Raw genomic sequence first — 55,860 nt, forward strand, 5'->3', positions numbered from 1 at the left:
CCCGGCGGTCAGGGCGAGCACACCGCATGCCTGGGCCGTGGGCGCGACCAGCACCGTGGGCCAGCCGGCCAGGGCGATGCCGGTGCCGTTGTGCGAGGCCAACTGCGGGGCGGAGGTACGCGCCGGGGTGGCCGCCAGGCGGAAGTGCGCGAGGGCGGCGTCCGGTTCCCCGGCGGTCAGGGCGAGCACACCGCATGCCTGGGCCGTGGGCGCGACCAGCACCGTGGGCCAGCCGGCCAGGGCGATGCCGGTGCCGTTGTGCGGGGCCAGCCGTTCGCGCAGCCGGGCACCAGGGGCGGCAGCTCTGCCTGGTCGCCGATCGCGGCGCAGGCCTCGGCGAGCAGGGCGAGCGTGGGCACCGCCCAGCCGTGCGGCGGCAGGGCGCGGAAGCCGTCGGTGTCGTCGGCGAAGGCCTGCAGCAGGTCGGCGGCCTGGTCCCGGGCGCCGGTCTCGCACAGGGCGAGGACGAGCCCCGCCCGCCAGACCGGGAAGTAGCCGTGCTCCTGCACGTCGTCGGCGAGGCCGCCCGCGACAGTTCCTGCATCCGGCCCTGCTCCCCGCATGGGCGACGCCCCGTTCGGCACCCGCGCCGTCGCGGACGGGGCCGTCTCCGAGTCCCTGCTGCAGAGGTTCGGCAACCTCGCGCCCCGGGTCGTCCGCCTCCTCGGCGCGCACGGCGACCTGGAGCGGCTCGCCGACCGCGCCATCGACGCGGCCGCGCTGCGGCGCCCCGCGGCCGTCACCATGCGGGTCGCGGCGTACCCCGTCCTGGCCCCGCACCCGCTGCCGCACCTGCGGGCCGGCCAGATGGCGGCCCAATGGCTGGCCGGACTCCTCGGCAGCCGCTCGCGGATCCTCCACCTCAACGGCCTGGAGCACGCGGAGATCAAGGAGGCCGTGCTGGGCAGCGCCGCGCTGCCGTTCCTGTTCGCGCCGCGCCAGGTCGCGGGCGAGTACTACCGCGACGGCATGCTCGGCCGGGACAACACGCCCATCCGCGCGCTGGCCGACCTCGACCACTGCGACGTCGTCATCGTCGTCCAGCTCGCCCCGGGCGAGACCGTGCGGCAGATCGAGCACCCCGGGCTGACCCTGCTGCGCGTCCGCCCGTCCCGCCCGCTCACCCCCGAGGGCACCCTGGGCACCCCCAGCGGACTGCTGGACTTCTCGCCCGCCGCCTTCGAGCGGCTGCGGTCCCGCGGCTACGAGGACACCGAGCGCCTGCTCGCCAGGACCGCCGGCCTGCTCGGCGCGGCCCACGAGGTCCGCGCGGCCGAGGAGTTCATGGCCGACGCGGTCCAGCGCGTCATCGACAAGGGCCGCCGGCTCCGTGGCGGTCCGTGAGGCGGCCGGTATCGGCGGGGCGTCGTCGCCGGGCCGCGGTGACTCAGCGGGCCCCGGCGGCGCGGCCGCGGGCCCGCCGGCCGCGCTTGCGCCCGCCCGTCGGCCACAGGCGCGGCCGGCGCCGTGAGGCGACGTCCTCGGTCCAGCCGACCAGCAGGACGGCGGCGCCGATGAGCGGCCAGACGACGAGGAACTGGAACCAGGTCGCGTCGAGCGGGAGATGGTCCTCGAAGAAGGGCACGTCCCACATCAGGTCGATCAGCGGGACGCTGGCGAAGAGCGCGACCTCGTGCCACAGGTAGACGGTGACGGCGCGGGCGTTGAGCAGTCCGACGGCGCCGTCGGCGACGGGCAGGCGGCCCATCCGGCGCGGGCGGAAGCGCAGCAGCAGGAGGACGAAACCGGCCGACCACAATGCCTGGGCCAGTGGGATCTCACCGAGGTCGATGCCCTCGTCGGTGGGGTGGGTGTACGCGAACCAGCCGCCCGCGGCGAGGCAGAGCGCGGCCGAGGCGACCACGGTACGGGCCCGCAGGGCGTCCAGCAGGCCGTCGCGGTGCGCGAATCCGAGCAGCCAGCAGGCGGCGAAGGTGACGAGGTCGACCACCGGCGTGAGGGCCGGCTCGGCGAGCGGCAGCCGGTCGTACTGGGCGAGGACGACCAGTGCGCCGCAGGCGGCCAGGCACGAGCGCGGCGCGGCCCGGAAGGCCTTGAGCAGCCACGGGGAGAGCAGGACGAGCCACAGGTAGGTGCGGATGTACCAGAGCGGGGCGACGATCTGCTCGGCCCAGGCGGTGCCGGGCGGGTCCGCCAGCGGCAGGATCCACAGCAGCATCCGGTGCCAGGAGTGCGGCCGCCAGCCGTGGAGCAGCATCAGGACGGTCACGGCGGCGGCGAACAGCCAGAAGGGCACCAGCAGCCGCCGCAGCCGGCCGCGCACCACGGACAGCGCGGGCCGCTGCAGCGAGTGCGCGGCCAGCGACCCGGCCAGGGCGAACATGATGCCGATGGACGGGAGGAGCAGGGTCAGCCAGGCCCAGCCGAAGGTGTGGTAGACGACCACCCGTACCAGGGCGAGGGCGCGCAGCAGGTCGAGGTAGCGGTCCCGGCCACCGCCCCCGCCGCCGCCCCCGCCCCCGGTGGACGGGGTGGGGGCGGCGGGGGTGGTGCTGCGCGGCCCCGGTACGCGCGTCCCTGCGTCGTCCGCGGGCCGGGGCGGGGCCGCCGGGGCTCCCGCCTCACGTGCTTCGGACATCGGCAACTCCTCGGGAGGGTACGGGTGTTCAGACGCGGCCGGCGGTGCCGCTGCCGACGGTCGGTGCACCGACCTCGCCGGTGCGCCGCAGTTTGTGCCAGCCCAGCCGGCCGCCGTTGACGGCCGTCACGCAGGACTGCAGCAGCACCAGGTACATCAACTGCCGGTACAGCACCTGCTGGAGGGGCAGCGGCCACAGGTCCCGCAGCGGTTCTCCGTCCAGCCGGAAGGCGTACGCCGCGCACGCGGCCTGCACTGCGAGCACGCCCGCCCACGCGAGCGCGGTGCGAAACGGGTCCATGAAGACCAGCCCGTAGATCGCGAACACGTCGATGAGCGGGGCCAGCAGCGGCGCGAGCACCTGGAAGAGGACGACGAGCGGCAGCCCGACCCGGCCGAAGCGGCCGGAGTGCCCGCGGTCCAGCACGGCGCCGCGGTGCTTCCACATCGCCTGCATGGTGCCGTAGCTCCAGCGGTAGCGCTGCTTCCACAACTGCCGGACCGAGGACGGCGCCTCGGTCCAGGCGCGGGCGCGCTCGGCGTACACCACGTGCCAGCCTGCCCGGTGCAGCGCCATCGTGACGTCCGTGTCCTCGGCGAGGGTCTCGTCGCTCATGCCGCCGACGTCGCGCAGCGCGTCCCGCCGGAAGGCGCCGCACGCGCCCGGGATGGTGGGCATGCAGCGCAGCAGGTCGTACATGCGCCGGTCGAGGTTGAAGCCCATCACGTACTCGATGTGCTGCCAGCGCCCGATCATCCGGGTGCGGTTGCCGACCTTGGCGTTGCCCGCGACCGCGCCGACCCGCGGGTCGCCGAAGGGCTGCACCAGTTCGCGGACGGTGGCCGGCTCGAAGACCGTGTCGCCGTCCATCATCACGATCAGGTCGTGCCGGGCGTGCGACACACCGTTGTTGAGCGCCGCGGGCTTGCCGCTGTTGGGCTGCCGTACGAGGGTGACGCCGGGCAGGTCCAGGGCCTCGACGATGTCGGCGGTGCCGTCGGTCGAGCCGTCGTCCACGACCACGATCTCCACGGGATGGTCGCTCGTGGCGAGGGAGTTCACCGTGTGGGTGATGCACTCCTTCTCGTTGTACGCGGGGACGATGACGCTCACCGGTTCGGTGACCGCCGGTCCCCAGCCGAAGCCGGGCGCCCGGCGCTGCCGCGCGTGCCGGCGCGCCAGCACCAGCATCGCGGCGAACCGGGCCAGCACCAGCAGGCCCACCCCGGCGAGGAGGACGGCGAGCGCCGGGACCGCGGCCTCGGAGACCTCCACCGCGGCGACGAAGACCCGTCCCTTCCACAACTCCGAGCCGGTGACCTTGTCGTTGGTGGACGTGGCGCCGACCGCCTCGCCCACCGTGGCGAAGCGGTAGCCGCGCTCCTTGAGCAGCGGGATCAGCCGGTCCAGCGCCGCCACGGTCTGCGAGCGGTCGCCGCCGGCGTCGTGCATGAGCACGATCGCGCCCTCGCCCGGCTCCGCCGGCACGGAGGCGTCGACGATCGCCTGCACGCCGGGCCGTCGCCAGTCCTCGGCGTCGCGGTCGATGAAGGCGGCCACGTAGCCCTGCTTGCCGACCCGCTGGACGACCGGCCAGGACAGGTCGTCCAGCGCATCGGCGGTCGAGGAGTACGGCGGGCGGAAGAGGGAGGCGTGGATGCCGGCGGCCCCCGCGAGCGCCAGCTGGGTCTGGGACAGCTCCCGGTCGATCCGCCCCGGCGACTGGTACACCAGGTCGGGGTGGGAGAAGGTGTGCACGCCGATCTCGTGGCCCTCGGCGACCATCCGCCGGATCAGCGCGGAGTGCCGGGCGGCCATGCCGCCGGTCACGAAGAAGGTGGCGCGCACGTGTTGCCGCTCGAGCACGTCCAGCACCTCCGGCGTCCAGACCGGATCGGGTCCGTCGTCGAAGGTGAGGGCGATGGTGCGGTCCGGGGTGCGGTACGAGCGGGGCCTGTCACCGGTGGTGTCGACGACCGGGCCGCCCTCCAGCACCGCCTCCGGCACCTTGTCCGCCGAGACCGGCGGGTGGACCCGGTGGTCGGCCTCGAAGTCGCCGCGTACGTAGCCGCCGAGCAGCAGGACGCACACGAGCACCACGAGGGCGAGCAGGGGTATGACGAGGCGGGGGCGCAGGGCGGTCACTGGCCGCCCTGCGGCTGCTGGTCGACGGAGCCGTCGGAGGCGCCCGGGGCGGGGGAGGCGGAACCGCTGGGCTGCCCCGACGGGGAGCCGGACGGCGCCGGTTCGGTCGCCGTCGCTCCGGTGGTCGGGGTCGCTCCGGCGGTCGGGCTGCCCGCGGTCGCCCGCGGGGTGGCGGGGGCGCCGCCGCCCTTGGCCGGGCGCTTGGTCGGGGAGGCGCTGGGGCTGGGGGAGGACGGGGAGCCGGCCGTCCCGGGCGGGGACGGCGCGGCCGCCGCCCCCGCTCGGAGGAAGCCCGCCGTCACCGGGGGTGCTGCGGCCTGGTCGGCCGGTACGTCGAGTTCTCCCGTCCCCGAGGAGCCCGCGTCGTCCGGCGCTGTGCTCGGCACCCCCGGCAGCGGCAGCAGCGTCTTCGGCGCGATCGGCGTCGCGCCGGAGAGGCTGAGTGCCAGTGCCGCCGTGTAGACGGAGCATGCCGCGCCGACCAGCCAGCCGGCCCTGCGTACTGCGCGGGCCCGTCTCCCGCTGGAATCGACGAACACGGGGCCGGGCAGCGCTATCAGCTCGGTCTCCGGCTCGGGGGCCCCGGCCTCGGACCCGACATCGTCTGCGGGTGTTTCTGACCATACGTCGCGGTGGTGCTTGGAGAGCATGCCGCAACGTAACGCGACGCAAGCAGTCCTATGGGACGTATTTCGGACTTGACGATTTCCGTGGGTGAAGTGGTCGAATTCGGCCGCGGGTGGCTGTGGCCCCCGCTGTGGCCCCCGCTGCGGCGTCAGCCGCGGCCGATGTACGGCATCGTCGTCGCCATCACCGTCGCGAACTGCACGTTCGACTCCAGCGGCAGCGCGGCCATGTGCGCGACGGTGCGGGCCACGTCGGCGACGTCCATCCGGGGCTCGGTCATCAACCGCCCGTCCGCCTGAAGGGTCCCGGCCGCCATCCGCTCCGTCATCTCCGTGGCCGCGTTGCCGATGTCGATCTGGCCGCAGGCGACCCGGTACGGACGGCCGTCCAGCGACAGGGACTTCGTCAGCCCGGTGACGGCGTGCTTGGTCGCCGTGTACGCCACGCTCAGCGGCCGCGGCGCGTGCGCGGAGATCGACCCGTTGTTGATGATCCGGCCGCCCTGCGGCCGCTGCGCGCGCATCGTCCGGAAGGCGGCCTGCGCGCACAGGAACGCGCCGGTGAGGTTGACGTCGACGACGGCACGCCACTGCTCGTACGTCAGCTCGTCCACCGGCACGGCGGGCGCCCCCATGCCCGCGTTGTTGAACAGCAGGTCGACGCGGCCGAAGCGGGCTCCCACGGCGGCGAACAGCGCGTCCACCGCCTCCGGGCGGGTGACGTCCGTCGGGATGACCGCCACCGCCGCGTCCGGCAGCCCGTCGGCGGTCCCGCGCAGCGCCTCCTCGCGCCGGCCGGCCAGGGCCACGGCCCAGCCCGAGGCCGCCAGTTCGCGCGCCACAGCCCGCCCGATGCCCGACCCGGCCCCGGTGACCACCGCGACCCGGTGCGCGGCGCCCGTTCCATTTCCCGCGATCTCAGTCATGGCTCCGCAGGGTATGCGGTGCCACGATGAAACCATGTCACCCTACGCCGAGCCCCTGTCGCACAAGGAGATCGAGGACCGCCTCGCCGAGCTGCCCGGCTGGTCCCTCTCCGAGGACGGCGCGAGCCTGCTGCGCACGTACCGGCTGCCGCACATCCCGGCGGCGGTCTTCGTGATGCACATCGCGCAGATCCAGGACGAGCTGAACCACCACAGTGACCTGACGCTGGGTTACCAGTCGGTCGCCGTCTCCATCACCACGCACGCGGCGGGCGGCCGGCTCACGGAACGGGACTTCGGTCTGGCACAACGCGTCGAGGCCATCGCCCCGGCCCACGGGGCCGCGTAGCGGCGGGTTCGTGTGGGGGTGCGTGCCGGTGGGTGGTGTCTCCCCGCCCGCCCGCCCCCCTTCCCGGCGCGAGCCGGAACGGTCGCGGTGCGCGGGCTCGGGTCCGGGTGAGGCCGGGAGGACGTGTCCTCCTGGCGCGCGTGCCCTACCCGCGGTGACTCTCGGTGTGACGGGCCGTCACGCCGACGGCGCGGGGGTGGGGGTGCGGGCGCCTCGCGGGGTGCGTGCCGGTGGGTGGTGTCTCCCCGCCCGCCCGCCCCTTCCTGGTACGAGCTGGGGCGGTCGCGGTGTGCGGGCTCGGGTCCGGGTGAGGCCGGGAGGACGTGTCCTCCCGGCGCGCGTGCCCTACCCGCGGTGACCCACGGCGTGACGGGCCGTCACGCCGACGGCGGTGGTGGGTGACCTGTGACGCCCTGTGTCCCCGGCCGGGGTGATCTTGCGGTGCCGCCGGGGCAGGGGCCGCCCCGGCTTGCGTGGTGCGCGAGGGTTCACGGACGGAGGGCTTCGCGTCGCGGGGGCGGGATGTCCCGGTTAGGGTGGCCGTTCCGGGTCGCGAAGCTGACGCGGCGTCAACAGCGAGACAGGGGCACCGTGGGCCGAACGGGGGTTCCGGTAGCCCGTGTGCGCGACCGGGGCCACGCAACCCACCTCCAGGGAGGGACACGTGACGCACCCGCAGGCCCGCAGCCGCCATGACCGCACGCTGCGCGCCGCGGCGGCGCTGCTCGACCGCCGCCGCTTCCTGACCGTCACGGGGGCCGCAGCGGCCCTCGCGTTCAGCACGAACCTGCCCGTCGCCGGTGCCGCCCAGGCGGCCGAGGCGCCGCCCGGGGCGCTGGCCGAGGATCCGTTCACGCTGGGTGTCGCGTCGGGCGACCCCACGCCCTGGGGTGTGGTGCTGTGGACCCGGCTCGCGCCGCGCCCCTACGAGCCGGCGCCGGGGGACGGACTGCCCGAGGCCCGCGTGCCCGTCCGGTGGGAGATCGCGCGGGACGACCGGTTCGTGCGGGTCGTCCGCCGCGGTACCGCGCTGGCGCACCCGGAGTTCGGGCACACCGTGCACGTCGACGTCCAGGGCCTCCAGCCGGACCGGGTGTACTACTACCGCTTCCGCGCGGGCCCCTGGATCAGCCCCCCGGGCCGTACCCGCACCGCCCCCGCGCCGGGCGCCCTCCCGTACGAGATGCGGCTGGCCGCGGTGAGCTGCCAGGCGTACCACGACGGGTACTTCACCGCGTTCGGTCATCTCGCGAACGAGGACGTCGACGCCGTCTTCCACCTGGGCGACTACCTCTACGAGTACGCCGTCAGCGCCACCGGCGGCGCCCGCGCCCTCACCGACCGCACCCTGCCGGAGTGGTTCGCCAAGGAGACGGTGACGCTGGAGGACTACCGCCTGCGGTACGCCCTCTACAAGTCCGATCCCGACCTGCAGGCCGCGCATGCCGCCTTCCCCTGGTTCGTGACCTGGGACGACCACGAGACCGAGAACAACTACGCGGGCGGCAGCGGCGAGGACGACGGCCCCGCCGACGCGTTCCTGGTCCGCCGCGCCGCCGCCTACCGGGCCTACTGGGAGAACCAGCCGCTGCGCCTCCCGCAGTTCCCCCGGGGCCCGGACATGACGCTCTACCGCCGCTTCCACTACGGACGGCTCGCGCAGTTCGACATCCTCGACACCCGGCAGTACCGCACCGACCAGGCGTACCGGGGCCGCTGGCACGACCCCGGGCCGGAGTCGCAGGACCCGGCGCGCACGATGACCGGGGCGACCCAGGAGCGCTGGCTGCTGGACGGCTTCGCCCGCTCGCAGGCCATCTGGAACGTGATCCCGCAGCAGGTGGTGTTCTCCCGGCGGAAGAACGCCGCCGCCGCCTCCCCGCTCAGCATGGACGCCTGGGACGGCTACCCGGCCTCCCGGGACCGCGTGCTGGCCGGGGCGGGCGCCGCCGGCATCGAGAACCTGCTGGTGCTCACCGGCGACGTGCACGTCCACTACGCGATGGACATCAAGGCCGACTGGGACGACCCCACCTCGCGCACCGTCGGCACGGAGCTGGTCACCAGCTCGATCAGCAGCGGCCGCAACGGCTCCCCGCGCCCGTCCAACTGGTCGTCGCTCCTGGCCGCCAACCCGCACCTGCGGTTCTACGACGGGCGCCGCGGCTATGTGACCGTCCGGCTGGACGCCGAGGAGGCGCGGGCCGACTTCAAGACCGTCGACTCCGTGACCACCCCGGGCGCCGACCTGACCACCGCCGCGTCCTTCGTGACCGAGGCCGGGGACCCCGGTCTGCGGGAGACCTGACGGGCTCAGTCCTCACCGGGGTAGCGGACGCCGATGCGGTCCCGGACCGTGTCGAGCGTCCGCATGACGGCGAGGCTGCCCTCCAGCGGGACGAGCGGGGACTCACGCTCGCCCGCGCGCAGGCAGCGCATGACCTCGGCCGCCTCGTGCTGCAGCCCCCGCAGTCCGTCGTCCGGGGCGCCGAACTCCTCCGGCTCGCGGCCCTCGCGGTGCAGCACGAAGCGGTCCGGGTGGAAGAAGCCGGCGGGGACCTCGATCCGTCCCGCGGAGCCGGTGACCACCGCGGTCTGCGCGGTGTCGGCGGTGAGGGAGCAGCTGAGCACCGCCATGGCGCCGCTGTCGTACCCGAGCAGCATGCCGGTGTTGTCGTCCACGCCGTGCTCGGTCAGGTGGGCCCAGGCCTGGACCTCGTCGGGCTCACCGAGCAGCAGGTGGGCGAAGGACACCGGGTAGACGCCGAGGTCCAGCAGGGCGCCGCCGCCGAGGGCCGGGTCGAGCAGCCGGTGGCCGGGCTCGAAGGGACCGGCGAGGCCGAAGTCCGCGTGCACGCTGCGGACCTCGCCGACCGCCCCGTCCGCGACCAGCTCGGTCAGTCGCCGCACCACGGGGTTGCAGTAGGTCCACATCGCCTCCATCAGGAAGAGCCCGCGGGCTTTGGCGAGGTCGGCCAGCTCGCGCGCCTCGACCGCGTTGACGGTGAACGGCTTCTCGCACAGCACCGACCGTCCGGCCCGCAGGCAGAGCCCGGCCGCGACGCGGTGCGCCGAGTGCGGGGTGGCGACGTACACCACGTCGACGCCGTCGTCGTCGGCGAGTTCGGTCCAGCTGCCGTACGCGCGCGGGATGTCGAAGCGGTCCGCGAAGGCGCGCGCGGAGGCGAGGCTGCGCGAGCCGACCGCGACGATCTCCGCGTCGTCCTTCATCTCCCGCAGGTCCTTGGCGAAGGAAGCTGCGATGCCGCCGGTGGCCAGGATGCCCCAGCGCACTTTCCTACCGGAACCGACCGATTCCGTCATGAATCTGCCCCCACCTGGCCTCGACCACCTCGTGATTGCTGAGAGCATAGAGAACGATTCACACACCACGGAGAGAGACCCATGCCGGAAGCCGGCGCGACCCCGCCCGACCAGATATCCACACCGGGGCCGTCCACCCCGGTACGACGCGCCGGAGACATCCCAGGAGCTCGCACCAGCCTGATGGTGACGTTCCTGCTCGGCGCGCTCAGCGCGCTCCCCGCGCTCTCCATGGACATGTACCTGCCGGCCCTGCCGCAGGTCACCGAGGACCTGCGCAGTCCGGCGGTCACGGTGCAGCTCACGCTCACCGCGTGCCTGCTCGGCCTCGCCCTCGGTCAGATGGTCGTCGGCCCCATGAGCGACCGCTGGGGCCGCCGCCGCCCGCTGCTGGCCGGAATGGCGCTCTACGTCCTCGCCACCGCCGTCTGCGCCTTCGCGCCCACCACGGACCTGCTGATCGGCTTCCGGCTGCTGCAGGGCCTCACCGGCGCGGCCGGCATCGTGATCGCCCGCGCGATCGTCCGCGACCTGTACGACGGTGTCGCGATGGCGCGCTTCTTCTCCACCCTGATGCTGATCTCCGGGGTCGCGCCGATCGTCGCGCCGCTCATCGGCGGGCAGGTGCTGCGGATCACCGACTGGCGCGGGGTCTTCGTCGTGCTGACCGTGGTGGGCGTGCTGCTCACCCTCGTGGTGTGGCGCTGCCTGCCCGAGACGCTGCGCCCCGCGGACCGGCACGGCGGCGGGTTCGGCGCCACGCTGGGGGCGATGCGCGGGCTGCTGGCCGACCGCGCCTTCACCGGTTACATGCTCACCGGCGGCTTCACCTTCGCCGCGCTGTTCGCCTACGTCTCGGCGTCCTCGTTCGTCGTCCAGGAGATCTACGGGGCATCGCCGCAGACCTACAGCCTGCTCTTCGGCCTCAACTCCGTCGGCCTGGTGGCGCTGGGCCAGGTCAACGGCAAGATCCTGGTCGGGCGGGTCAGCATGGACAAGGTGACCGGGGTGGGGCTGGCGGTGATCACCGTGGCCGCGGCCGTGCTGCTGGCGCTGACCGCGGGATGGCTCGGGCCGGTGGGGCTGGTGCCGGTGGCCGCGGGGCTCTTCGTGCTGATGGCGGCGATGAGCCTGGTCCTGCCCAACACCAACGCGCTCGCGCTGATGCGCACCCGGCACGCCGCCGGCTCGGCCTCCGCGCTGCTCGGCACGACCTCCTTCCTGGTGGGTGCCGTCGCCTCGCCGCTCGTCGGGATCGCGGGCGAGCACACGGCGGTGCCGATGGCCCTGGTGCAGCTGGGCAGCGTCCTGGCGGCCTGGGTCTGCTTCGCCGGGCTGTGCCGACCGTGGCGGCGTACTGTGGATGCACGGTGATACGTGCCGTCATTGCCGCGCCGAGTCAGGAGGCAGCGATGTCCGAGCCGATCGACGAGAGCAGGTGGGCCTGGAAGACCGCGGACAGTTGTCTGCACACCGGGTCCGAACACATGATCGATCCGGAGGACCTGGTCATGGCCTCCGGCCGTGAGCCGACGCCGGCCCTCATCGAGAAGGCCCGCAAGTTGCTGGAGGAGCATGGCCCCGCAGCTGTCGAGAGGTACCTCCCGTGAGGCGGAGCTGCGCGGCGACGAGCTGAGTCTGCTCGTCGAGGACATCACCCCATATCTGGAGCCCGTGCCCCCCTCCGTGCACCCCTGGTGCGCGGGGGCGGTGGTCCTCGCGGGCCGAGGGGGGACGGTCGCCCTGCACGAGGCAGTGGGCTGGGCGGTGCGGTACGCCTGCTACGACGAGGGTGCCGACCGCGGTGTCGAGCTGCCCCGCGAGCGTTGGGTGCCGATGCGGCCGGACACGGTCTTCGACCTGGCCTCGCTGACCAAGCTCTTCACCGCCGTCGTCGCGGTGGGACGGCTGGAACTCGGCCGGGAGGTCGCGGCGTACGTGCCCGAGTTCGCCGCCGCGGGCAAGCAGCGCATCACCGTGGGACAACTCCTCGACCACACCTCGGGACTCCGTCCCGAGCTGCCGTTCCACGACCACCCCGACGCCGAGGCCCGGGCGAAGCTGCTCTGGGAGGAGGCGCCGGTCGTCGCGCCCGGCACCGAGCGGATCTACTCCGACCTCAACCTCATCGCGCTGCAGCACGTCCTGGAGCGGACCACCGGCGAGGCCCTCGACGCCCTCGTGCGGGAGGACGTCACCGACCCGCTCGGGATGTACGACACCCGCTACAACCCGCCCGCCTCCTGGGCCCCGCGGACCGCCGCCACCGAGGACCAGCGCAGGCCCTGGGCCCGGCTGGACCGCGGAACGCTGCGCGGGACCGTCCACGACGAGAACGCCCACGTCATGGGGGGTGTGGCCGGCCACGCGGGGCTGTTCTCCACCGCCTGGGACCTCGCCCTGTTCTGCCGTGCGCTGCTGGACGGCGGCGGCCCCTACCCCGGCTTCGAGCTGGACCGGCCCTGGTTCATGGGCGCCCTCGCGGGCCGCGGGGCGGCGGGCCACACCGGGTTCACCGGCACCAGCCTGGTGATCGACCCCGCCACCGACGGCTTCCTGGTGCTGCTCGCCAACTCCGTGCACCCGTGCCGTACGTGGCGGGACGGGAGCGCGCCCCGGGCGGCCGCGGGCACGCGGTTCGCGAGGGCGCTCGGCGTGGCGTGAGCCGCGTGCCGTGAGCCGTGCCCCGTGGGGCCGAAGGGGCGCGCCGGGCACGGCGGGGCGGCGGGGGCGGGCGCCCGAAAGGTGCCGCATGCGGTTCATCGGGTAGTTTGGCAGCTGACGTGGGGTGGCGATCCCGGGCGGCCGCCGCGTCGGCCGGCCGGCCCCCACGGCGGAACGGAGGCGCAGGAGTCGATGGTCCCCGAGGTCAGGACGCGACCGGACCCGGCACCGGACGGGAGGCGGTGAGGGCATGCCGCCGGACCTCGCCGGTCTCGTCGCCGCGGACACCGGTCCGGCGCTGCTGGACTCCCCGCTGAGCCAGGTGGTGCGCGACACGGGCGCCTCCATGGGCCTGGTCTACCTGATGACCCCCGAGCAGGACATGCTGCGGCTGACGGTGGTCGTCGGCGTCTCCCGCAAGATCGACACGATCTGGGGGCGGGTGACACCCGGCGCCTCCAGCCCCATCGCCGACGCGGTCCGCGAACGACGCATGGTGCTGCTGTGCGGCCACGAGGACACCGCCCGGCTGTACCCCCGGCTCGCCCTCGTCCTGCCGTACGACTTCCCGCTCGCCGCGGCCCCGATCACCAGCGGCTCCACCATCTGGGGCGCGCTGTGCCTGGTGTGGCCCGGCGGCCATCCTGGGCGGATCACCCGCCGGGCCCGGGAGGCGTACCGCGGGGCCTGCGACCGCATGGGCCGCCTCCTGCGCAGGGCCGCCGAGGACGGCGAGCCGGTGCGGCCCCCCGCCGAGCCGCGGGTGCTGCCCGCGCTCCGCACCCGCACCCACGGCCCGGACGAGGCCATGGCCGCCGCCGACCTCGCGGAACGGCTCCCGGAGGGCTCCTTCGCCCTGGACCTGGACGGCCGGATCACCTTCGTCACGGAGACCGCCGCCGCCCTGCTCGGGGCGGAGGTCCCCGACCTCCTGGGCACCGAGCCCTGGGAGCTGCTGTCCTGGCTGGACGACCCGGTCTTCGAGGACCGCTTCCGCAGCGCGATGATCAGCCGCCGTCCCGGCTCGGCCACGGCGCTGCGCCCACCGGACCGCTGGCTCACCTTCGAGCTCTACCCGGACGGCACCGGCGTGAGCGTCCGCGTCACGCCCGCCCCCACACCGGAGGCCGCGGACACCCCCGCGGCGCAACTGCCCGCGGGCCCCACGCCGGACCGGGCCATCGCCCTGTACCACCTGCTGCACATGTCGGCCACGCTCACCGAGGCCGTCGGCACGCAGGACGTCATCGACCTGGTCGTCGAACAGATGCTGTCCGTCTTCGGCGTGCAGGCCGTGGCCCTGCTGACCACCGAGGAGGGACGACTGCGGATCATCGGGCACCGGGGCTACCACGAGGACTTCATGGAGTCCGTCGACGCCCAGCCGATGGACGTCGACAACCCGGCCGTGCGCGTCCTCAAGACCGGGGTCCCGAGCTTCTTCGCCAACGTCGACGAGTTCCTGCGGATCTACCCCGGCACGGTCGTCCGGGACCGCAAGGCCGCCTGGGCCTTCCTGCCCCTGATCACCTCGGGCCGGCCCGTCGGCACCATGGCCCTGGCCTACGACCGCCCGCACCCCTTCTCCTCCGGCGAGCGCAGCGTCCTCATCTCGATCGCCGGCCTGGTCGCGCAGGCCCTGGACCGGGCGCGCCTGTACGACGCCGAGCACAACCTCGCGATCAGCCTGCAGGCCCGGCTGCTGCCCCGCGCCCTGCCGGACGTCCCCGGCCTGGAGGTGGCCGCCCGCTACATGCCGGCCACCCGCGGCATCGACATCGGCGGCGACTTCTACGACGTGATCCGGCTCGACACGACCACGTGCGCCGTGGCGATCGGCGACGTCCAGGGTCACAACGTGAACGCCGCCGCGCTCATGGGGGAGGTCCGCACCGCCGTCCGCGCCACCGCGGGCGCCTCCCCCAGCGAGGTGCTGGCCCGCTCCAACCGGCTGCTCGTCGACCTCGACCCCGGCCTGCTCGCCAGCTGCCTCTACGCCCAACTGGACCTGGAACGGCACACCGCCTGCGTGGCCACCGCCGGCCACCCGCCGCCGGTGCTGCGGCACCCGGACGGCACCACCGAGGTGCTGCCGCTGCCGCCCGGCCCGCTGCTGGGCGTCGACCCCGACGCCTGCTACCCGACGACGGAGATCGCGCTGCCGCCCGGCGCGGTGCTCGCGCTGTACACCGACGGCCTGGTGGAGACCCCGGGCGTCGACATCGACGTGTCCGCCGCCGACCTCGCGGCGCACCTCGCCCGGGCCGGTCCGGAGGCCTCGATGGACGCCCTGGCCGACAGCCTCCTCGGGCACGCCCAGCGGTCCGGCCCGCGCAACGACGACATCGCCCTGCTGCTCACCCACGTGACGGGACGGCCGACCCGGCCCGCCGTGTGACGACCTCTCAGGGAGCCGCCCCGCCCCACGCCGGGTGGCTCTTGCGCGCCGCTTTCCTCGGGAAATGGTTCCGCGAACCGGGCGCCCCGGCTGCTAGCATCGAGGCATGATCGCGAACCCGTACCACCGGCAGATGATGGCCCCCGCCCGGGGCCGCTGACACCGGACGCGTCCGCGTCTTCCGAGGCCCCCACCGGGGCCTCGATCCTTTTGCGCGTCGGAGCCCCGCCACCGTCCTTACCGGAGGTTCCGATGACCGCGCCCCAGGCTTCCCGTTTCTACGTCACCACCACCATCCCGTACGTCAACGCCCGCCCCCACCTCGGCTTCGCGCTCGAACTGGTGCAGGCCGATGTGCTGGCCCGGCACCACCGCCGACGCGGCGAACCGGTGCGCTTCCTCAGCGGCACCGACGACAACTCGCTGAAGAACGTGCTGGCCGCCGAGGCCGAGGGCATCCCCGTCCAGGACCTCGTGGACCGCAACGCGGCCGCCTTCGCGGCCCTGGACGGCCCGCTCGCGCTCTCCCTGGACGACTTCATCCGCACCAGCCGCGACGCCCGCCACCGTGCGGGCGTGGAGCGGCTCTGGCACCGCTGCGCCGCCGCGGGCGACCTCTACCGCGAGCACTACGAGGGCCTGTACTGCGTGGGCTGCGAGCAGTTCTACACCCCGGACGACCTGGTGGGCGGCCGCTGCGCCGAGCACGGCACCGAGCCGCAGACGGTCGCGGAGGAGAACTGGTTCTTCCGGCTGTCCCGGTACACCGACGAGCTGCGCGGGCTGATCGAGGACGGGCGGCTGCGCATCGAGCCGGCCGCGCGCCGCAACGAGGTGCTCGCCCTGCTCGCGCGCGGGCTGCGCGACTTCTCCGTCTCCCGGTCCCAGACCCGGGCCCGCGGCTGGGGCATCCCGGTGCCCGGCGACCCCGGGCAGGTGATCTACGTCTGGTGGGACGCGCTCGGCAACTACGTCACCAGCCTCGGTTACGGCGGCCCCGACGGGGAGAGCGCGGCGGCGTACGGCCGGTGGTGGGAGGGTGACGGGCGGCGCGTGCACCTGGTGGGCAAGGGCGTGCTGCGCTTCCACGCCGTCTACTGGCCCGCGATGCTGCTGTCGGCGGGGCTGCCGCTGCCGACGGACATCCTCGTCCACGACTACCTGACGGTGGAGGGGCGCAAGATCAGCAAGTCGGCGGGCACCACCGTCGACCCGGAGGAACTGACCACCGAGCACGGCACCGACGCGGTGCGCTGGTGGCTGCTGCGCGAGGTGCCGCGGGTCGGCGACGCCGACTTCACGCGCGAACGGCTGGTCGCCCGCGCCGACGCGGACCTGGCCGGGGGGCTCGGCAACCTGGTGCACCGGGTGGTGACGATGGTCCACCGGTTCCGTGACGGCGTCGTCCCGGAGGCGGCCGTGCCCGGAGAGCCGGGCACGGAGGCCTTGCTGACGGCCTGTCGGGAAGCGCCGGACGCCGTCACGGCGGCGCTGCACGACGTGGACTTCCGGCGCGCCACGGCCGCCGTCTGGCGGATCGTCGACGAGGCCAACCGCTGCATCGACGAGACCCGGCCCTGGGAACTGGCCCGCGCCGAACGCCGGCACCGCAACGCCTCCGCCGGCCGCCGCCTGGACGCGGTGCTGGCCGCCCTCGTGCACGCCTGCCGTGCACTCGCCGGTGAACTGGAGCCCTTCCTGCCGGGTGCCGCGGCCCTGATCGCGCAGCGCTGCGCGGCCGGGGACGACGGCCGCCTCCCGTCCCCCGCACCGCTGTTCCCCCAGTCCGGTGCGCCGAAAGCCGCCCCGGCCCCGGCAGCACGGCCGACGGGCTGACCGCGGGGTGCCTTCGGTGCGGGGGCGGCTCTCGGGCCGGTGGACGGCGGGTGTTCGGGCTCCGCAGCGGGTGGCCGCTCCCGCGGCGCCGGTCCCGTCGCCGGCCGCGGATGCGGTGGCCGCTGCCGCGCCCTCGCCGCGTGGGTGGCGCGCCCGCCGCGACCCGGGCGGGCTGTGCGTGTTCCTCGGGTTCCCGGTGTTCCTCGGCCGCGGAGGTCTCGCGCCGTACGACGGGCCGCGGCACCAGGGTGGGAACGCCGGGTCCGGGCAAAGGTGCCTAGCCCGCCAGCATCTTCTGGATCGCCTGCCGCGTCACCCCGAGCTCCCGCGCGATGTCGGCCTGCGACACGCCCTGGCCGATCAGGTCCTGCATCAACTCGCGCCGCTCGGCGGCGAACTGCTGGGCGAGGCGGGCGTGGTGGATGGCCTGCGCCCGCACCTCCTTGATGCGGCGGAGGGCGGGCTCGTGCGCGGAGAGGTCCCTGGTGTCTGCCATGACCACAGGGTGACAACCCGGGGTTGTCGTTGTCAACCCCCTGTTGTCGGGATCCGGTTCAGGTCGTGGCGGGTTTCCCCGAGGACTCGGCCTCCTCCCGTCCCTCCTCCCGCCCTTCCTCCCGGCCGGGGCCGGTCGCCGTGGACGGCAGGGCACGCCAGGGCAGGAGCAGGGCGCTGGCCAGGCACAGCGCGCCCGCGACGACGATCGCCACGCGGACGCCCGCCACGGCGGCGATGGCGCCGCCGGCCAGCATGGACAGGGGCTGGGCCGTCTTGGAGCTCACCGACCACGAGGTCATCACCCGGGTCATGACGCCGTCGTCCGTGGCGGCCATGCGGTACGTGATGAACGACGGGTTGAAGACCCCGGCGGCCAGCAGCAGGAAGGTGTCGGCGGTGACCAGGACGACGGGCCCGAGGGGACCGGCCGGCGCCCAGGCGAGCAGCAGGAGCCAGGGGGTGCGCAGCACCCCGAACAGCAGCAGCACCCGGTGCGGGCCGAGCCTTCCGGTCAGCGGGGCGGTGAGGCGGGAGCCCAGGACGCCGCCGAGGCACGGCAGTCCCAGCGCCAGGCCGTACTGCCACGGGGTGAAGTGGAGTTCGCGGAGCATCAGGACGGCCAGCAGCGGGTTGCTCATCATGATGGACCCGCCGAAGAGCATGGCGTTCCAGAAGAGCGGCCGCAGTCCGCGGTGCCCCAGGACGTAGGTCCAGCCGGCCACGAGGTCCCGGCCGCGGCCGTGCGACGCGGCCCGGGCCGGGGGCTCCGGTTCGGGGCGGCGGATCCGGCGGACGCCCAGCGCGGACAGCAGGAAGGAGACCGCGTCCACGGCCAGGGTGACCGTCGCCCCGAAGGCGGTGACGAGCAGCCCGCCGACCGGCGGCCCCGCGCTCAGGCTGAGCCAGTCGGTGGTCTCCAGCCGCGAGGCCGCCCGGAGACGGTCCCCCGGCGGGACGAGGCCCTTGAGGTGCGCGGTGCTCGCCGCGCCGAACACGATGGCCGCGGCCGCCTGGACGATGCCCACCAGGCACAACTGCGCGAAGGTGAGCAGGCCGAGGGCCGCCGCGACCGGGACGCTGAGCAGCACGAGGAAGCGGAGCAGATCGGCGGTGATCATGACCGGCCGTTTGCGGCGGTGCTCGACGCGGCCGCCCAGGGGGAGGGTGATGGCGGCGCCCGCGAGCGCCGAGAGCGCCGCGAGGAGGGAGACCTGGAAGGTCGTGACGTCCAGCGCCAGGACGGCCACCAGCGGCAGGGCCCCGGAGCCGACCGCGCTCCCTGCCGCGCTCACCGCGTAGGCGCCCCACAGGCGGCCGAAGTCACGTCGTGCATCCGTCACTTGCTCATCCGGCGAGGCCATGACGGCGGAGCCTAGCGCCGGTGTCAGTCGCGGACGATCACCCGGGCGTGGTCACTTGCGCCGAGTTCCCGCAGGGTGCGGTGGATCCTGCGCAGAGCGCCGTCCCTGTCCACGTCGTCGTCGACCTCCAGGTCGAGGTGGCAGCTGCCCGTACCGGTCCCGGCGCCCGTGATCTCGCCGTCGGCCTCGAACGCGGCCTCCAGCGCCTCCTCGACCTCGTCGCGGTCGAGGGGCAGGGCCGTGAGCACGATCTCCACGAACACCGCGCGACCTCCTGCCAACCGGGTGCCGGTGCACCCTACCGGCGACCGGGCCGACCCGCTCCGGGCGACCCTTACCCTTGACCCTTGTGTCCTCTCTGCAAGCCGCCCTCGCCGGTCTCCTCGACGGGCTCCCGCCCGGCCGTGCCACCCAGGCCGTCGACCGGCTGATCGCCACCTACCGGGGGCGTACGCCCAGCAGCACCCCGATCCTCCGCGACCGCACCGACGTCGCGGCCTACGCGGCGTACCGCATGCCGGCCACCCACGCCGCGGTCGGCGCGGCGCTGGCGGAGTTCCGGGCCCGGGCGGGGGAGTGGGCGCCGGCGAGCCACCTGGACGTGGGCGGCGGGACCGGCGCCGCGACCTGGGCGGTCGCCGACGCCTGGGAGGACGGGACGCACACCAGCACCGTCCTCGACTGGTCGGACGCGGCGCTCTCACTCGGCCGTGAGCTGGCCGCCGGGGCGGAGCACGCCGCCGTGCGGGATGCGCGCTGGCACAAAGCGCCGCTCGGCACCGGGGCACGGCTGCCCGAGGCGGACCTGATCACGCTGTCGTACGTCATCGGCGAGCTCACGGAGGCCGACCGCGACGCGGTCGTCGCCGAGGCGGCACGCGCCGCAGCCGGCGCCGTGCTCGTCGTCGAACCGGGCACCCCGGACGGCTACGCCCGGGTCCTGGCGGCGCGCGAGCGGCTCATCGCGGCAGGCTTCCACGTCCTCGCCCCCTGCCCCCACGACGGCACCTGCCCGGTGCAGGCCCCGGACTGGTGCCACTTCGCGGCCCGGGTCGCCCGCACCTCGCTGCACCGGCAGGTCAAGGGGGGCTCCCTGCCGTACGAGGACGAGAAGTTCAGCTATGTCGCGGCCGCCCGCTTCCCCGCGGCGGGCGACGGCTCACCGGACCGCGTGGTGCGGCATCCGCAGATCCGCAAGGGACAGGTCCTCATCGACCTGTGCACGGTCGAGGACGGCCTGCGCCGCGACACGGTCAGCAAGCGGCACGGGGCGCTGTACCGTGCCGCCCGCGACGTCGCCTGGGGCGACGCGTGGCCGCCTCCTGCGGCGGAACCGGAGTAGCTCCGGGACGGGCTCGGGCGACCGGGGCACGGCCTGTGCCCCGTGCCCCGGGTCCGCGGGGCGACCGCCTGCCGCCGACGACGTGCGGCACCGCGCAGGGCCGCACCCCGCCGCGCGCTCACCGGTCGCCCAGCACCGCCATGGCCGCGTTGTGGCCCGGGACGCCGCTGACCCCGCCGCCGCGCACCGCGCCCGCCCCGCACAGCAGCACGTTCGCGTGCGCGGTCCCCACGCCCCAGGCGCCGCCGCCCGACTCCGCGTAGGGGAACGCCAGGTCGCGGTGGAAGATGTGCCCGCCGGGCAGGCCGACCTCCCGCTCCAGGTCGAGCGGGGACTTCGCCTCGATGCAGGGCCGCCCGTCCGCGTCCACCGCCAGGCAGTCCGCCAGCGGTTCCGCGAGCACCGCGTCCAGCTGCGCCAGGGTGGCCTTGAGGAGGGTCTCCTTGGCCTGCGCGGGGTCGTCGGCGAAGAGCCGCGCCGGGGCGTGCAGCCCGAAGAGGGTGAGGGTGTGCACGCCTTGGGCGGCCAGCTCGGGGGCGAGGATCGACGGGTCCGTCAGCGAGTGGCAGTAGATCTCGGACGGCGGCGCCGTGGGCACCGCGCCCTCGGCCGCCTCGCGGTAGGCCCGGTCCAGCTGGGTGTACGACTCGGCGATGTGGAAGGTGCCGGCGAAGGCGTCGCGCGGGTCGACCGCGGTGTCGCGCAGCCGCGGCAGCCGCCGCAGCAGCATGTTCACCTTGAGCTGGGCGCCTTCGGGCTTCTCCGGGGCCGCCTCCCCCAGCAGCCCGGCCAGCGCGTACGGGGAGGCGTTGACCAGCACGTGCCCGGCGCCCACGCTGCCGCCCTCGAACGACACCTCGGCCCGCGTGCCGTCGGTCTCGACGGCCGTGACCTCGGTGCCCGTCACGATCTCCGCCCCGGCCGCCCGGGCCGCGTCCGCCAGGGCGTCGGTGAGGGCGCCCATGCCGCCGACGGGCACGTCCCAGTCACCCGTGCCGCCGCCGATGACGTGGTACAGGAAGCAGCGGTTCTGCAGCAGGGAGGGGTCGTGCGCGTGGGTGAAGGTGCCGATCAGGGCGTCGGTCAGCACCACGCCGCGCACCACGTCGTCCTCGAAGGCGGCCTCGACGGTCTCGCCCAGCGGCCGCTCGAACAGCGCGGACCAGGCTTCCGGGTCGTCCACGGTCCGCTCCAGCTCGGCCCGGGACGGCAGCGGCGCGGTCAGCGTCGGGAAGACGCGCTCGGCGACCCGCTGCGTCATGCCGTAGAAGCGCTGCCAGGCCTCGAAGTCGCGGTCGGAGCCGGTCAGCCGGACGAAGCTCTCGCGGGTCGCGGACGGCGACTCGGCGTCGACGAGGAGCCCGCCGTCGCCGTACGGGGTGTAGGAGGAGATGCGGCGGCGCCGGACCGCGAAGCGCAGCCCCAGGTCGTCGACGATCTTCCGGGGCAGCAGGCTCACCAGGTACGAGTACCGGGACAGCCGTGCGTCCAGACCGGTGAACGCCCGCGTGGAGACGGCGGCGCCGCCGGTGCCCGGGAGCCGCTCGAGCAGGAGCACGGAGCGGCCCGCGCGGGCGAGGTACGCGGCGGCGACCAGGCCGTTGTGGCCACCGCCGACGATCACGACGTCGTACGAGGGATGAAGGGGCAGCTGCGACATGCGCCCTTTCGTATCACGCTCAGTCGCGCAGCTCCATGGTGCAGCACTTCACGCTGCCCCCGGCCTTGTGCAGTTCGGACATGTCCACCGGCACCGGCTCGAAGCCGCGCTGGCGCAGCCGCCGCAGCAGCCCGGTGGCCCCGGAGGGGACCAGGACGCGCAGGCCGTCGCTGACGCAGTTGAGCCCGAAGGCCGTGGCGTCCTGGCGGGTGGCGGTCAGCGCGCCGGGGAAGAGCCGGCGCAGCACCGCGCGGCTGCCGGGGGAGAAGGCGTCCGGGTAGTACATGATCTCGTCGCCGGCGAGCACGCACAGCGCCGTGTCGAGGTGGTAGAAGTGCGGGTCGGTGAGCTCCAGGCCGATGACGGGGCGGCCGAAGAACTCCTGGAGCTCGGCGTGCGACAGCGGGCTGCTGCGGAAGCCCTTCCCGGCCAGCAGCCAGCTGTCGGTGACGGCGAAGTCCCCCTCGCCCTCGTTGACGTGGTGCGGGTCGTGCACCTCGCCGTAACCGCGGTTCAGGAACCACTCGCGGTGCGCGGGCGCCTCCGCGGCCCGCTCGGCGTTGGCGAAGCGTGCGCCGAAGACCCGGCCGTCGACCACGGTGGCGCCGTTGGCGGCGAAGACCATGTCCGGCAGGCCCGGCAGCGGCTGCAGGATCTCGACGGTGTGCCCCAGCGAGCGGTAGCGGTCGCGCAGGTCCTCCCACTGGAGCAGGGCGAGCGCGGGGTCGACCGGCTTCGTGGGGTCCATCCAGGGGTTGATGGAGTACGTGACGCGGAAGTACGTGGGAGGACACATCAGATACCGGCGGTACGAGGCGGTGCGCGCTGCGCTCAATGAAGGCTCCTCGCGGTGTGGTTGAGGCCGTAGTGACATGGTGGACCCGCAGCGGACACCCCGCACCGGATTGCGGACGCAAACACCCCCCGGCGGAGCCCTCCCAGAAGCACGAGGAGGCCGTCTGCCGGGTTGTCCAAAGTTCCCCTTATGATTCGGGGGTGTTCGATTCCAGGCACATCAAGACCTTCCACACCGTGGTCACGGCCGGCTCCTACTCGGCCGCGGCGGTGGCGCTGGGCTACACCCAGCCCGCGGTGACCCAGCAGATGAAGGCCCTGGAGCGCTCGGTGGGCACCGCGCTCTTCGTCCGCGTCGGGCGGCGCATGCGGCTGACCGAGGCGGGTGAGGCGCTGGCCCGGCACGCCGAGACGATCCTCGACAGCATCACCGTGGCCTGGGAGCAGATAGGCGCGGTGACCCGGCTGGAGACCGGCCGGGTGAGGCTGTGCGCCTTCCCCAGCGCCAACGCCACCCTGATCCCCGAGGCGCTGGCCCTGCTCGCGGCCGAGCACCCCGGGATACGGGTCGAGCTGCTGGGGGACGAACCGCCCGACTCGCTGGAGCGGGTCACCCGCGGCGAGTGCGACATCACCCTCGCCTTCACCTACCCCGGACTGCACGAGGCGGTGCCGGACGACCTGGTCGAGATCCCGCTGCTGGAGGACCAGCTCATGGTCCTGATGCCGGCCGGGCACCGGCTGGCCAGGTCCCGCTCGGTCAGGCTCGGCGACCTGGCCGACGAACGCTGGATCGCCGGCTGCATGCGCTGCCGGGTCAACTTCCTCCACGAGTGCGCCGAGCTGGGCTTCGCCCCCGACATCGCCTTCGCCACCGACGACAACCTCGTGGTGCAGTCGCTGGTCGCGGAGGGGCTGGGGGTCGCGATGATGCCCGGGCTGGCGCTGTCCTTCATGCGGCTGGACCGGGTCACCGGCCGGCCGCTGGACCCCGTCTCCCGGCGCCGGGTCGCGGCGTACGTGCCGCGCGACCATCTGCGGATCCCGGCCGCGGCCCTGGTGCTCGACGCGCTCAAGGCGGTCGCCGAGCGGCGCAGCGGCTGCTGACCCGCACCCCATCCATAAGGAGGGGCAAAGCGGGGTGAAGGAACTGTCAGTGGACGCGCGGGCCCGTGCGCACGGACGCTGCGGACATGACCTCCGCGACCGTTCCGGCGCTCTCCGCGCCCACCGCCCGGCTGGCCCGCCTCGTCGACGAGGTGCGCGAGACGGTCGGCCGCGGCCTGCCGCCCGGCCCGACGGCCCACCTGGTGGGCGAACGGCTCGCGCCGCACCTCGGCGCCGCCGACCTGCTGGCCGAGCGGCACCGCGAGGGCGACCCGGACCGCTACCGGCAGCACATCCTGCACGCCGAGGAGGACGGCAGCTTCTCGATCGTCGCCCTGGTCTGGCTGCCGGGGCAGCGGACGTCCATCCACGACCACGTCTCCTGGTGCGTCACGGGGGTGCACCAGGGCCAGGAGCACGAGCGCCGCTACCGGCTGGTCCCCGACGGCACCGGCTCCCGCCTCGTCCCGACCCAGGACGTCGTCAACGCCCAAGGCGAGGTCTGCGGCTTCGCGCCGCCCGGCGACATCCACCAGGTGTGGAACGGCGGAACCGGCAAGGCCATATCGCTGCACATCTACGGTGCCGACATCTCCCGCCTGGGCTCCAGCGTGCGGCGGGTCTACCGGCTGCCGGTCGGCGAACGGTGAACCTCCGCACCGCGACGCGCACCCCCGTGCCCGTCCCCCGTGGGGCGGCGCCGACCGCCCGCCCCGCCGCGCCCTCCGCCGGAGGCGGTGCGGGCCGTCGCCGGGCCGCCGCGACCGTGCTGCCCGGCCTGCTGGTCACCGCCCTCGGCGCCGTCCTGGCGACCGCACTGCACCGGCTGCTGCCCGCCGTGCCGGTGCCCACCACCGCCGTCCTCCTCGGCATCGCCGCCGCCAACCTGCCGGGCCTGCGCGCGACCCTTCGCGGCCGGGCCCGGCCGGGGCTGACCTTCGCCGGGAAACGGCTGATGCGCATCGGCATCGTGATCCTGGGACTGCAGCTGAGCCTCGACGACGTGCTCGGCCTCGGCTGGGCCACGGCCGGCATGGTGGTGTGCGTCGTGGCCGCCACCTTCTGGGGCACCCTCTGGCTCGGCCGCCGCATGGGCCTGCGCGGCGACCAGCCGCTGCTCATCGCCACCGGCTACTCCATCTGCGGTGCCTCCGCCATCGGCGCGGTGAGCCAGGTCAGCGGCAGCGACGAGGAGGACGTGGCCGCGTCCGTCGCCCTGGTCACGCTCTGCGGCACCCTCGCCATCGGCGTGCTGCCGCTGCTGCACCACCCGCTCGGCCTGGACGACGTGCAGTTCGGCCGCTGGGCCGGCGCCGGCGTGCACGACGTCGGACAGGTCGTCGCGACGGCCCAGACCGCGGGCCCGGCGGCACTCGGTGAGGCGGTGCTCGTCAAGCTGATGCGCGTCGCGCTCCTGGCGCCCCTGGTCGCCGCGGTCGCCTACGCCCTGCGCCGGCGGCACGCCGTGTCGGGCGCCGCAGGGCCGGACGCCGCCGCCTCCGCGCGGCGGACCCCGCTGCTGCCCCTGTTCGTCGTCGGCTTCCTCGTCATGATCGCCGTGCGCAGCACCGGAGTCCTGCCGGCCGGCGTGCTCGACGGGGCACAGCAACTGCAGCAACTGCTGCTGGCCATGGCCATGGTGGGGCTCGGCAGCATGGTGCACCTGCGCGCCCTGGCGCGAACCGGGCCGCGTGTGGCCGCCGTCGGCCTGATCTCCTGGACCCTCATCGCCACCGTCTCCTACGCCGGCGTCCTCCTCACCAGCTGACGACCCAGGCCGGCGGCCAGGGCGCCGGCGATCGAGTGCCCCGCCTCCTCGGGGGTGCCGACGGGCATCTCGCGGTCGTGGCCGCCGGCCGGCAGCGAGCCGAGGGTCGCGACACCGAGCGCGGTACCGGCCTGCTGGATGGTGTCGTTCAGGGCGGAGCCGACGCCCGCCTTCTCCGCGGGGACTTGGCCATGAGGGCGCCGACGGCGGCCGGCATCGCCAGGCCCGCGCCGGGGCCGAGCAGGCCGAGGGCGACCGCGAGGACGGCGAAGCCGGTGCCATGCGCCCGGCACCCCGCCGGGGCCCGCCTCTAAGGTGAGCGCATGCCGACACCGCAGACCGACCCCGACGACGCCCTGCTCCCGGACACCCGCCGGGCCCTGCTGCACCGCGTCGCGGTCGCCCAGTCCAGCAGCCGCACCCCCTCCCTCGTGGGGGCCGTCGTCCGGGACGGCGAGACCGTGTGGACCGGGGCGCGCTCCTGCGTGGACGGGCACGCCCCGGACGGGGACACCCAGTACCGGATCGGCTCCCTCACCAAGACCTTCGTGGCCGTCCTGGTGATGCGGCTGCGCGACGCGGGGCGCCTCGGGCTGGACGACCCCGTCGAGAAGCACATCGGCGGCACCCCCGCCGACGGGGTCACCGTGCGCCAACTCCTCACGCACACCGCCGGACTGGCCGCGGAGACCCCCGGTCCGTGGTGGGAGCGCACGCCCGGCGCGCTGCGGCCGGAGACGGCCGACCTCCTCGGCGGGACGCCGCGGCTGCACCCCGCCGGCGAACGCCACCACTACTCCAACCCCGGGTACGCCCTGCTCGGCGCCGTCGTCGAGACGCTCCACGACGGCCGGCCCTGGGACGAGGTGCTGACCGCCGAGGTCCTCGAACCGCTGGGGATGACCCGTACGACGCGCCGCCCGCGGGCCCCGCACGCCGGCGGCTGGGCCGTCCACCCGTACGCCGAGCTGATGATGGCCGAGGCCGTGCAGGACACCGGGCTGATGGCCCCCGCGGGCGAACTGTGGTCGACCGCCGACGACCTGTGCCGCTGGGCCGCCTTCCTCGCCGCGGGCGACGAGCGCGTCCTGGTGCCCGCGACGCTGGAGCAGATGCGCCGGCCGGCCGCGCCCGGAGGCGACCAGGGCCTCGGCGTGCAGCTGATGGGGACCCCGGACGGCCGGGTGCTGGTGGGCCACGGCGGCTCGATGCCCGGCTTCGTGGCCGGGCTGTGGTGCGACACGGAGGAGGGACTCGGCGCGGTCGTCCTCGCCAACTCCACCACCGGCGCCCCGACCACGACGATCGCCGCCGACCTGCTGCGCATCGTCGCCGAGCGCGAGCCCCGCATCCCCGAGCCCTGGCGGCCCGTCTCCGACCCCGACCCGGAGCTGCTCGCCCTCACCGGACCCTGGTACTGGGGCACCGCTCCGCACGTCCTGCGCCTGCGCACCGGCCGCGACCTGGAACTGACCGCCCTGTCCGGCACCGCCCGCGGCGCCCGCTTCCGCGCGGAACCGGACGGCACCTGGACCGGCCTGGACGGCTACTACGACGGCGAGACCCTCCGCGCGGTGCGCGCCCCCGACGGCACCGTCGGCCATCTCGACCTCGGCTCCTTCGTCTTCACCCGCACCCCCTACGACCCGGCGGCCCCGGTCCCGGGCGGAGTCGACCCCTCGGGATGGACCTCCCCCCTCGGCTAGGCCGTCGGGCCGTCGGGCGGTCAGGCGGTCAGCGGGAACTCGCGGCCCAGCGCGGCGAAGACCGCCGAGTTGTGGGCGAAGGCCCGCCGGCACTCCTCCACGACGCGCTGCTTCTCGAGCTCGTCGACCGGCAGGGCGTCCAGCAGGCTCCGGTACTCGCGCTTGAACGCCGCGGGGTTGCCGATCGCGTCGAAGACGTAGAAGCGCACGCCGTCACCCTTGCGGGAGAAGCCCCAGGTCTTCTCCGCGATGCCGCGGATGACCTGGCCGCCCGAGAGGTCGCCGAGGTAGCGGGTGTAGTGGTGGGCGACGTAGCCCGCCGGCCACGCGCGGGCGGTCTCGGTGACGCGGCGGGCGTACGCGAGGGTCTCGGGCAGCGCGCCGGCGCGGTCGCGCCAGCCGGGGGCGAGCAGGTGGTCCAGGTCGCGTTCCAGGGCGGCGACGCGCATCAGCTCGGGACGCAGGAAGGGGCCGGCCACGGGGTCGCCGGCCAGTCGCGCGGCGGCGTCCTCCAGCGCCCGGTAGACGAACCAGAGCTGCTCGGTGTAGCGGGCGTACGCGGCGACCCCCAGGCGGCCGCCGAGCAGGTCGCCGATGAACGTCGAGGTCTCGGCCTCGGTGTGCCGGTCGTGGCTGGCGGAGCGGATGACGGCCGAGAACGGTGCGGTCGCGGGGCCGTGGGCTGGCGTCAAGGGGATCCTCCTGCGTCGGGCCTGCAGGAATCGTCGCAACTTAGGGGACCCTAAGTCAATGGGTTGCCGACAACCTGTCGGAAAACCAGGCTAGCGCGGATCCGCCCTCCGGGGCGGACGGCACGTCCTCCCGCGGGTGACGGTGGTCACGGAGGGGAGGCCGGTGCCGGTCGCCGACCCGGGTGCCGAGGGCAGCGCGGACAAGGGAAACGTGCCCGAATCCGCCCGGGACGGGGTCCGCCCTCCATGGGGACCCCGCGCGCGGCCGGAATGCGGACGGGGAGCAGGATGGTTTCCACCATCCGTGGATTCCGCTTACGGCCTTTCCCTCGTTACGTAGGGTGGAGCAAGGGTTCACGGGCGAGGAAAGGGGCTCGATGGTCACCAAGGGCAGGTTGTCCGACTGGCTGCGCCGCAAAGCGGGGGAGCGCGGTGCCGGAGTGGACGGGGCCGCGGTCCGCGCGGCCGCCGGTGGCCGGAACGGGGACGACCTGCGCCGGGACGAGCTCCTCCTGGAAGCCGCGGACGCGGGCCTGCCGCTGGCGCCGGCCGCCCATCCGTCGCCCGTGTCCGGTTACCGCTGTTCCTGCGACCGGATCGGCTGCCCCACCCCGGGCACGCACCCCGTCTCCTTCGCCTGGCAGACCCAGGCCACCACGGACGCGGACCAGGTCAGGCGCTGGCTGCGCGCGCACCCCCTGGCCAACTTCATCACCGCCACCGGCATCGCCCACGACGTCCTGGACGTACCCGCCGAGGCGGGCCGGATCGCCCTGGAGCGGCTGGCCGCCGAGGGTTCCGCGGCCGGGCCCGTCGCGGTCTCCGACGGGCGGATGCTGTTCTTCACCGCCACCCGTGCCACGGCCGACGAGGACGAGTGGTGGCCGTGCGAGCTGGACTGCCATCCCGAGACCCTCGACGAGCACCCGGGCCTGCGCTGGCACCACCGCGCCAGCTACGTGCTGCTCCCGCCCTCGCGTCTGCCCTCCGGCGCCACCGTCGCGTGGCTCGCAGGCCACGGACCCGACCGGGTGCTGCCCGACCCGCTGCCGCTGCTCGGGGTGCTGACCGACGCCGGGGCCCAGGTCGAGCCCGAGCCCGAGACGGCCGGCTGGCTGCACTGACCCGGCTGCGGCGGTCCGGGACCTCCCGCCGGCCTCAGCCCTCGTCACCGACGGGAACCGCGGCGGACGGCTTGACGGCCGGCGCGGTGACCCTGCCGGGGCGCAGGAAGAGGAACATCGTGGGCGCGAGGTACAGCGCCCAGACCGCGACCTGCAGCCAGGTCGGGTCCGGCTGGAAGTTGAACACGCCCTTGAGCAGCGTCCCGTACCACGAGTCCGGCGGGATCCGGTCGCTGATGTCGAACGCCTCGGTCCCCAGCCCCGGCAGCCAGCCGGCCTCCTGCAGGTCGTGGAAGCCGTAGGCGAGCACGCCCGCCGCGACCACCACCAGCATGGCGCCGGTCCAGGTGAAGAACTTGGCCAGGTTGATGCGCAGCGCGCCCCGGTAGAACAGCCAGCCCAGCACCACCGAGGTCAGCAGGCCCAGCACCGCGCCCACCAGCGGGCGCACGCCGTCGTCGGTGGCCTGCACGGCGGTCCAGATGAACAGCGAGGTCTCCAGCCCCTCACGCCCCACGGCGAGGAAGCTGGTGATCACCAGTGCCCCGGTGCCCATGGCGATCGCGGCGTCCAGCCTGCCGTGGAGTTCGGCCTTCAGGTGCCGCGCGGTGCGCCGCATCCAGAAGACCATCCAGGTCACCAGGCCGACCGCGACGACCGACAGCGAACCGCCCAGGGCCTCCTGCGCCTCGAAGGTCAGCTCGGAGGAGCCGAACTGCAGCGCGGCGCCGAAGGCCATGCTCACCAGGATCGCGGTGCCGACGCCGAGCCAGACCGGCGGCAGTTTGTCCTTGCGGTCGGTCTTCACCAGGTACGCGACCAGGATGCAGACCACCAGGCTGGCCTCCAGGCCCTCACGGAGCCCGATCAGGTAGTTGGCGAACACCGCCGGTACTTCCTCTCAGTCGTGTCGGAAGAGCTCGCGGCCCCACCAGTCGTCCTTGTCCCGGACGCCCGGCGGTACGGCGTAGACGGCCGAACCCACGTGCTGGATGTACTCGTTGAGGGAGTCGAGCTTCGCCAGCCGCATCTGCAGCGGCACGAAGCCGTCCCGGACGTCGCGCTGGTACGCGATGAAGAACAGCCCGGCGTCCAGGCGGCCCAGGCCGTCGGTGCCGTCGGTGAAGGAGTAGCCGCGGCGCAGGATCGTCACACCGCTGTTGTCCGGGTGCGCGAGCCGGACGTGCGCGTCCGGGAGCATCGCCTTGAAGTCCGGGGCGTCGTGCTCGCGCTGCCTGCCGATCGGGGCGCCCTCGCCCTTCGTCCGGCCGAAGATCTGCTCCTGCTCCTGCAGCGAGGTGCGGTCCCAGGTCTCGATGTGCATCCGGATGCGGCGGGCGACGAGGTACGAGCCGCCGGCCATCCAGGACGGCCCGTCCTCGGCGGACACCCACACGTGCTCGTCCTGGGTGGCCCTGTCGGAGCCCGCGACGTTGTGCGTGCCGTCCTTGAAGCCCATCAGGTTGCGCGGGGTCTGCTCCTCGGGAGTGGTCGAGGAGGTCTTGCCGAAGCCGAGCTGCGACCAGCGCATCGCGACCTTGCCGAAGCCGATCCGGGCCAGGTTGCGGATGGCGTGCACCGCCACCTGCGGGTCGTCCGCGCAGGCCTGGATGCACAGGTCGCCGCCGCTGCGGTTCGGGTCGAGGGCGTCACCGGGGAACTTGGGCAGGTCCACCAGCGCCCCGGGGCGGTGCGCCTTCAGCCCGAAGCGGTCCGCGCCGTCCTTCGTCGTGAACAACGAGGGGCCGAAGCCGATGGTGAGGGTGAGCCGGGAGGCCTGCAGGCCCAGCGCCTCACCGGTGTCGTCCGGCGGGGCCTCGGCGAGGCCGCCGACCGCGCCCTCGCCGACCGGCCGGCCCTGCGTCATCTTCCGGGCGGCGGCGGTCCATTCCTTCAGGAGCGCGACCAGTTCCTCGCGGTCCTCGGTCTTGACGTCGAAGGACGCGAAGTGGAGCCGGTCCTGCACCGGGGTCGTGATGCCGGCCTGGTTCTCCCCGTGGAAGGCGATCGCGCTGCCCGCGGCGCCCGCGGGCTGCACGTCGTCCCCGGAGCGGACCGCGGCCACGGCGCCGCCGGCCGCGGCGGCCGCGACGACGACACCCGCACCGGTCCAGCCGAGCACCCTGCGACGCGACGTGACACTCTCATCGGACATGGTCCGTAGCCCCCCGGGGTTACTTGGCGACGGCCGCGGCGAGCTTCGACAGGGGCTCGGCGAGCGCGTTGACCGCGTCCGAGAGCTCCTTGCGCTGGTCCTTGCCGACGGTGTCGTAGGAGACGAACTCCGTGGTGCTGCCGTCCTTGCGGTACTTGTCGAGCAGCGACGTCAGGGCCGGGAACTGCTTGTCGAGGTCGGCGGTGAGCGCCGCGTCGTTCTCGGCGGCGACCGGCTTCAGCAGTTCGTAGGCCTTCATCGCGCCCTCGACATTGGCCTGGAAGTCCGACAGGTCGGTGTGGGAGTAGCGGTCCTCCTCACCGGTGATCTTGCCGGTGGCGACCTCGTCCAGCAGCTCCTTGGCACCGTTGGCCATGCTGGTGGCGGTGATGTCGGCCTTGCCGACGCGGGTCTGCCAGTCCTTCAGGTCGGTGACGAGCCGGTCGGCGAGGGCGCCCTCCTCGGCCCCGGCCTTCTTGTCCTGCCACAGGGACTTCTCCAGCCGGTGCCAGCCGGTCCACTTCTGACCGTCCTCCAGGCCGTCCTCGCGGGTGTCGGTCAGCGGGTCGATGTCGCCGAAGGACTCGGCCACCGGCTCGGTGCGCTCCCAGCCGACCCGGGAGGACGCGAAGAGCGACTTGGCCTTCTCCACGTCGCCCGCCTTCACGGCGTCGGCGAACTGCTGGACCACCGGGATCGTCTGGTCGGCCTGCTCCTGGGCGTACTTGCGGTACGCGGCCACGGCGGCGTCCAGGCGCGGGTCGCTCTTGGCGGCGCCCTTGCCGGTGACGGTGATCTTCTGGCGGATGCCGTCGCCCTTCATGCCGGGCTTGCAGGCGATCTCGTACGTACCGGCCTTGATCTCGGCGGTGATCGTGGCCTTGGTGCCGGGGCCGATGTTCTCCCGCTCGGTCACGATCTTGTCGCTGGGCGTGTAGACGTAGACCTCGGTGACCTTGGAGCCCTTGTTCTCGACGGCCAGCTGCACGTGCCCGGCCGGGAAAGTGGTCCTGGAGACCTCGCACTTGGTGTCCGTCGCGGTCACCGTGACGGCGTCGGACGCCTTGCCGTCCGCCTTCTCCGCGCACCCGGTGACGGCCGTGACGGCGACCACTATGCCGGCGGCGGCTACTGCGGACATGCGGACGGCGGACATGCGATCTCCAGGCGGCTCGGGAAGCTATGACTTAGGCAAGCCTTTCCTGGGAAAGGCTTGCCTAACCTATCCGAGGCCTATCGCGACTTGGCCGCATTCTGGTAAAGGAATCCCCATGAGGAGGTCAAGGCAGCGTCAGGATCTCCGCGCCTGTGTCCGTCACCACGAGGGTGTGCTCGAATTGCGCGGTGCGCTTGCGGTCCTTGGTGACGACCGTCCAGCCGTCGTCCCAGATCTCGTACTCGTGGGTGCCCAGGGTCAGCATCGGCTCGATGGTGAAGGTCATGCCCGGCTTCATGATCGTGGTCGCACGCGGGTCGTCGTAATGCGGGACGATCAGGCCGGAGTGGAAGGCGGTATTGATGCCGTGGCCCGTGAAGTCGCGCACGACACCGTAATCGAATCGTTTGGCGTAGGACTCGATGACCCGGCCGATCACATTGATCTGCCGTCCGGGCTTCACCGACTTGATGGCGCGATTCAGGGACTCCCGGGTGCGCTCCACCAACAGCCTTGATTCCTCGGCGACTTCACCGACGAGATACGTGGCGTTGGTGTCCCCGTGCACCCCGTGGATGTAGGCGGTGACGTCCAGGTTGACGATGTCGCCGTCGCGCAGCCCGGTGGAGTCGGGGATGCCGTGGCAGATGACCTCGTTGATGGAGGAGCACAGCGACTTGGGGAAGCCCCGGTACCCGAGGTCCGAGGGGTAGGCCTGGTGGTCGCACATGTACTCGTGCGCGATCCGGTCCAGCTCGTCGGTGGTGACACCCGGCGCGATCGCCTTCGCCGCCTCCTCCATGGCCCGCGCGGCGATCCGCGAGGCGATCCGCATCTTCTCGATCGTCTCCGCCGACTGCACCTCCGGGCCGTCGTACGGCCGCGGTGCGGGCCTGCCCACGTACTCCGGACGCGGGATCGAGGCGGGCACGGGACGGGTGGGGGAGAGCTTGCCGGGAACCAGGACAGACATGTCAGCGAGTGTATCGGCGGCCGGTCGGGCAGCATGGCGGCAGGACGTCGTACGAGGAGGGACGATGGCGCTGTTCAGGCGAGTCCGCAAGCCCGCGGGGAAGCCCGGCGAGTGGTTCTACTGCATCGAGCACCACAAGGTCGAGGAGGGGCCGGAGTGCCCCGCCAAGGACCGGATGGGGCCGTACCCGAGCCGCGCGGACGCGGAGCGGGCGATGGAGACGGCCGCCGAGCGGAACCTGCAGTGGGAGAACGACCCGCGGTGGAAGGACCGCGCGCGGGAGGAGGGGGAGGACTGACCCGGCCGCCGGCGCCGGGTGCAGGATGGAGGGGTGAAGCTCGGTCTGGCCGGTGACACCATGCTCGGCCGCATGGTGGCCGCGCGGCTGGCCGAGGCCCCTCCGGAGGCGCTGTTCTCCGAGGAGGTCGTGGCCGTCGCGCGGGAGGCGGACCTCTTCGTCCTCAACCTGGAGTGCGCGATCTCCGACCGAGGTGAGCCCTGGCCCGACCCCTTCAAGCCCTTCTTCTTCCGCGCCCCGCCCGTCGCCGTGCGCGCCCTGACGCACCTGGGCGTCAGCTGCGTCAACCTGGCCAACAACCACGCCCTGGACTACGGCCGGACGGCGTTGCTGGACACGCTGGAGCACCTGGCCGCCGCCGGGATCGCCGCCGTCGGGGCCGGACCGGACGAGAGCGCGGCGCGCGCCCCGGCGGTGCTGGGCGGCCCCGGGGGCGCGGGGGGCCGCCCGGGCCTGGGCGTCGTCGGCGTCACCGACCATCCGGCGGAGTACGCCGCGGGACCGGACCGCCCCGGGGTGGCCTACGCGGACCTGAGCGAGGGCGTGCCGGGCTGGCTCTCCGACGGCGTCGCGAGCCTGGGCGCGCGGACGGCGGCGGTGCTCGTCACCCCGCACTGGGGGCCCAACATGACCACCGGCCCGGCCCGCTACATCCGGGAGGCCGCCGCGGCCCTGCGCACGGCGGGCGCCACGCTCGTGGCGGGCAGTTCCGCGCACGTCTTCCACGGCGTGACGGACGGGGTGCTCTACGACCTCGGCGACTTCGTCGACGACTACGCGACCGATCCGCGGCTGCGCAACGACCGCGGCCTGTTCTTCCTCGTCACCTTCGACCCCGCCGGACACCGCCCCGTCCGGCTGGAGGCGGTGCCGATCGCCCTCGACTTCTGCTTCACCCGGCTGGCCGACCGTGGTGAACGGGCCTGGATCGCCCGGCGGTTCCGGCGCGCCTGCGCCGGGTTCGGGCACGAGGTCACGGAGGAGGGCGGGCGGCTGGTGGTCCGCTGGGACGGCGAAGCTACCGACCCGTAGCACAGACGGCCCCTTCCTGTCCGAGATTCCGAACGGATTGAGGTCCAGACCAACGACGCTCCGTTTCCAAGGGCACGTGGACCGGATCCGACCGACGGCCGGTCGGAGGAAAGGGGCCCCATGTCCAGGAAACGCACGATGAGCACCAAGCAGAAGATCGCGCTCATGACCGGCGCGGCCACCCTGGCCGGCGGTTTCGCCGTGGTGACCATGAGCATGGGTCATGCGTCGGTGGTGTGCGACGGGCTCGACCAGGCGCTGCGCAACAACGAGAGCTTCATCGCGGCCCAACGCGCCAATCCCGACTCCCAGTCGGCGGCCCGGATCGCCAACCGCGAGGCGGTGATCAAGCAGATCAACGTGCAGCGGGAGGCCTCCGGATGCGGTGCCGCGCAGACGGCGCCCGCGGCGCCCGCCGCCCCCGCCGGCCAGGGTCAGGGTCAGCAGGGCCAGAACCAGCAGGGCCAGAACCAGAACCAGGGGCAGAACCAAGGCCAGAACCAGGGTCAGGCCGCGCCGCCGGCCGGCGGCGCCGTCGGCCAGGTCGTCTGCGCGGGCTCGACGGTCACCCTCTCCGGCGAGGGCGGCGCACCCGCCGCCTCCAGCAACCAGTTCCCGCTGGGCACCAAGCTCAAGGTGACCAACCTGGACAACAACAAGTCGACCACGGTGTCGGTGACCTCGACCTCCGGCAGTTGTGCGCTACTGAACAACGCGGCCTTCGAACAGGTCCGGGAGCCCGGCAAGTTCCTGATCAGGAAGGCGCGCATCGAACGCGTCGGCTGACCGGGGGACCCCGTGGCCGGTCCGGGCCACTGCCGTACCAGGAAGCGGCAGCGGCCCGGACCTCTTGACGGGAGCACGACACTTCGCTTCAATCCGCGATGACAGGTCCAGACCAACGGTCCAGACCACTCGCACAGCGCAGCCCCCCGCCGCCCCCCACTGGGAGGTCACGTGCTCTTCCGTCGTCATGTCCCCCGTACCGGATCGCGCAGATCCCGCATCCTCGCCGGCGTCACCGCCGCCTTCCTCGCCGCCGCGGGCAGTCTGATCGCCCTGCCCGGCACCGCCCACGCCGCCAACCTCGTCGCCAACCCGGGCTTCGAGAGCGGCAGCCTCTCCGGCTGGTCCTGCTCCGGCGGATCGGTCGTCGGCAGCCCCGTGCACAGCGGCACCAAGGCACTCGCCGGCGCCGTCAGCAGCAGCGACACCGCCCAGTGCACCCAGACCGTCTCCGTGCAGCCCAACACCGCGTACTCGCTGACCGGTTGGGTGCGCGGCGCGTACGTCTACCTCGGGGTGACCGGTGGCGCGTCCACCTGGACCCCGTCCGCCGCCTCGTACACCCAGCTGACCGTCCCCTTCACCACCGGCGCCTCGCAGACCAGCGTCCAGATCTACGTGCACGGCTGGTACGCGCAGGGCACCTACAACGCCGACGACATCAGCCTCGACGGCCCCGGCGGCGGGGGCGGCGGTGACACCCAGGCGCCCACCGCGCCCAGCGGCCTCACCTCCACCGGCAAGACCTCCTCCAGCGTCTCGCTGTCCTGGAACGCCGCCACCGACAACACCGGCGTCACCAGCTACGACGTCTACCGCGGCAGCAGCCTGGCCACCACCGTGACCGGCACCTCCGCCACCGTCACCGGCCTGGCCGCGAGCACCTCGTACACCTTCACCGTCAAGGCGCGCGACGCCGCGGGCAACACCTCCGCCGCCTCCAACGCCGTCACCGTCACCACCAACGCGGGCGGTGGCGGGGGCACCGGCTTCAAGCAGGCCGCGCCCTACCTCTACCTCGGCTGGGGCGACCCGCCGAGCCCGGCCACGGTGATGAGCGCCACCGGCATCAAGTGGTTCACGATGGCCTTCATCCTCTCCTCCGGCGGCTGCAACCCCGCCTGGGACGGCTCCCGGCCGCTGACCGGCGGCACCGACCAGTCCACCATCAACGCGATCCGCGCCGCGGGCGGCGACATCGTCCCGTCCATCGGCGGCTGGAGCGGCAACAAGCTCGGCCCCAACTGCTCCACGCCCGAGGCGCTCGCCGGCGCGTACCAGAAGGTGATCGACGCCTACGCCCTCAAGGCGATCGACGTCGACATCGAGAACACCGACGAGTTCGAGAGCGAGGTCGTCCAGGACCGCGTCCTGAACGCGCTCAAGATCGTCAAGCAGAACAACCCCGGCATCCGGACGATCGTCACCTTCGGCACGTCGACGACAGGCCCGAGCTACTGGGGCAACCGCCTCGTCGAGCGGGCCAACGCGCTCGGCGCCAACATCGACGTCTTCACGATCATGCCGTTCGACTTCGGCGGCGGCGCCGACATGTACGGCAACACCGTGAACGCCGCCGAGGGCCTGAAGGCCAAGCTGAAGTCCACCTTCGGCTGGGACGACGCCACCGCCTACGCCCACCTCGGCATCTCCGGCATGAACGGGCTGAGCGACCAGCAGGAGAACACCACCCCGGCCATCTGGACCCAGATCCGGGACTGGGCCAACTCCCACCACCTCGCCCGGCTCGCCTACTGGGCCGTCAACCGGGACCGCCCGTGCCCCGGCGGCGGCGTGACCAGCAACTGCTCGGGCATCAGCCAGAGCACCTGGCAGTTCACCTCGATCACCGCCGGCTTCACCGGCTGATCGGACCCCGGCCCCCACGGGTCAGGCGGCGGAGGACACCGTGTCCTCCGCCGCCTTCCGCATGCCCACGGCGTGCTCGTTGGTCCGGGCGTCGTACGCCATCAGCGTCGGCAGGCAGGCGGCCAGCGCCCCGACCGCCGCCACGCACGCCAGCCCGCCGGTCCACACCGAGGTGCGCAGGCCCAGCAGCGCGGCCGAGCCGCCGGCCCGCACCTGGCCGAACTGGGGGCCGATGGTGAAGGAGAGCAGTTCGATGCCGGCCAGCCGGCCGCGCAGCGCGTCGGGGATGGTCTGGTTCCAGATCGTCGCCCGGAACACCCCGCTGGCCATGTCGAACGCACCCGCCAGCGCCAGGAAGGCCAGCACCAGCCATACGTTGCGGGACCAGCCCGCCGCCGCCATGCACAGGCCGAAGCCCGCCGCGGCCAGCACGATCGCCCGCCCGTGCCGGTGCACCCGCGACGACCAGCCGCCGGTGAGGCTCATCAGCAGCGCACCCGCCGGCAGGGCCGCGTACATCAGGCCCAGCGACCAGGGCGCGCCCAGGTCGTCCGCCATGAAGGGGAACACGGCGATCGGGAAGGCCAGACCGGTCGCCGCGATGTCCACCACGTAGGTGCCCAGCAGTTCCTTGCGGCTCCACGCGTAGCGCGCTCCCTCCGCGATCGAGCTCAGCGAGGGGCGCTTGGCGTCGTGCGAGGGCGGTGAGGGCCGCAGCCCGAGGCCGAGGACGACCGAGAGGGCGAAGGTGAGGGCGTCGACGGCGTACGCCCATCGCAGGCCCGCGTAAGCGATCAGCACACCCGCGAGGGAGGGCGCCGCGATCGCCCCGATCTGCCAGCGCAGCGCGTTCAGCGAGGCGGCGGCGGTCAGTTGCCCGTGCGGGACGATGCGCTGCACGATCGCGTCCAGTGCCGGCCGCTGGAGCCCGCCCAGCGCGCTGGTCAGCGCGGCGACCACGTACAACGGCCAGAGCACCGGCCGCGGCAGCAGGGCGTTGACCAGCAGCACGGCCGACAGCACCCCGAGGGCCGCCTCCGTCCACAGGATGAGCTTGCGCCGGTCCAGGGCGTCCGCGAGCGCCCCGCCGTAGAGGCCGCAGACGATCAGCGGCACCAGTTCGACGGCGCCGAGGGCGCCGACCGCGAGGGTGGAGCCGGTCAGCTCCTTGACCTGGACAGGGACGGCCACGAAGGTCAGGAAGCTGCCGAAGGTCGTGATCAGGCCCGCGCACCACATCAGGCGGAAGTCGCGCGAGGTCCGCCACGGTGCGAGGTCGGGAAGGAGTCTGGACACGAGGTCGCATGCTCCGTGCACGGGCCTCCCGGCGCAACCGGATTTTTCCGCGCGTGCCCCGCGAGCGGCCGGGTCGGGCGGGCGGGTCGGGCGGCGGCCGCGAGGCACCGATGCGGCCCGCCTGTCCTCGACCGGCGTCACCGGCGACCGCGGGGCCGCCCCGCGCGGGACCCGGTGGCGGGCAGCGTCGTCAGCGCATCAGCCCCGCGGCCGCCAGTCGTTGCCGGACCACCGCGACGGCGGTGTCGTCCAGCGGGACCTGCGGGGGCGCCGTGGCCGCGCAGCCGATGACGCCGCGCAGCCGCAGCGCCGCCTTGAAGGCGCCCAGCGCCGAGGAACTCGGGCCCATCGCAGTGGAGTCCGCCCCTGCGTCGACGATGGCGTAGAGCCGCGCGAGCCGGTCCTGCTCCGCCGCGGCCTCGCGCCAGCGTCCCGCGACGGCGTGCGCGTGGAGCCGTACGTAGCCGTGCGGATCCACGTTGCCGAGGCCGGGGACGACGCCGTGCGCGCCCGCCAGCAGGGCGCCGTCCACGGCGAGTTCGGACCCGGTGAGCAGGGCGAAGGAGGAGTCCAGGCCGCGGTGGCGCAACTCGGTGAGCAGCCGGCGCATGGGGCCGTCGGCGCCGCTGCTGTCCTTCAGGCCGGCCAGGGTGCCCTCCTCCGCGAGGGCCAGCACGGTCGTGGCGGGCAGCTTGGTGTGCACCGCCGAGGGGATGTCGTACGCGAACAGCGGCAGCCCGCCGGCCCCGTCCCGCACCCGCCGGAAGTGGTCGGCGATCTCCACCGGATGCGTCGCCGCGTAGAAGGGCGCGGTCGCCACCAGGGCGTCGGCGCCCGCCGCGACGGCGGCCCGCGCGTGCTCCAGGACGCGCGGCGTGGTCATGTCGACGACGCCGGCGAGCACGGGCACCCGGCCCCCGACGGCCTCCACGACCGCCGTGAGCGCGGTGCGCCGCTGCGCGTCGGTGAGGAAGGCCGTCTCGCCGCTGGACCCCAGGGCGAAGACCCCGTGCACCCCGGCCGAGAGCACATGCCGGACCAGGGCGCGCAGGCCCTCGGAGTCCACGTCCCCCGTCTCCGTGAGCGGGGTGCACAGAGGTGGTACGACCCCGCGCAGCGGGCGGAGCGGATCGGTCCCGGTTGCGGTCATGGACCGCTTCCTACCAGCTCGCGGGCGGTGGCGACACCAAGTGCTCGGCGAGCCGCGCGAGTCGGGGCAGCCGGTCCCGCAGCCGCACCCGGCGTCCGGCCGCCGCGCTGACCAGGTGCTGCAGCACGTCCATGCCGACCTCGGAGGGCTCCGGCGGCACGGTCAGCGCCTCGTGCGCCAGACCGCGCAGCTCCGGGTCGCCCGCGTCCATCGCCAGCACCGTCGCGCCGGAGCGCCGCGCGTCCTCCACCCGCTCCAGCAGCCCGGCCTCGGCGCGCTCGGGGGTGACCACCAGCACCGTCTCGCCCCTGCGCGCCGTCTCCAGGCGGGCCGTCCCGACCGCGAGGTGCGCGGGCGCGCCCGGCGGCACTCGGTGCCGCACCAGCGTCGGCGACAGCTCCGGCAGCCCGCTCCAGGCGGCCTCGTCGTCCAGATGGGCCGCCATGTGCCAGGGCTCGTACTCCCCGCTGCCGACCAGCAGCAGCCCGCCCGCCGGCCCCCGGCGGACGGACCCGCGCAGGGAGCCGGCGAAGGACCGGGTCAGCTCCGGCCACTCGCTCCCGGCCAGCAGTTCACGGACGACCTCGACCCGTACGGCATCCATGCACCGCATCCTCCCGGACCCTGCACCGGTCCGGCCCCGCTTCGCGCCGTGCTCACCCGAACGGGGTCAGTCCGCGCCGTCCGCGGGCAGGGCCCTGGACACCCGCTCCCGTACGTCCGTGAAGTGCCGCCGCATGGCGGCCCTGGCCGCGCCCGCGTCCCCGGTGCGCAGCGCGCCGACGACGGCGCGGTGGTTGGCGACGACGCGCTCGACCGGGTCGTCGGCGGGCGCCAGGGCGGCGCCGACCTCGTGGTAGGCGCTCCGGAACAGGTCGACGAGCTGCAGCACGAGCTCGTTGCCGCAGGAGGCGTAGAGCAGCGCGTGGAAGGCCCGGTCCGCGTCGGGGTCGTCGACCATCCGGGCGGCGAGCGCGTCGAGTTCGTCCAGCCGCTGGGCCGGTATCGTCCCGGCGACCTCGCCTATCAGGCCGACCTCGAGCAGCTCGCGCACCGCGACGAGGTCGGCGAGGGCGCGTACCCGGGACCGCAGGTGGAAGGTGAGCGAGGGCATCAGCACCCGCAGCGGCGCCTCTCCGACGAACGTCCCCGTGCCGTGCCGGATCTCGACGATGCCGAGCGCCTGCAGCGCGCGCACCGCCTCGCGCACGCTGTTGCGGCTCGCACCGAGCAGGTCCATCAACTGAGGCTCGGTCGGCAGGGTGGCGCCGGGGGCGAGCCGCTGCTCGTGGATCAGCTCGATGATGCGGTCCTGGAGCCTCGGGCCGCGGCTCCTGCCGACGGTTCTGGTCACGGGCGGCCGCCTTTCCCTGTGCTGTCGTGCGCTTTTGACGTTCCGTCAGCTCTCCCGAGCGGCGCGCTCGGGACAAGGGACGTCCGGCGTCCACCCCGCGGCCGCGCATCGGGAGGCAACACCGATGTCATACCTCACATCCGTCGTCCCCCGAGCCAATACCGGTGTGTACGGGGGCTTTCACGCACCGCGGAGCGCCCTGCGGCGGGGCGGAGGGAGCGTGGACCGGCCGGGCGGCGAGGGACGCGTCACAACGCCTGCGCGGGCCATGCACCGCCCCCACCTGGCAGGATCGCGGTATGACTGTTGACAGTGGCAATGAGACCCCCGCCCCCAAGGCCCCGGCGAAGGACCCCTGGGAGCTGCCGGATGTGTCCGGCCTCGTCGTCGGCGTCCTCGGCGGCACCGGCCCGCAGGGCCGCGGCCTGGCGTACCGGCTCGCCAAGGCCGGCCAGCAGGTGGTCATCGGCTCGCGCGCCGCGGACCGCGCCCAGGCCACGGCCGACCGGCTCGGCCTCGGGGTGCGGGGCGCCGACAACGCCGAGACCGCCCGCAGCAGCGACGTCGTCATCGTCGCCGTCCCGTGGGAGGGCCACGGCGAGACCCTCCAGGCGCTGCGCGGCGAGCTCGCCGGCAAGCTCGTCGTCGACTGCGTCAACCCGCTGGGCTTCGACAAGCAGGGCGCCTACGCCCTCAAGCCCGAGGAGGGCAGCGCCGCCGAACAGGCCGCCGCGCTGCTGCCGGAGTCCCGCGTCACCGCCGCCTTCCACCACCTGTCCGCGGTGACCCTCGAGGACCCGGAGATCGACTCGATCGACACCGACGTCCTCGTGCTCGGCGACAGCCGCGCCGACACCGACCTGGTCCAGGCCCTGGCCGCGCGCATCCCCGGCATCCGCGGCGTCTTCGCCGGCCGGCTGCGGAACGCGCACCAGGTGGAGGCGCTGGTCGCCAACCTGATCTCGGTCAACCGCCGCTACAAGGCCCACGCCGGTCTGCGCCTGACCGACGTCTAGGCCCGCGGGGGCATGGGGGACAATGGGCGGGTTCGCGACCGACCCGACAGGAGCCGCCCCCCATGCCCCGCCTCGCCCTCTACGCGCTCGTCCTGTGCGCGCTCGCCGTGGCCGCCGCCGTCGTGTCCTTCGTGGAGGGCAGCTGGCTCGGTGTCTTCTGGATCCTGATCGCGGGCCTCACCAGCAACATGTGCTGGTACTACCTGCGCAAGGCGAAGGCCGAGCGGGAGTCCGCCGAGCAGCGGATCACTGGCTGAACGGGTCGCCCTTCCAGAACTGGAAGAAGGCGTAGCCCAGGCTCGACAGCCCGTCCGGGATCCCGAAGACCGCCGTCACGGAGTCGACGAAGCCGAAGAACGCCGCGTTGACCTCGGGGATCCACAGCACACCGAAGACGGCCAGCAGTCCGAACTGCCCGAACGGCTCCAGCTGGCGCCGCGTCCGGTACGACAGCCAGGGCTCGATCACGCCGTAGCCGTCCAGGCCCGGCACCGGCAGCAGGTTCAGGATCGCCGCCGTGACCTGCAGCATCGCCAGGAACGCCAGCGCGGACGCGAAGGGCGCGTGGGCCTGGTCCAGCGTGACGACGCCGAAGGTGAAGGGCAGCATCAGGGCGATCGCGAACAGCACGTTGGTCAGCGGGCCCGCGGCCGAGATCAGGCTGTGCTTCCAGCGGCCCCGGATCCTGCCCCGCTCGATGAAGACGGCGCCGCCGGGCAGGCCGATGCCGCCCAGGATCACGAAGATCACCGGCAGCACGATGCTCAGCAGCGCGTGCGTGTACTTCAGCGGGTTCAGGGTCAGGTAGCCCTTGGCCCCGATCGAGATGTCGCCGCCGTGCAGCGCGGTACGGGCGTGCGCGTACTCGTGCAGGCACAGGGAGACGATCCAGCCGGACACGACGAACAGGAACACGGCGAAGCCGGTGCTGGTGGAGAAGTCCGTCCACACCGCCCAGCCCGACACGGCCATGATCGCGGCCAGGCCCAGGAAGATCGGGCTGATCTGCCGTTCACTGCGGGTTGCTGCGGTGGTCATCGTGCGGGCTCCTGCGGAGGCGGTGCGACATCGGTCGTGGTGCTGGCCGCCCGATCATGCCATCCGGCCGCCGCCGGGCACACCCACGGCGGGATAACGCCCCGGCGACGCCGGACGTTCCTGCGGCCCTGCGGCGACGCCCGGGTCGCGACCGCGTTGCGATACGTCATCGATCGCATCCGCTCCGTCGCCGCGGGGGTCATGGCGGGCGCACCCTGAAGTCGTCCGGGGCCGGGGGGCCCGAGGACGGGGTCAGGACGGGGGAGCCATGACGTGGAAGAGGTTCGCCGTGCCGGCGCTGCTCGGCATCGCCGTGTGCGGCACGCTGACGGGATGCACCGTGGCGGTGGGCGGGGTCACCGGCATCGCCGTGAGCGAGGACGGCAGGCCGCTGGGGGTGATGCTGGTCTGCCGCGACCACATCGACGGGGCCACGCTGTACGACTCCGACGACGCGGACGACTCGGCCCGCCTCGGCAGGTGGAGCCGCGCGAAGCCGGCCACGGGGTTCACGGTGTGGTCGCTGGAGAGCGGCGGCAGGGGCTGGCGGGCGGAGGTGCTGGCGTCGGCCCCCTTCGCACCGCACCGCACGTACAGCCTGTACGGCTGGACCGGGGACAACTCCTCGTCGACGGCGCACGTGACGTTCACGGCGGCGCAGTTCGCGAGCCTCGAGCCCGGGCAGGTCCGCTGGTACAAGGGGGAGGGGGTGCCGGGTACGGACCGGGACGGGAACGCCACGACGTCGATGGGGGAGTTTCGGGCGGAGGGGTGCGAAGGGATGTGACCGGTTCTTCGTCCGCGGCGCCGCGGTTGTTGCTGTTGCGGTTTCTCCCCCACCCTCCCTCCCGATTGCCCGGCGCGGTCAGTGCGGGCCTGCGCTCCGTTGGCGTGGGGTCGGTGGCGCGCCGGCGCACTCCCCCAGCCTTCGGCCGGGGGGACCCCCACAGCGCTCGCGGTTTGCGTCCACATCATTGGGCGCCGGGTTCGCCGCTCGTCTCCCCCAGCCTTCGGCCGGGGGGACCCCCATGGGCGCACCCCGCCACACCCCCTCCCGTTGTCGCGGCGCATGACGGCCGGTGGGGGGTGAGTGGGGCACTTGCGGCAACCCCGGACCGCCTCCTCACCCCCCCGGCCGTTAGTCGCCTACACGGCAGGAGGGGGTGTGGCGGGGTGCCCCCGCAGGCGACGAGCGGTGCGTGCGGTGCCGGATGATGTGGGGCAGCGCCGCGAGCGCCGAGGAGGTGCGCCGGCGCGGCACCGACCCCACAACGACCGCGCGAGGCGGTCACTGACCGCGCCGGGCAACCGGGCGGGCGGCGGGGAAACCGCCCGCCGCAGGCGCAACGCACCCGCACGCGACAACGGGCCGCACACAACCGCTGGGCGGCCCGCGCAGCCGCCCGCAGCCGCAACGCACCCGCACGCGACAACGGGCCGCACACAACCGCTGGGCGGCCCGGCGCAGCCGCCCGCAGGCGCAAACAACCCGCACACGAACGACGGGCCCAACGGAACGCACCCCGGGCGGCAATCGCAACCCGGGGGCGGAGTTGCTCGCCGCTCGGACAGAATGGGGGCGTGCGTTACGGCATTCTCGGGACGACCCAGGCTCACCGCGGCGACGGCACCGTCGTGCCGCTGGCCGGTACGCGGCTGAGGGCGCTGCTCGCCGCGCTGGCGCTGCGCCCCGGGCGGGTGCGGACCACCGAGGCGCTGATCGACGAGGTGTGGGAGGGCGAACCGCCCGCCGACGCGACCGGGGCGCTGCAGGCCCTGGTCGCCCGGTTGCGCCGGGCCGTGGGTCATGAGGCCGTGGGCTCGGTGGACGGCGGCTACCGCCTGGTCGCCGCGCCGGACGCCGTGGACCTGTACCGCTTCGAGCGGCTCGTGGAGGACGGCGGCCGGGCGCTCGCCGACGGCGACGCCGCCAAGGCCGCCGAGGCCCTGGACTCCGCGTTGGCGCTGTGGCGCGGCCCGGTGCTCGCCGACCTCCCGGACCGTGGGTCCGTCGCGCCCCGCTACGACGCGTTGCGGCTGGACGCCCGGCGGTTGCGGATCACCGCCGAGGTGGCGCTCGGCCGCGCGGAGCAGGTGCTGCCGGAGGCCGTGGAGCTGGCGGTGGCCCATCCGCTGAACGAGGCGGTGCAGGTGCTGCGGCTGCGTGCGCTGCGCGAGGCGGGCCGGGGCGCCGACGCGCTGGTGGCGTACGAGGAGGTGCGGCGCGAGCTCGCCGACACGCTGGGCACCGATCCGGGTCCGGAGCTGCGCGCCCTCCACGCCGAGCTGCTGAATCCTTCCGCCCCCGCCGGGGTCGTCGCGCCGGCGCCACCCTCCGGGGGCCCGGCGCGGCTCGGCAACGCGCGGGCCCGGCTGACCAGTTTCGTCGGCCGCGAGGCGGACCTGTCCGCGATCGCCGAGGACCTGGCGGTGGCGCGGCTGGTCACCGTCACGGGTCCCGGCGGCACCGGCAAGACCCGCCTGTCGCAGGAGGCCGGCGACCTGGTCGCCGGGCGCTGGCCGGACGGCGTCTGGTTCGCGGAACTGGCGCCCGTGGAGGACCCGCGCACCGTGGCCGTCGCCGTGGTGAACGCGCTGGGCCTGCGCGAGACGCTGCTGCACGCGGCCTCGGCGACCGAGGCGGCGCTGGCGGCCGAGGCGAAGGGGGCCGCCGCCAAGGACCCGCTGCTGCAGCTCACCGAGTACTGCGCGGAGCGCCGCATGCTGCTGGTGCTGGACAACTGCGAGCACGTGATCGGCGCCGCCGCGGAGCTCGCGGAGCGGCTGCTCGCGCACTGCCCCGGTGTGGCGGTGCTGGCCACCAGCCGCGAACCGCTGGGCGTGCCGGGCGAGTTGATCCGGCCGCTGGACCCGCTGCCGCAGACCCCCGCCCTGCGGCTGCTCGCCGACCGCGGCGCGGCGGCCCGCCCCGGATTCACCCCGGACGAGGACCCGGAGGCCTGCGCCGAGCTGTGCCGCAGGCTCGACGGACTGCCGCTCGCCATCGAACTGGCCGCGGCCCGGCTCCGGATGATGACGCCCCGTCAGCTCGCGGACCGGCTCGACGACCGCTTCCGCATCCTCACCGCGGGCAGTCGCACCGTACTGCCCCGTCAGCAGACGCTGCGCGCGGTCGTCGACTGGAGCTGGGGCCTGCTCAGCGAGGCCGAACGGATCGTGCTGCGACGCTTCGCCGTGTTCGCCGGCGGCTGGGACCTGGCCGCCGCCGAGGCGGTGTGCGGCGAGGACGGCGGCGCCGTGGACGCCCGTGACGTCGCCTCCGTCCTGGCCTCGCTCGTCGACAAGTCGCTGGTCGTCGCCGACCTCGCCGAGGACGGCGCGCGCTACCGGATGTTGGAGACGATCGGCGAGTACGCGGCCGAACGCCTCGACGAGGCCGGTGAGCGCGACACCGTGGGGCGCCGCCACACCACGTACTTCCGCGAGTACGTCCGCACCGCCGACCCCGAGCTGCGCGGACCGCGCCAACTGCTCTGGCTGGACCGGCTGGAGCGCGAGCACGAGAACCTGCGGGCGGCGATCCGCCGGGCGGTGGACACCGGGGACGAGCAGGAGGCGCTCTGCCTGGTGCTGGCCTGCAGCTGGTTCTGGGAGATGCGCAACTACCGCAGCGAGATCGGCCACTGGCCCGCCGTGGTGGTCGCGATGAGCCCGGTGGACGCCTTCGCCGAGCCGCTGCGGCTCCCGCCGCTGGACCGCGGGCCGCTGGAGGACCCGCCGCCGATGACGCCGCAGCAGCTCACCGAGGCGCGGCGCTGGGTGCGCACCGGTGAGGTGTTCGCGTACATGGGCGAGCACGACGTGTGGAACGACCCGAGGCTGGTCGGTCTGGGCGAGGCGATCATCGAGGCCTACCCGCCGGAGCTGCCGCAGTCCAGCCTGCGGCCCGGGCTGTTCCGCGTGCTCGGCGCGATGCTGACCGGCCGCTTCGACCGCATGGCCGAGCTCATCGACGGCACGGTGGAGAGCTGCCGGCTGCACGGCCGGGTGTGGGAGCTGGCGTTCGCGCTGCAGTTCCGCGCCAAGGTGATGAACGACGTGGAGGGCCGGCTCGACGCCTCCATGGACGACATCCGCGAGGCCAGGGAGCTGTTCGGCCGGGTCGGTGACGACTGGGGCATGGCCGAGGCGCTGGCGGCGGAGGCCGAGGCGAGCGCCAACGCCGGCGACTGGGCGCGTGCCGCGGACAGCTGCCGTCTGGCCATCGAGCTCGCCCGCAAGCTCGGTGCGTACCAGCACGTGCCGATCATGATGGTCCGCCTCGGCGACGCCCTCGCCAACGCCGGCGACCTGGGGGAGGGGGAGCGGCTGATCCGTGCGGGAGTCGCCGAGGCCGCGTCCTTCCGGCCGGTGGGCGACGACGCGGGCTACTACGGCAGGGTGCTGCTCATCGCCCTGCTCGCCCGGCGCGGCGAACTGGACGAGGCCTTCGCGCTGCTCGACGCCATGCAGGCCGACCCGCCGCGCGGCATGCCCTCGTTCATCGTCGGACTGCTCGCCGCCATCCGCGGCTGGCTCACCGGCATGGCCGGCGACCCGTACGGGGGGCTGCCCCATCTCGCCGAGTCCGTCGCCTACATGGAGGGGCATCCGCTCAGCCCGGTCATCGGGCCGCGCCTGGGCGTGCTCCTCTTCCCGCCGGGCGTCGCGCTCTTCACCGGGATCGCCGGGCTGCGCAGCGGCGACGGCGTCCGCGGCCCCGCGCGCCGCGCCGCGGTGGTGCTGGGCGCGCACGACGCGCTGCGGCAGACCGCCTGCACCCCGTGGGAGCGGACGAGCATGGACGAGGACGCGGTGCGGCTGCGCGGGTACCTGGGCGAGGAGGACTTCGCGGCTGCCTACGGCGAGGGCGGGGGGCTCACCTTCCCCGAGGCGGTCGAGCTGCTGCGCGAACCCGTCTGACGCGTCCTCAGCCCGCCTTCTTGCGGGGCGCCGTCTTCTTCGCCGCGGTCTTCTTGGCCGCCGTCTTCTTCGCGGGGGCCTTCCCGGCGGCCGTCTTCTTCGCCGGGGCCTTGCCGGAGGCGGTCTTCTTGGCTCCGGCCTTCTCCCCGCCGCGGGCGTCGATGCTGGCCTGGAGCGCGGCCATCAGGTCCACCACGTTGTCGGGGGCGGCGGTGACCTCGGCCATCTCGGGGACGGGTTCGCCCTCCAGCCGGGCGGCGACGAGTTCGTCCAGGGCGTGCTGGTACTCGTCGTGCATCGACTCCAGGTCGAAGTCCTCGGAAAGGGTGTCCATCAGGCTCTGCGCCATCTTCAGCTCCTGCGGCCGCACGGTGACCTTCTCCGGCGGCGCCAGCCCCTCCGCGGCGCGGAGCTCGTCGGGCCAGTACATCGTGTGCAGGACCAGCACGTCCTGGTGGACGCGCAGCAGCGCCAAGGACTCGCGGGTGCGCAGCGCGATCTTGGTGACGGCGGCCTTGCCGCTGCTGCTCAGGGCCTCGCGGAGCAGGACGTACGGCTTGGCGGCGGCGGTCTCCGCGCCGACGTAGTAGGCCCGGGAAAGGGACAGCGGGTCGATCTCGTCGGCGTCGACGAAGGCGAGCACGTCGATCAGCTTCTTGCTGGGCAGGGGCAGGGCGGCCAGGTCCTCGTCGGTGAGCACCACCGTGCGGCCGGTCTCGTCCTCGTACCCCTTGGCGATCTCCGCGTAGGGGACCTCCTTGCCCTCCTTCTCGCAGAACCGCTTCATGCGGATGCGGCCGCCGTCCTCGGCGTGCACCTGGTGCAGGGAGACGCCGTGCTCCTCGGTGGCCGCGTAGAGCTTGACCGGAATGGAGACCAGCCCGAAGCCGATCGCACCTTTCCACATGGATCGCATACTTTCGTCCCTTTCCGGGGACTTTCCAGACTATGCCCGCCCCGTCAGCCTCGCCCGACCGGCAGACGGTCGAGGTGGACGGCCGCCGCGTGGTCCTCACCCACCTGGACAAGGTCGTCTTCCCGGTCACCGGCCACACCAAGGCACAGCTGCTGCAGTACTACGCCCGCGTCGCCCCGGTGCTGGTGCCGCACGCCGCCGGGCGCCTCGCCTCCTTCGTCCGCGCCCCCGAGGGCCCGAACGCCCAGCGCTGGTTCGCCAAACGCCCGCCCGGCGGCACGCCCGACTGGGTGACCACCGCCGGGGAGGCCGACGAGCCGCACATCGTCGTCGACTCCACCCCGGCCCTGGTCGCCATGGCCAACCTCGGCGCCTGGGAGGTCCACGTCCCGCAGTGGACCGTGGCGGGCGGACGTGACGCCCACGACCGCCTCGTCCTCGACCTCGACCCCGGCGAGGGCGCCGACCTCGTCCTGTGCTGCCGGGTCGCCGAACGCCTGCGGCAGATGATGGAGGACGACGGGCTCCCCTCCTTCCCCGTCACCTCCGGCAGCAAGGGGCTCCACCTCTACGCGCCGCTGCGACCCGCCACCGAGGCCGCCGCCACGGGCTACGCCAAGGCGCTCGCCGCCCGCATGCGCGACGAGCACCCCGGCCTCGTCGTGTTCTCCATGACCCGCAGCCTGCGCGCCGGGAAGGTCTTCATCGACTGGTCCCAGAACGCCTCCGCGAAGACCACCGCCTGCCCCTACACCCTGCGGCTTCGCGACCGCCCCGGCGTCGCGACGCCCGTCACCTGGGACGAGGTCGCCTCCTGCCGGAAGGCGGAGGACCTCGCCTTCACCCCGGAGGAGGTCCTGCAGCGCGCCGCCGGCCACGGCGACCCGCTGGCCGCCCTGGACGACCCCGCCGGCCGCGGCACCCTGCCGTGACGGGCGCCCCCTCGTGACCGATCCCCTCCCGCTCCCCGTCCGCGTCGCCCTGGCCCGCCGCGTCGACACCGTGCCCGCGGCCGACGCCCTCCCCGGCGGCTGCGCGTACGAGCCGAAGTTCGACGGCCACCGCATGGTCGTGCTCACCGACCCCGTACGCCTGCAGACCCGCTCCGGCCGGCTCGTGACCGCCACCTTCCCCGAGATCGCGGAGGCCGCCGGGGCCCTGCCGGCCGGCACCGTCCTCGACGGCGAGGTCGTCATCTGGCGGGACGGCCGCGTGGACTTCGGCGCCCTCCAGCGCCGCGCCCTGCGCGGGTCGCGCCGCGGCCCCGTCCTCCCCGCCAACTACGCGGCCTTCGACCTGCTCGCCGCCGCCGGCACCGACCTGCGCGGCCGGCCGTACCGCGAACGCCGCGCGGCCCTCGTCGCCCTGCTGGAACCGCTCGGGCCGCCGCTGCAGGCCGTGCCCATGACGACCGACCGCGACGAGGCCGTCCACTGGTACGCCTCGCTCGCCCCGGCCGGCATCGAGGGCCTCGTCGTCAAGGGCCGCGGCCAGCGCTACCGCCCCGACCGCCGCGACTGGCTCAAGCTCCGCCACGCCGTCCCGCAGGACGCCGAGGCCATCGGCTTCACCGGCACCCCCCGCGCCCCCCGCGCCCTCGTCCTCGACCTCGGCGACGGCCCCTTCGCCACCGCGCCCCTGGACGCCCCCCTCCGCACCCAGCTCGCCGCGCTGCTGGTCCCCCCGCAGCCCCCGCCCGGCGCGACCCTCGACGACGGCACCCCCTACCGCCCCCTCCCCGCACCACTCCCCGTCGAGATCCTCCAGGGCGAGGGCCGCCACGCCCTCACCACGGTGCTGCGCCTGCGGCCCGACGCGTGACCGCGGGGAGGAGTGCACCATCCCACCCCGGAAAGGCCGTTGAGCAGCGGTCGGCGCGGGAATACATGGCGCGTCGCCGCTCGGCCCGTCGCGCGCGACTCCCCCTTCGGTTCCCAGGAGACCCCTTCCGGCATGCGCGCGTCGAAGCAGGGCGGGGGGAACCGGACGGCTCGGGCCTGCGGGAACTCCTCGGGCTGCCCGTGGACCGGGCACCGGCTCAGAACTGAGACGCCGTCGCCGGCACCTCGCGGGTGCGGGTCCAGCGCAGCAGGGTGTCCGCGTCCCAGGTGTTGACCACCCGCTGCGGGGGGACGCCGCACTCCTCGGCGCGCGCACAGCCGTGGATCTGCCAGTCCAGCTGGCCGGGGGCGTGGGCGTCGCTGTCGATGCTGAAGAGCACCCCGGCCTCCACGGCCTTGCGCAGCAGCCGCCGCGGCGGGTCGAGGCGGTCCGGGCGGCTGTTGATCTCCACGGCCACCCCGAAGCGCTCGCAGGCGGCGAAGACCAGGTCCGCGTCGAACTCCGACTCCGGGCGCAGCTTGCCGGCCACCAGCCGTCCCGTGCAGTGCCCCAGCACGTCCACCAGCGGATTGCTGATCGCGGAGATCATCCGCCGGGTCATCTCGTCCCGGTCCATCCGCAGCTTGGAGTGGACGGACGCGACGACGACGTCCAGCCGGTCCAGCAGCTCCGCGTTCTGGTCGAGGGCGCCGTCCGCGAGGATGTCGCACTCGATGCCGGTCAGCAGGCGGAAGGAGCCGGGGAGGCGGGCGCCGACCTCGGCCACCACCTCCAGTTGGGCGCGCAGCCGCTCGGCGGTGAGCCCCCGGGCGACGGTCAGCCGGGGGGAGTGGTCGGTGAGCGCCGCCCACGCGTGGCCCAGCTCCATCGCGGTGCGGGCCATCGTCTCGATCGGGCTGCCGCCGTCGGACCAGTCCGAGTGCAGATGGCAGTCGCCGCGCAGCGCGGCCCGCATCCGCCGCCCCGCGTCGCCCTCCGGGCGGGGGAGCGCGTCCGCGGCGCCCTCCGCCAGCCGGGTCAGATAGGCGGGCCGGTCGCCCGCCAGCGCCTCCCGGACGACGGCGGCGGTCTTCGGGCCGAGGCCCTTGACCTCCTCCAGGCCACCCGGCCGTTCCGCGCGCCGCCGGAGTTCCTCCGGCGGCATCGCGGCGACCGCGGCGCCGGCCCCGCGGAAGGCACGGACCCGGTACGTCGGGGCGCCGTCCCGCTCCAGCAGGAAGGCGATCCGGTCCAGCGCCTCGACGGGGTCCATGCCTCCAGGATCAGGTCTTGTTGCGGAACCTCGCCACCGCCAGCGGCGCGCTGATCACCGTGATGCCCACGGCCCACATCAGCGTCATCATCGCCGAGTGCGCGACCGCACCGCCGTTGATCAGGTTGCGGGAGGCGTCGGCGAGGTTGGACAGCGGGTTGTAGCGGGTGAAGGCCTCCAGCCAGCCCGGCATGGTCGTGGGCTTGGCGAAGATCGAGCTCCCGAACTGCAGCGGCAGGACGACGATCATGGCGAGTCCCTGGACGGACTGGGGGGTCCGGGCGACCAGACCCAGGAGGATGAAGACCCACATCAGCGAGGCCCCGAAGGTCAGCGACAGCACCACCGCGCCCACCAGCCCGAACACACCGTTGTCCACGTGCAGTCCGAGGATGAAGCCCATCACGAGGAGGATCACCGTGGCGACCAGCGCCCGGCCGATCTCCACCACGATCTTCGCGATCAGCACGGAGGAGCGGGCGATGGGCATCGTGCGGAAGCGGTCCATCACCCCGGTCTTGAAGTCCGAGTTGACGCCCGTGCCGACGGCCATGGCGATGTTCATGCCCATCATGGCCATCAGGCCGGGCACCATGTAGTTGACGTACTTCTCCTGGCTGCCCTCGAGCGCGCCGCCGAAGACGTACACGAACAGCAGCGTGAAGACGATCGGCATCAGCAGCGCGTCGAACATCGACTCCGGGTCCTGCCGGATCTGCAGGACGTTGCGCCGCACGAGGGCGCCGATGTGCCGGAGGTTGGCGCGCAGCCCGATCCGCGGATCGGCGGTGGCGGCCTTGGCGTTCCCCGCGGGGACGGTGACGGCGGTCATGCCGCGAGCTCCTCTCGGTCCCGGGTGCCGCTGCCGCGCGTGACGGCCAGGAACACCTCGTCCAGGCTGGGCAGATGGGTGTCGATGCCGGCGATGGCGAAGCCGTGCGCGCCGAGCGCGGCCACGACGTCCGTCAGCTGCTCGTCGCTGAGGATGGGCACGTTGAGCACCCCGCGCGCGTGGTCCGGTACGGCCTGCGCCCCCGTGCCGAGCGCCGTCGCCATCGCGTCCAGCTCCCCGGGGTCCGCCGGCCGCACCTGCAGGGTCCGGCCGCCGACCTTCGCCTTCAGTTCCTCGACCCGGCCGCCGGCGATCACCCGGCCGCGGTCGATGACCGTCAGCTCGTGCGCGAGCTTCTCGGCCTCCTCCATGTACTGCGTGGTCAGCAGCACGGTCGAGCCGTCCGCGACCATGTTCTGCACCTCGTCCCACACCTCGTTGCGGGTGCGGGGGTCCAGGCCGGTGGTCGGCTCGTCCAGGTACAGCACCGCCGGACGGCCGATCATCGACGCCGCCAGGTCCAGGCGGCGGCGCATGCCGCCGGAGTACTCCTTGGCGGGCTTGCGGGCGGCGTCCGTCAGCGAGAACCGCTCCAGCAGCTCGTCCGCCCTGCTCCGGGCGTCCCGCCGGGACAGGTCCAGCAGCCTGCCGATCATGTAGAGGTTCTCGCGGCCCGACAGGGACTCGTCGACCGACGCGTACTGCCCGGTCAGCCCGATCACCCGGCGCAGCTGCCGGGGCTGCGCCACCACGTCGTAACCGGCCACCGTCGCCGTGCCGGCGTCCGGCCGGATCAGCGTGGACAGGATCCGCACCAGCGTCGTCTTCCCGGCGCCGTTCGGCCCCAGCACGCCGAGCACGGTCCCCTGCCGCACGTCCAGGTCCACCCCGTCGAGGGCCTTCGTCTCCCCGTAGCGCTTCACGAGCCCCCGCACCCTGACGGCGGCGTCCGCGCTCTTGGCATCTCGTTGTGTCATGCCGCCACGGTCGCGCGCCCCACCGACACGGCACCGACATATCGCTGACAGCCCCACCGACACGGTGCCGACGCGGCCCCGGCCGGCCGCCCGCGCCACCGGAGAACGCCGGAGGGGGGACGCGCATCGCGCGTCCCCCCCTCCGGCATCGTCGGGCATCGGCCCCGCAGGGCCTACGTGGTGACCGACACCAGCCGCTGCCCCTGGGACGTGACCACGTCGAAGCGGGAGATGGAGTCCGGCTGCATCCCCGCCGACCCGTCCAGCGTGAGCGGGTTGGGCTGGTCGGAGGTGCCGTAGCCGGCCGTCGGGACGCTCCAGGTGCCGACCGTCTGCTGGGAGCCGTCCTTGCCGACGACGACCAGGCGGCAGGTCAGCGGCCCCTGGACCCCGGCGAGGGTGAGGCCGACCTCGCTGCCCCACTTCTTCTCGTTGACACCGACCGTCGCCTTGACGCCCGTGGAGTTGTCGGTGCCCTTGAACTGCTCCGCGTAGACCCTGGCCTGGGCGTCGTCGGAGCCGCCGCCGGAGGCGAGCACCGCGACGGTGGGGCCCGCCACGATCAGCGCCACCGAGGCGGCGAGCGCGAACATCCTGCGCCGGGCGCGGGTCTTGCGGTCGTCGGACACCTTGCCGAGGAGACGTCCGAGCACCTTGTCGCCGCTGGGCGGGAGGGGCACTCCGGCGCCGGCGGGAGCGAGTTCGGCGAGTACCGGCACGAGGCCGCTCAGCTCGTCGAGTTGCTGTCCGCACTGGTGGCAGATGGCGAGATGTTCCTCGAAGCGCGCCATGTCGGCGTCGTCGAGCACGCCGAGGACGTACGCCCCGACGTCGACGTGCGGGTCGTGGGGGGTACCTGCCCCGGAGCCGTAACCGTAGACCGTCACGAGGTGGTCACACCCCTTTCCTCAAGAGCGATTTTCAGGGAGCGGAGGGCGTAGAAGACGCGCGAGCGCACGGTGCCGGGCGGTACCCCCAGCGCCGCCGCGGCCTCGTTGACCGTCCGGCCCTTGAAGTACGTTTCGATCAGCACCTGGCGGTGGGCCTCGGTGAGATCTTCCAGTGCGTCGGAGATCGTCATCAGCCTCAGGGAGCGTTCGAGTTCGTCCTCGGCCGGGAGCTGGTCGAGGGCGGCCGGGGAGGCCTCCGGGGGCCGTGCCTGACGGCTGCGGTGGCCGTCGATCACGATCCGCCGGGCGACCGTCACCAACCAGGGCCGCAGGGAACGGGCGCCCGGGTCGAGCCGGGACGCGCTCTTCCACGCACGCAGCAGGGTCTCCTGCACGACGTCCTCGGCCAGGTAGCGGTCACCGCCGACCAGCCGAAGAACGTATGCGAAGAGCGCACCCGCGTGTTCGCGGTAGAGCGCCCGCATGAGGTCCTCTTCGGGGACCCCACCTGAGCGATGGTCGGCCACGAGCGCATCCTGCCCTACTGATCGCTGGGGGTCGAGTCCTCTCAATGCCTGCTGTCCCATCAGTACCCGTCTGACCCGTTCTCGGAGGAGGCGCTCTTCGGCTGCGCGGGCGCCCCGGCCTTCTCGCCGTCCGGGGTGGCCGCGTACCAGGTGCGGTTCGCGCCCTGGCCCTTGGTGTCGCCCGGGTTCTTGTCGCCCGCGAAGTGGTAGAGCGGCATTCCGTTGAGCGTGAGCTGCATCGTGCCGTCGGGGCGCTTCACGCTGCCGACCAGGTTCTGGTCCACGCCCTGCACCTGGGTGTCCGAGACCGCGGCGGCCGGCTGCCACTGGGTCGCGCACTCACCGGTGCAGGTCGAGGTCGGCGGGTTGGGCTTGTCCTGCTCGAAGCGGTACAGCACCCAGCCCTTCTCGTCGGTGACCAGCTTTCCGAGCTGGGCGTTGTCGACGGTCCGGAGGCCGGGCGCCGGTGCGGGCTGCGACGCCTGGATCGCGCCCACCGGGGGACTGGCATTGTCGACGCCCGCGTTGCAGGCGGTGGCGACGATCAGCGCGGCGGAGGCGAATGCCCCCGCCCCCACTGATCGGCGCAACTTCGGAACGTTCATGCCACGGCCCCCGGCACTGTCTCGTCGGTGCTCCGCCCCTGGTGGGCGGTTG

53 protein-coding genes and 1 pseudogene are annotated in these 55,860 nt (G+C 73.8%); 24 read left to right on the plus strand and 30 right to left on the minus strand.

Annotated elements, in window-relative coordinates; all coding sequences use genetic code 11:
• Positions 1-189, minus strand: a 189-nt coding sequence (locus tag ACFV3E_RS00550) for a hypothetical protein (RefSeq protein WP_500532736.1), incomplete at its 3' end; no start/stop codon positions are given.
• Complete coding sequence (locus ACFV3E_RS00555; protein WP_500532737.1) at positions 177-563, minus strand: hypothetical protein; 387 nt, start codon at positions 561-563, stop codon at positions 177-179. The genes ACFV3E_RS00555 and ACFV3E_RS00550, both read right to left, overlap by 13 nt.
• On the opposite strand from ACFV3E_RS00555, the gene ACFV3E_RS00560 reads away from it, so the two are divergent.
• Positions 562-1,344, plus strand: a complete 783-nt coding sequence (locus tag ACFV3E_RS00560; protein ID WP_500532738.1) for a patatin-like phospholipase family protein — start codon at positions 562-564, stop codon at positions 1,342-1,344. The genes ACFV3E_RS00555 and ACFV3E_RS00560 overlap by 2 nt on opposite strands.
• 43 nt (positions 1,345-1,387) lie before the next feature.
• On the opposite strand, the gene ACFV3E_RS00565 is transcribed toward ACFV3E_RS00560, so the two are convergent.
• The 4 genes from ACFV3E_RS00565 to ACFV3E_RS00580 all read right to left on the minus strand — a co-directional run bounded on the left by ACFV3E_RS00565 (position 1,388) and on the right by ACFV3E_RS00580 (position 6,297).
• Positions 1,388-2,599: an acyltransferase family protein gene (locus ACFV3E_RS00565; protein ID WP_500532739.1), complete on the minus strand. Its 1,212-nt coding sequence runs from the start codon at positions 2,597-2,599 to the stop codon at positions 1,388-1,390.
• Between the two features lie 28 nt (positions 2,600-2,627).
• Positions 2,628-4,745, minus strand: a complete 2,118-nt coding sequence (locus ACFV3E_RS00570; RefSeq protein ID WP_500532740.1) for a bifunctional polysaccharide deacetylase/glycosyltransferase family 2 protein — start codon at positions 4,743-4,745, stop codon at positions 2,628-2,630.
• Positions 4,742-5,395: a hypothetical protein gene (locus ACFV3E_RS00575; protein ID WP_500532741.1), complete on the minus strand. Its 654-nt coding sequence runs from the start codon at positions 5,393-5,395 to the stop codon at positions 4,742-4,744. The genes ACFV3E_RS00570 and ACFV3E_RS00575 overlap by 4 nt, the downstream gene beginning before the upstream one ends.
• 125 nt (positions 5,396-5,520) lie before the next feature.
• The gene (locus ACFV3E_RS00580; protein WP_500369920.1) at positions 5,521-6,297 is read right to left on the minus strand and encodes an SDR family oxidoreductase; all 777 of its coding nucleotides are present in this window, start codon (positions 6,295-6,297) and stop codon (positions 5,521-5,523) included.
• Positions 6,298-6,331: 34 nt separating this feature from the next.
• Here ACFV3E_RS00580 and ACFV3E_RS00585 point away from each other — a divergent pair, with 34 nt between their 5' ends.
• Positions 6,332-6,646 carry a 4a-hydroxytetrahydrobiopterin dehydratase gene (locus ACFV3E_RS00585; RefSeq protein ID WP_500369921.1) on the plus strand — a complete coding sequence of 105 codons (315 nt, stop codon included), beginning with the start codon at positions 6,332-6,334 and terminating at the stop codon, positions 6,644-6,646.
• Positions 6,647-7,310: 664 nt separating this feature from the next.
• Complete coding sequence (locus ACFV3E_RS00590) at positions 7,311-8,954, plus strand: alkaline phosphatase D family protein (protein WP_500532742.1); 1,644 nt, start codon at positions 7,311-7,313, stop codon at positions 8,952-8,954.
• 5 nt (positions 8,955-8,959) lie between these two features.
• Here the strand turns inward: ACFV3E_RS00590 and ACFV3E_RS00595 are convergent, their stop codons facing one another.
• Positions 8,960-9,970, minus strand: a complete 1,011-nt coding sequence (locus tag ACFV3E_RS00595; RefSeq protein ID WP_500532743.1) for a Gfo/Idh/MocA family protein — start codon at positions 9,968-9,970, stop codon at positions 8,960-8,962.
• Between the two features lie 81 nt (positions 9,971-10,051).
• Between ACFV3E_RS00595 and ACFV3E_RS00600 the strand changes: the two genes are divergently transcribed.
• The 5 genes from ACFV3E_RS00600 to ACFV3E_RS00620 all read left to right on the plus strand — a co-directional run bounded on the left by ACFV3E_RS00600 (position 10,052) and on the right by ACFV3E_RS00620 (position 16,868).
• Positions 10,052-11,344, plus strand: a complete 1,293-nt coding sequence (locus tag ACFV3E_RS00600) for a multidrug effflux MFS transporter (RefSeq protein ID WP_500532744.1) — start codon at positions 10,052-10,054, stop codon at positions 11,342-11,344.
• A 38-nt stretch (positions 11,345-11,382) separates the two neighbouring features.
• A complete protein-coding gene (locus ACFV3E_RS00605; protein ID WP_499511571.1) occupies positions 11,383-11,580 on the plus strand; it encodes a hypothetical protein in 198 nt (65 codons plus the stop codon).
• Positions 11,546-12,634, plus strand: a complete 1,089-nt coding sequence (locus ACFV3E_RS00610) for a serine hydrolase domain-containing protein (RefSeq protein ID WP_500532745.1) — start codon at positions 11,546-11,548, stop codon at positions 12,632-12,634. Before ACFV3E_RS00605 ends, ACFV3E_RS00610 begins: the two co-directional genes overlap by 35 nt.
• 250 nt (positions 12,635-12,884) lie before the next feature.
• Positions 12,885-15,032, plus strand: a complete 2,148-nt coding sequence (locus tag ACFV3E_RS00615; protein WP_500532746.1) for a SpoIIE family protein phosphatase — start codon at positions 12,885-12,887, stop codon at positions 15,030-15,032.
• A gap of 252 nt (positions 15,033-15,284) precedes the next feature.
• Positions 15,285-16,868 (plus strand): methionine--tRNA ligase, encoded by a 1,584-nt coding sequence (locus ACFV3E_RS00620; protein ID WP_500532747.1) that lies wholly within the window; start codon positions 15,285-15,287, stop codon positions 16,866-16,868.
• A 277-nt stretch (positions 16,869-17,145) separates the two neighbouring features.
• On the opposite strand, the gene ACFV3E_RS00625 is transcribed toward ACFV3E_RS00620, so the two are convergent.
• From ACFV3E_RS00625 to ACFV3E_RS00635, 3 genes are read right to left on the minus strand one after another with little or no spacing between them, the layout of a single operon-like run.
• Positions 17,146-17,364 carry a TrfB-related DNA-binding protein gene (locus ACFV3E_RS00625; RefSeq protein ID WP_499511567.1) on the minus strand — a complete coding sequence of 73 codons (219 nt, stop codon included), beginning with the start codon at positions 17,362-17,364 and terminating at the stop codon, positions 17,146-17,148.
• 58 nt (positions 17,365-17,422) lie between these two features.
• Positions 17,423-18,706 (minus strand): MFS transporter, encoded by a 1,284-nt coding sequence (locus tag ACFV3E_RS00630; RefSeq protein WP_500532748.1) that lies wholly within the window; start codon positions 18,704-18,706, stop codon positions 17,423-17,425.
• A gap of 44 nt (positions 18,707-18,750) precedes the next feature.
• Positions 18,751-18,990: a hypothetical protein gene (locus ACFV3E_RS00635; protein ID WP_500532749.1), complete on the minus strand. Its 240-nt coding sequence runs from the start codon at positions 18,988-18,990 to the stop codon at positions 18,751-18,753.
• An 86-nt stretch (positions 18,991-19,076) separates the two neighbouring features.
• On the opposite strand from ACFV3E_RS00635, the gene ACFV3E_RS00640 reads away from it, so the two are divergent.
• On the plus strand, positions 19,077-20,069 hold the full coding sequence (locus ACFV3E_RS00640; protein ID WP_500369930.1) for a small ribosomal subunit Rsm22 family protein: 993 nt from the start codon (positions 19,077-19,079) through the stop codon (positions 20,067-20,069).
• Positions 20,070-20,187: 118 nt separating this feature from the next.
• Here ACFV3E_RS00640 and ACFV3E_RS00645 read toward each other — a convergent pair whose 3' ends face one another.
• Together ACFV3E_RS00645 and ddaH are read right to left on the minus strand one after the other, a co-directional pair.
• Entirely contained in the window at positions 20,188-21,720 is a 1,533-nt protein-coding gene (locus ACFV3E_RS00645; protein ID WP_500372765.1) for a phytoene desaturase family protein, read from the minus strand.
• Positions 21,721-21,748: 28 nt separating this feature from the next.
• Positions 21,749-22,564, minus strand: a complete 816-nt coding sequence (gene ddaH / locus ACFV3E_RS00650) for a dimethylargininase (protein WP_500532750.1) — start codon at positions 22,562-22,564, stop codon at positions 21,749-21,751.
• Positions 22,565-22,725: 161 nt separating this feature from the next.
• Here ddaH and ACFV3E_RS00655 point away from each other — a divergent pair, with 161 nt between their 5' ends.
• The 3 genes from ACFV3E_RS00655 (at position 22,726) to ACFV3E_RS00665 (ending at position 25,399) form a co-directional block, all read left to right on the plus strand.
• Positions 22,726-23,631 (plus strand): LysR family transcriptional regulator, encoded by a 906-nt coding sequence (locus ACFV3E_RS00655; protein ID WP_500358034.1) that lies wholly within the window; start codon positions 22,726-22,728, stop codon positions 23,629-23,631.
• Between the two features lie 86 nt (positions 23,632-23,717).
• A complete protein-coding gene (locus ACFV3E_RS00660; RefSeq protein WP_500322234.1) occupies positions 23,718-24,281 on the plus strand; it encodes a cysteine dioxygenase family protein in 564 nt (187 codons plus the stop codon).
• A 26-nt stretch (positions 24,282-24,307) separates the two neighbouring features.
• Positions 24,308-25,399 carry a YeiH family protein gene (locus ACFV3E_RS00665; RefSeq protein ID WP_500532751.1) on the plus strand — a complete coding sequence of 364 codons (1,092 nt, stop codon included), beginning with the start codon at positions 24,308-24,310 and terminating at the stop codon, positions 25,397-25,399.
• A 5-nt stretch (positions 25,400-25,404) separates the two neighbouring features.
• On the opposite strand, the pseudogene ACFV3E_RS00670 reads toward ACFV3E_RS00665, so the two are convergent.
• Positions 25,405-25,676: pseudogene (locus ACFV3E_RS00670) on the minus strand (MFS transporter); the annotation flags it as partial.
• 46 nt (positions 25,677-25,722) lie between these two features.
• On the opposite strand from ACFV3E_RS00670, the gene ACFV3E_RS00675 reads away from it, so the two are divergent.
• On the plus strand, positions 25,723-27,105 hold the full coding sequence (locus ACFV3E_RS00675; RefSeq protein ID WP_500532752.1) for a serine hydrolase domain-containing protein: 1,383 nt from the start codon (positions 25,723-25,725) through the stop codon (positions 27,103-27,105).
• A gap of 20 nt (positions 27,106-27,125) precedes the next feature.
• On the opposite strand, the gene ACFV3E_RS00680 is transcribed toward ACFV3E_RS00675, so the two are convergent.
• The gene (locus ACFV3E_RS00680; RefSeq protein WP_500532753.1) at positions 27,126-27,797 is read right to left on the minus strand and encodes a biliverdin-producing heme oxygenase; all 672 of its coding nucleotides are present in this window, start codon (positions 27,795-27,797) and stop codon (positions 27,126-27,128) included.
• A gap of 377 nt (positions 27,798-28,174) precedes the next feature.
• On the opposite strand from ACFV3E_RS00680, the gene ACFV3E_RS00685 reads away from it, so the two are divergent.
• Positions 28,175-28,921: a bifunctional DNA primase/polymerase gene (locus ACFV3E_RS00685; protein WP_500532754.1), complete on the plus strand. Its 747-nt coding sequence runs from the start codon at positions 28,175-28,177 to the stop codon at positions 28,919-28,921.
• Between the two features lie 34 nt (positions 28,922-28,955).
• Here ACFV3E_RS00685 and efeU read toward each other — a convergent pair whose 3' ends face one another.
• The 4 genes from efeU to map all read right to left on the minus strand — a co-directional run bounded on the left by efeU (position 28,956) and on the right by map (position 33,205).
• Positions 28,956-29,807: an iron uptake transporter permease EfeU gene (efeU, locus tag ACFV3E_RS00690; RefSeq protein ID WP_500532755.1), complete on the minus strand. Its 852-nt coding sequence runs from the start codon at positions 29,805-29,807 to the stop codon at positions 28,956-28,958.
• 15 nt (positions 29,808-29,822) lie between these two features.
• The gene (efeB, locus tag ACFV3E_RS00695) at positions 29,823-31,076 is read right to left on the minus strand and encodes an iron uptake transporter deferrochelatase/peroxidase subunit (protein WP_500532756.1); all 1,254 of its coding nucleotides are present in this window, start codon (positions 31,074-31,076) and stop codon (positions 29,823-29,825) included.
• A gap of 19 nt (positions 31,077-31,095) precedes the next feature.
• Positions 31,096-32,232, minus strand: coding sequence for an iron uptake system protein EfeO (efeO, locus tag ACFV3E_RS00700; RefSeq protein WP_500532757.1), 1,137 nt, complete (start codon positions 32,230-32,232; stop codon positions 31,096-31,098).
• A 124-nt stretch (positions 32,233-32,356) separates the two neighbouring features.
• The gene (map, locus tag ACFV3E_RS00705) at positions 32,357-33,205 is read right to left on the minus strand and encodes a type I methionyl aminopeptidase (protein WP_500532758.1); all 849 of its coding nucleotides are present in this window, start codon (positions 33,203-33,205) and stop codon (positions 32,357-32,359) included.
• A 64-nt stretch (positions 33,206-33,269) separates the two neighbouring features.
• Here map and ACFV3E_RS00710 point away from each other — a divergent pair, with 64 nt between their 5' ends.
• From ACFV3E_RS00710 to ACFV3E_RS00725, 4 genes are all read left to right on the plus strand, one after another.
• Complete coding sequence (locus tag ACFV3E_RS00710; protein WP_089221744.1) at positions 33,270-33,503, plus strand: hypothetical protein; 234 nt, start codon at positions 33,270-33,272, stop codon at positions 33,501-33,503.
• Positions 33,504-33,536: 33 nt separating this feature from the next.
• Entirely contained in the window at positions 33,537-34,535 is a 999-nt protein-coding gene (locus ACFV3E_RS00715; RefSeq protein WP_500532759.1) for a CapA family protein, read from the plus strand.
• A 120-nt stretch (positions 34,536-34,655) separates the two neighbouring features.
• Positions 34,656-35,321: an SCO2207 family protein gene (locus ACFV3E_RS00720; RefSeq protein WP_500532760.1), complete on the plus strand. Its 666-nt coding sequence runs from the start codon at positions 34,656-34,658 to the stop codon at positions 35,319-35,321.
• A gap of 171 nt (positions 35,322-35,492) precedes the next feature.
• Positions 35,493-37,190 (plus strand): carbohydrate binding domain-containing protein, encoded by a 1,698-nt coding sequence (locus ACFV3E_RS00725; RefSeq protein WP_500532761.1) that lies wholly within the window; start codon positions 35,493-35,495, stop codon positions 37,188-37,190.
• A gap of 21 nt (positions 37,191-37,211) precedes the next feature.
• On the opposite strand, the gene ACFV3E_RS00730 is transcribed toward ACFV3E_RS00725, so the two are convergent.
• From ACFV3E_RS00730 to ACFV3E_RS00745, 4 genes are all read right to left on the minus strand, one after another.
• The gene (locus ACFV3E_RS00730) at positions 37,212-38,486 is read right to left on the minus strand and encodes an MFS transporter (RefSeq protein WP_500369945.1); all 1,275 of its coding nucleotides are present in this window, start codon (positions 38,484-38,486) and stop codon (positions 37,212-37,214) included.
• A gap of 190 nt (positions 38,487-38,676) precedes the next feature.
• Entirely contained in the window at positions 38,677-39,636 is a 960-nt protein-coding gene (locus ACFV3E_RS00735; RefSeq protein ID WP_500532762.1) for a dihydrodipicolinate synthase family protein, read from the minus strand.
• Between the two features lie 10 nt (positions 39,637-39,646).
• Entirely contained in the window at positions 39,647-40,240 is a 594-nt protein-coding gene (locus ACFV3E_RS00740; protein WP_500532763.1) for a hypothetical protein, read from the minus strand.
• A 66-nt stretch (positions 40,241-40,306) separates the two neighbouring features.
• Complete coding sequence (locus tag ACFV3E_RS00745; protein ID WP_500532764.1) at positions 40,307-40,990, minus strand: FadR/GntR family transcriptional regulator; 684 nt, start codon at positions 40,988-40,990, stop codon at positions 40,307-40,309.
• A 299-nt stretch (positions 40,991-41,289) separates the two neighbouring features.
• On the opposite strand from ACFV3E_RS00745, the gene npdG reads away from it, so the two are divergent.
• Positions 41,290-42,006 (plus strand): NADPH-dependent F420 reductase, encoded by a 717-nt coding sequence (npdG, locus tag ACFV3E_RS00750; RefSeq protein WP_500532765.1) that lies wholly within the window; start codon positions 41,290-41,292, stop codon positions 42,004-42,006.
• A gap of 62 nt (positions 42,007-42,068) precedes the next feature.
• Positions 42,069-42,263 carry a hypothetical protein gene (locus ACFV3E_RS00755; RefSeq protein ID WP_499511543.1) on the plus strand — a complete coding sequence of 65 codons (195 nt, stop codon included), beginning with the start codon at positions 42,069-42,071 and terminating at the stop codon, positions 42,261-42,263.
• On the opposite strand, the gene ACFV3E_RS00760 is transcribed toward ACFV3E_RS00755, so the two are convergent.
• Positions 42,253-43,044 carry a site-2 protease family protein gene (locus ACFV3E_RS00760; RefSeq protein WP_500369950.1) on the minus strand — a complete coding sequence of 264 codons (792 nt, stop codon included), beginning with the start codon at positions 43,042-43,044 and terminating at the stop codon, positions 42,253-42,255. The genes ACFV3E_RS00755 and ACFV3E_RS00760 overlap by 11 nt on opposite strands.
• Positions 43,045-43,312: 268 nt before the next feature.
• On the opposite strand from ACFV3E_RS00760, the gene ACFV3E_RS00765 reads away from it, so the two are divergent.
• Together ACFV3E_RS00765 and ACFV3E_RS00770 are read left to right on the plus strand one after the other, a co-directional pair.
• Positions 43,313-43,831, plus strand: coding sequence for a hypothetical protein (locus ACFV3E_RS00765; RefSeq protein WP_500532766.1), 519 nt, complete (start codon positions 43,313-43,315; stop codon positions 43,829-43,831).
• A gap of 794 nt (positions 43,832-44,625) precedes the next feature.
• Entirely contained in the window at positions 44,626-47,967 is a 3,342-nt protein-coding gene (locus ACFV3E_RS00770; RefSeq protein ID WP_500532767.1) for an ATP-binding protein, read from the plus strand.
• Between the two features lie 7 nt (positions 47,968-47,974).
• Here the strand turns inward: ACFV3E_RS00770 and ku are convergent, their stop codons facing one another.
• Positions 47,975-48,874 (minus strand): non-homologous end joining protein Ku, encoded by a 900-nt coding sequence (ku, locus tag ACFV3E_RS00775; RefSeq protein WP_500532768.1) that lies wholly within the window; start codon positions 48,872-48,874, stop codon positions 47,975-47,977.
• 41 nt (positions 48,875-48,915) lie between these two features.
• Between ku and ligD the strand changes: the two genes are divergently transcribed.
• Entirely contained in the window at positions 48,916-49,815 is a 900-nt protein-coding gene (gene ligD, locus ACFV3E_RS00780) for a non-homologous end-joining DNA ligase (protein ID WP_500532769.1), read from the plus strand.
• Between the two features lie 13 nt (positions 49,816-49,828).
• Positions 49,829-50,704, plus strand: coding sequence for an ATP-dependent DNA ligase (locus ACFV3E_RS00785; protein ID WP_500369955.1), 876 nt, complete (start codon positions 49,829-49,831; stop codon positions 50,702-50,704).
• 217 nt (positions 50,705-50,921) lie between these two features.
• Here the strand turns inward: ACFV3E_RS00785 and ACFV3E_RS00790 are convergent, their stop codons facing one another.
• From ACFV3E_RS00790 to ACFV3E_RS00815, 6 genes are all read right to left on the minus strand, one after another.
• Positions 50,922-51,977 carry a PHP domain-containing protein gene (locus ACFV3E_RS00790; RefSeq protein ID WP_500532770.1) on the minus strand — a complete coding sequence of 352 codons (1,056 nt, stop codon included), beginning with the start codon at positions 51,975-51,977 and terminating at the stop codon, positions 50,922-50,924.
• A 10-nt stretch (positions 51,978-51,987) separates the two neighbouring features.
• A complete protein-coding gene (locus ACFV3E_RS00795) occupies positions 51,988-52,809 on the minus strand; it encodes an ABC transporter permease (protein ID WP_499511534.1) in 822 nt (273 codons plus the stop codon).
• Positions 52,806-53,786: an ATP-binding cassette domain-containing protein gene (locus ACFV3E_RS00800; protein WP_500532771.1), complete on the minus strand. Its 981-nt coding sequence runs from the start codon at positions 53,784-53,786 to the stop codon at positions 52,806-52,808. Before ACFV3E_RS00800 ends, ACFV3E_RS00795 begins: the two co-directional genes overlap by 4 nt.
• Before the next feature lie 173 nt (positions 53,787-53,959).
• Positions 53,960-54,673 (minus strand): anti-sigma factor family protein, encoded by a 714-nt coding sequence (locus tag ACFV3E_RS00805; RefSeq protein WP_500322268.1) that lies wholly within the window; start codon positions 54,671-54,673, stop codon positions 53,960-53,962.
• Positions 54,670-55,263 (minus strand): sigma-70 family RNA polymerase sigma factor, encoded by a 594-nt coding sequence (locus tag ACFV3E_RS00810; RefSeq protein ID WP_319662217.1) that lies wholly within the window; start codon positions 55,261-55,263, stop codon positions 54,670-54,672. Before ACFV3E_RS00810 ends, ACFV3E_RS00805 begins: the two co-directional genes overlap by 4 nt.
• On the minus strand, positions 55,263-55,808 hold the full coding sequence (locus ACFV3E_RS00815) for a hypothetical protein (RefSeq protein WP_500369959.1): 546 nt from the start codon (positions 55,806-55,808) through the stop codon (positions 55,263-55,265). Before ACFV3E_RS00815 ends, ACFV3E_RS00810 begins: the two co-directional genes overlap by 1 nt.
• Positions 55,809-55,860 lie beyond the last annotated feature (52 nt).

The sequence above is a fragment of the Streptomyces sp. NPDC059718 genome (assembly GCF_042733315.1).
In the GTDB taxonomy this organism is placed as follows: Bacteria; Actinomycetota; Actinomycetes; order Streptomycetales; family Streptomycetaceae; genus Actinacidiphila.

What these genes read in the sequence shown, in the direction of transcription:
- ACFV3E_RS00790 (WP_500532770.1), bottom strand. Translation starts at nt 51,977, where the DNA reads ATGGACCCCGTCGAGGCGCTGGACCGGATCGCCTTCCTGCTGGAGCGG.
- ACFV3E_RS00575 (WP_500532741.1), bottom strand. Translation starts at nt 5,395, where the DNA reads ATGCTCTCCAAGCACCACCGCGACGTATGGTCAGAAACACCCGCAGAC.
- ACFV3E_RS00620 (WP_500532747.1), top strand. Translation starts at nt 15,285, where the DNA reads ATGACCGCGCCCCAGGCTTCCCGTTTCTACGTCACCACCACCATCCCG.
- ACFV3E_RS00800 (WP_500532771.1), bottom strand. Translation starts at nt 53,786, where the DNA reads ATGACACAACGAGATGCCAAGAGCGCGGACGCCGCCGTCAGGGTGCGG.
- ACFV3E_RS00600 (WP_500532744.1), top strand. Translation starts at nt 10,052, where the DNA reads ATGCCGGAAGCCGGCGCGACCCCGCCCGACCAGATATCCACACCGGGG.
- ACFV3E_RS00585 (WP_500369921.1), top strand. Translation starts at nt 6,332, where the DNA reads ATGTCACCCTACGCCGAGCCCCTGTCGCACAAGGAGATCGAGGACCGC.
- ACFV3E_RS00605 (WP_499511571.1), top strand. Translation starts at nt 11,383, where the DNA reads ATGTCCGAGCCGATCGACGAGAGCAGGTGGGCCTGGAAGACCGCGGAC.
- ACFV3E_RS00560 (WP_500532738.1), top strand. Translation starts at nt 562, where the DNA reads ATGGGCGACGCCCCGTTCGGCACCCGCGCCGTCGCGGACGGGGCCGTC.
- ACFV3E_RS00815 (WP_500369959.1), bottom strand. Translation starts at nt 55,808, where the DNA reads ATGAACGTTCCGAAGTTGCGCCGATCAGTGGGGGCGGGGGCATTCGCC.
- ACFV3E_RS00795 (WP_499511534.1), bottom strand. Translation starts at nt 52,809, where the DNA reads ATGACCGCCGTCACCGTCCCCGCGGGGAACGCCAAGGCCGCCACCGCC.
- ACFV3E_RS00685 (WP_500532754.1), top strand. Translation starts at nt 28,175, where the DNA reads ATGGTCACCAAGGGCAGGTTGTCCGACTGGCTGCGCCGCAAAGCGGGG.
- ACFV3E_RS00660 (WP_500322234.1), top strand. Translation starts at nt 23,718, where the DNA reads ATGACCTCCGCGACCGTTCCGGCGCTCTCCGCGCCCACCGCCCGGCTG.
- npdG (WP_500532765.1), top strand. Translation starts at nt 41,290, where the DNA reads ATGACTGTTGACAGTGGCAATGAGACCCCCGCCCCCAAGGCCCCGGCG.
- ACFV3E_RS00595 (WP_500532743.1), bottom strand. Translation starts at nt 9,970, where the DNA reads ATGACGGAATCGGTCGGTTCCGGTAGGAAAGTGCGCTGGGGCATCCTG.
- ACFV3E_RS00610 (WP_500532745.1), top strand. Translation starts at nt 11,546, where the DNA reads ATGGCCCCGCAGCTGTCGAGAGGTACCTCCCGTGAGGCGGAGCTGCGC.
- ACFV3E_RS00810 (WP_319662217.1), bottom strand. Translation starts at nt 55,263, where the DNA reads ATGGGACAGCAGGCATTGAGAGGACTCGACCCCCAGCGATCAGTAGGG.
- ACFV3E_RS00765 (WP_500532766.1), top strand. Translation starts at nt 43,313, where the DNA reads ATGACGTGGAAGAGGTTCGCCGTGCCGGCGCTGCTCGGCATCGCCGTG.
- ACFV3E_RS00710 (WP_089221744.1), top strand. Translation starts at nt 33,270, where the DNA reads ATGGCGCTGTTCAGGCGAGTCCGCAAGCCCGCGGGGAAGCCCGGCGAG.
- ligD (WP_500532769.1), top strand. Translation starts at nt 48,916, where the DNA reads ATGCCCGCCCCGTCAGCCTCGCCCGACCGGCAGACGGTCGAGGTGGAC.
- ACFV3E_RS00565 (WP_500532739.1), bottom strand. Translation starts at nt 2,599, where the DNA reads ATGTCCGAAGCACGTGAGGCGGGAGCCCCGGCGGCCCCGCCCCGGCCC.
- ACFV3E_RS00755 (WP_499511543.1), top strand. Translation starts at nt 42,069, where the DNA reads ATGCCCCGCCTCGCCCTCTACGCGCTCGTCCTGTGCGCGCTCGCCGTG.
- ku (WP_500532768.1), bottom strand. Translation starts at nt 48,874, where the DNA reads ATGTGGAAAGGTGCGATCGGCTTCGGGCTGGTCTCCATTCCGGTCAAG.
- ACFV3E_RS00740 (WP_500532763.1), bottom strand. Translation starts at nt 40,240, where the DNA reads ATGGATGCCGTACGGGTCGAGGTCGTCCGTGAACTGCTGGCCGGGAGC.
- map (WP_500532758.1), bottom strand. Translation starts at nt 33,205, where the DNA reads ATGTCTGTCCTGGTTCCCGGCAAGCTCTCCCCCACCCGTCCCGTGCCC.
- efeO (WP_500532757.1), bottom strand. Translation starts at nt 32,232, where the DNA reads ATGTCCGCCGTCCGCATGTCCGCAGTAGCCGCCGCCGGCATAGTGGTC.
- ACFV3E_RS00555 (WP_500532737.1), bottom strand. Translation starts at nt 563, where the DNA reads ATGCGGGGAGCAGGGCCGGATGCAGGAACTGTCGCGGGCGGCCTCGCC.
- ACFV3E_RS00735 (WP_500532762.1), bottom strand. Translation starts at nt 39,636, where the DNA reads ATGACCGCAACCGGGACCGATCCGCTCCGCCCGCTGCGCGGGGTCGTA.
- ACFV3E_RS00625 (WP_499511567.1), bottom strand. Translation starts at nt 17,364, where the DNA reads ATGGCAGACACCAGGGACCTCTCCGCGCACGAGCCCGCCCTCCGCCGC.
- ACFV3E_RS00615 (WP_500532746.1), top strand. Translation starts at nt 12,885, where the DNA reads ATGCCGCCGGACCTCGCCGGTCTCGTCGCCGCGGACACCGGTCCGGCG.
- ACFV3E_RS00760 (WP_500369950.1), bottom strand. Translation starts at nt 43,044, where the DNA reads ATGACCACCGCAGCAACCCGCAGTGAACGGCAGATCAGCCCGATCTTC.
- ACFV3E_RS00675 (WP_500532752.1), top strand. Translation starts at nt 25,723, where the DNA reads ATGCCGACACCGCAGACCGACCCCGACGACGCCCTGCTCCCGGACACC.
- ACFV3E_RS00720 (WP_500532760.1), top strand. Translation starts at nt 34,656, where the DNA reads ATGTCCAGGAAACGCACGATGAGCACCAAGCAGAAGATCGCGCTCATG.
- efeB (WP_500532756.1), bottom strand. Translation starts at nt 31,076, where the DNA reads ATGTCCGATGAGAGTGTCACGTCGCGTCGCAGGGTGCTCGGCTGGACC.
- ACFV3E_RS00580 (WP_500369920.1), bottom strand. Translation starts at nt 6,297, where the DNA reads ATGACTGAGATCGCGGGAAATGGAACGGGCGCCGCGCACCGGGTCGCG.